General features: G+C 69.9%; 52 protein-coding genes and 1 riboswitch (1 of these 53 only partly in view). Of the genes, 25 read left to right on the top strand and 27 right to left on the bottom strand.

Features of this window, described 5'->3' with window-relative positions:
• The 4 genes in view from ACFYW9_RS33725 to ACFYW9_RS33710 are tightly spaced (at most 10 nt apart) and all read right to left on the bottom strand, a layout consistent with a single transcriptional unit that may run on beyond the window.
• Positions 1 to 371, bottom strand: the 5' portion of a protein-coding gene (locus ACFYW9_RS33725) for an ABC transporter permease subunit (RefSeq protein WP_351869496.1). Its footprint begins 349 nt before the window's first position; 371 of the gene's 720 nt are visible here — the first part of the coding sequence; it begins with the start codon at positions 369 to 371; the stop codon falls past the left edge of the window.
• A 10-nt stretch (positions 372 to 381) separates the two neighbouring features.
• Complete coding sequence (locus ACFYW9_RS33720) at positions 382 to 1,293, bottom strand: ABC transporter ATP-binding protein (protein WP_351869493.1); 912 nt, start codon at positions 1,291 to 1,293, stop codon at positions 382 to 384.
• Entirely contained in the window at positions 1,290 to 2,195 is a 906-nt protein-coding gene (locus tag ACFYW9_RS33715; protein WP_351869490.1) for an ABC transporter permease subunit, read from the bottom strand. Before ACFYW9_RS33715 ends, ACFYW9_RS33720 begins: the two co-directional genes overlap by 4 nt.
• Positions 2,185 to 3,147: an ABC transporter ATP-binding protein gene (locus ACFYW9_RS33710; RefSeq protein ID WP_351869573.1), complete on the bottom strand. Its 963-nt coding sequence runs from the start codon at positions 3,145 to 3,147 to the stop codon at positions 2,185 to 2,187. Before ACFYW9_RS33710 ends, ACFYW9_RS33715 begins: the two co-directional genes overlap by 11 nt.
• Positions 3,148 to 3,403: 256 nt before the next feature.
• Between ACFYW9_RS33710 and ACFYW9_RS33705 the strand changes: the two genes are divergently transcribed.
• The 6 genes from ACFYW9_RS33705 (at position 3,404) to ACFYW9_RS33680 (ending at position 10,040) form a co-directional block, all read left to right on the top strand.
• Positions 3,404 to 4,246 (top strand): M24 family metallopeptidase, encoded by an 843-nt coding sequence (locus ACFYW9_RS33705; protein WP_389158523.1) that lies wholly within the window; start codon positions 3,404 to 3,406, stop codon positions 4,244 to 4,246.
• On the top strand, positions 4,243 to 6,012 hold the full coding sequence (locus ACFYW9_RS33700; RefSeq protein ID WP_389158521.1) for an SDR family oxidoreductase: 1,770 nt from the start codon (positions 4,243 to 4,245) through the stop codon (positions 6,010 to 6,012). The genes ACFYW9_RS33705 and ACFYW9_RS33700 overlap by 4 nt, the downstream gene beginning before the upstream one ends.
• A 281-nt stretch (positions 6,013 to 6,293) precedes the next feature.
• Positions 6,294 to 7,238 (top strand): MerR family transcriptional regulator, encoded by a 945-nt coding sequence (locus ACFYW9_RS33695; protein WP_389158518.1) that lies wholly within the window; start codon positions 6,294 to 6,296, stop codon positions 7,236 to 7,238.
• Between the two features lie 242 nt (positions 7,239 to 7,480).
• Positions 7,481 to 8,029: an RNA 2'-phosphotransferase gene (locus ACFYW9_RS33690; RefSeq protein WP_326786809.1), complete on the top strand. Its 549-nt coding sequence runs from the start codon at positions 7,481 to 7,483 to the stop codon at positions 8,027 to 8,029.
• Between the two features lie 116 nt (positions 8,030 to 8,145).
• Positions 8,146 to 9,048 (top strand): LLM class flavin-dependent oxidoreductase, encoded by a 903-nt coding sequence (locus ACFYW9_RS33685; protein ID WP_351869477.1) that lies wholly within the window; start codon positions 8,146 to 8,148, stop codon positions 9,046 to 9,048.
• 104 nt (positions 9,049 to 9,152) lie between these two features.
• Positions 9,153 to 10,040: a Cof-type HAD-IIB family hydrolase gene (locus tag ACFYW9_RS33680; protein WP_389158513.1), complete on the top strand. Its 888-nt coding sequence runs from the start codon at positions 9,153 to 9,155 to the stop codon at positions 10,038 to 10,040.
• Between the two features lie 97 nt (positions 10,041 to 10,137).
• Here ACFYW9_RS33680 and ACFYW9_RS33675 read toward each other — a convergent pair whose 3' ends face one another.
• The 6 genes from ACFYW9_RS33675 to hisC all read right to left on the bottom strand — a co-directional run bounded on the left by ACFYW9_RS33675 (position 10,138) and on the right by hisC (position 20,805).
• Positions 10,138 to 11,181, bottom strand: coding sequence for a M23 family metallopeptidase (locus ACFYW9_RS33675; protein WP_389158510.1), 1,044 nt, complete (start codon positions 11,179 to 11,181; stop codon positions 10,138 to 10,140).
• Between the two features lie 170 nt (positions 11,182 to 11,351).
• A complete protein-coding gene (locus tag ACFYW9_RS33670; protein WP_389158507.1) occupies positions 11,352 to 13,064 on the bottom strand; it encodes a GAF domain-containing sensor histidine kinase in 1,713 nt (570 codons plus the stop codon).
• A gap of 139 nt (positions 13,065 to 13,203) precedes the next feature.
• Positions 13,204 to 16,740: a thiol reductant ABC exporter subunit CydD gene (gene cydD / locus ACFYW9_RS33665; protein WP_389158503.1), complete on the bottom strand. Its 3,537-nt coding sequence runs from the start codon at positions 16,738 to 16,740 to the stop codon at positions 13,204 to 13,206.
• A 51-nt stretch (positions 16,741 to 16,791) separates the two neighbouring features.
• On the bottom strand, positions 16,792 to 17,799 hold the full coding sequence (cydB, locus tag ACFYW9_RS33660; RefSeq protein ID WP_389158499.1) for a cytochrome d ubiquinol oxidase subunit II: 1,008 nt from the start codon (positions 17,797 to 17,799) through the stop codon (positions 16,792 to 16,794).
• A 20-nt stretch (positions 17,800 to 17,819) separates the two neighbouring features.
• Complete coding sequence (locus tag ACFYW9_RS33655; protein WP_389158496.1) at positions 17,820 to 19,328, bottom strand: cytochrome ubiquinol oxidase subunit I; 1,509 nt, start codon at positions 19,326 to 19,328, stop codon at positions 17,820 to 17,822.
• Between the two features lie 400 nt (positions 19,329 to 19,728).
• Positions 19,729 to 20,805 carry a histidinol-phosphate transaminase gene (hisC, locus tag ACFYW9_RS33650; RefSeq protein ID WP_389158493.1) on the bottom strand — a complete coding sequence of 359 codons (1,077 nt, stop codon included), beginning with the start codon at positions 20,803 to 20,805 and terminating at the stop codon, positions 19,729 to 19,731.
• 477 nt (positions 20,806 to 21,282) lie between these two features.
• Between hisC and ACFYW9_RS33645 the strand changes: the two genes are divergently transcribed.
• The 3 genes from ACFYW9_RS33645 (at position 21,283) to ACFYW9_RS33635 (ending at position 24,781) form a co-directional block, all read left to right on the top strand.
• On the top strand, positions 21,283 to 22,395 hold the full coding sequence (locus ACFYW9_RS33645; RefSeq protein ID WP_351869454.1) for a LacI family DNA-binding transcriptional regulator: 1,113 nt from the start codon (positions 21,283 to 21,285) through the stop codon (positions 22,393 to 22,395).
• Between the two features lie 202 nt (positions 22,396 to 22,597).
• Positions 22,598 to 23,740, top strand: a complete 1,143-nt coding sequence (locus tag ACFYW9_RS33640; RefSeq protein ID WP_389158489.1) for a metallophosphoesterase — start codon at positions 22,598 to 22,600, stop codon at positions 23,738 to 23,740.
• 180 nt (positions 23,741 to 23,920) lie between these two features.
• Entirely contained in the window at positions 23,921 to 24,781 is an 861-nt protein-coding gene (locus ACFYW9_RS33635) for a hypothetical protein (RefSeq protein WP_351869448.1), read from the top strand.
• A 281-nt stretch (positions 24,782 to 25,062) separates the two neighbouring features.
• Here ACFYW9_RS33635 and ACFYW9_RS33630 read toward each other — a convergent pair whose 3' ends face one another.
• A complete protein-coding gene (locus tag ACFYW9_RS33630; RefSeq protein WP_389158485.1) occupies positions 25,063 to 26,547 on the bottom strand; it encodes a VWA domain-containing protein in 1,485 nt (494 codons plus the stop codon).
• Positions 26,544 to 27,488, bottom strand: a complete 945-nt coding sequence (locus tag ACFYW9_RS33625; protein WP_389158482.1) for a LysR family transcriptional regulator — start codon at positions 27,486 to 27,488, stop codon at positions 26,544 to 26,546. The genes ACFYW9_RS33630 and ACFYW9_RS33625 overlap by 4 nt, the downstream gene beginning before the upstream one ends.
• 227 nt (positions 27,489 to 27,715) lie before the next feature.
• On the opposite strand from ACFYW9_RS33625, the gene ACFYW9_RS33620 reads away from it, so the two are divergent.
• Complete coding sequence (locus tag ACFYW9_RS33620; RefSeq protein ID WP_389158479.1) at positions 27,716 to 28,078, top strand: DUF1801 domain-containing protein; 363 nt, start codon at positions 27,716 to 27,718, stop codon at positions 28,076 to 28,078.
• The gene (locus ACFYW9_RS33615) at positions 28,075 to 28,470 is read left to right on the top strand and encodes a VOC family protein (RefSeq protein WP_351869436.1); all 396 of its coding nucleotides are present in this window, start codon (positions 28,075 to 28,077) and stop codon (positions 28,468 to 28,470) included. Before ACFYW9_RS33620 ends, ACFYW9_RS33615 begins: the two co-directional genes overlap by 4 nt.
• A 55-nt stretch (positions 28,471 to 28,525) precedes the next feature.
• On the opposite strand, the gene thiC is transcribed toward ACFYW9_RS33615, so the two are convergent.
• Entirely contained in the window at positions 28,526 to 30,346 is a 1,821-nt protein-coding gene (gene thiC, locus ACFYW9_RS33610) for a phosphomethylpyrimidine synthase ThiC (protein ID WP_389158474.1), read from the bottom strand.
• Positions 30,339 to 30,495: riboswitch (TPP riboswitch) on the bottom strand. It overlaps the preceding gene by 8 nt.
• Positions 30,496 to 30,566: 71 nt before the next feature.
• On the opposite strand from thiC, the gene ACFYW9_RS33605 reads away from it, so the two are divergent.
• Positions 30,567 to 32,078, top strand: coding sequence for a YibE/F family protein (locus tag ACFYW9_RS33605; protein ID WP_389158471.1), 1,512 nt, complete (start codon positions 30,567 to 30,569; stop codon positions 32,076 to 32,078).
• Between the two features lie 83 nt (positions 32,079 to 32,161).
• Here the strand turns inward: ACFYW9_RS33605 and ACFYW9_RS33600 are convergent, their stop codons facing one another.
• The 4 genes from ACFYW9_RS33600 to ACFYW9_RS33585 all read right to left on the bottom strand — a co-directional run bounded on the left by ACFYW9_RS33600 (position 32,162) and on the right by ACFYW9_RS33585 (position 34,675).
• Complete coding sequence (locus ACFYW9_RS33600; RefSeq protein WP_326786792.1) at positions 32,162 to 32,599, bottom strand: SsgA family sporulation/cell division regulator; 438 nt, start codon at positions 32,597 to 32,599, stop codon at positions 32,162 to 32,164.
• Between the two features lie 101 nt (positions 32,600 to 32,700).
• Positions 32,701 to 33,486: an IclR family transcriptional regulator gene (locus ACFYW9_RS33595; RefSeq protein ID WP_389158601.1), complete on the bottom strand. Its 786-nt coding sequence runs from the start codon at positions 33,484 to 33,486 to the stop codon at positions 32,701 to 32,703.
• A gap of 493 nt (positions 33,487 to 33,979) precedes the next feature.
• Positions 33,980 to 34,192, bottom strand: coding sequence for a DUF5326 family protein (locus ACFYW9_RS33590; RefSeq protein ID WP_326786791.1), 213 nt, complete (start codon positions 34,190 to 34,192; stop codon positions 33,980 to 33,982).
• A gap of 165 nt (positions 34,193 to 34,357) precedes the next feature.
• Positions 34,358 to 34,675 (bottom strand): cupin domain-containing protein, encoded by a 318-nt coding sequence (locus tag ACFYW9_RS33585; RefSeq protein ID WP_351869426.1) that lies wholly within the window; start codon positions 34,673 to 34,675, stop codon positions 34,358 to 34,360.
• Positions 34,676 to 34,756: 81 nt separating this feature from the next.
• On the opposite strand from ACFYW9_RS33585, the gene ACFYW9_RS33580 reads away from it, so the two are divergent.
• From ACFYW9_RS33580 to ACFYW9_RS33560, 5 genes are all read left to right on the top strand, one after another.
• Positions 34,757 to 35,134, top strand: coding sequence for a phage holin family protein (locus tag ACFYW9_RS33580; RefSeq protein WP_389158466.1), 378 nt, complete (start codon positions 34,757 to 34,759; stop codon positions 35,132 to 35,134).
• 18 nt (positions 35,135 to 35,152) lie between these two features.
• Positions 35,153 to 35,644: a low molecular weight protein-tyrosine-phosphatase gene (locus tag ACFYW9_RS33575; protein ID WP_389158463.1), complete on the top strand. Its 492-nt coding sequence runs from the start codon at positions 35,153 to 35,155 to the stop codon at positions 35,642 to 35,644.
• On the top strand, positions 35,641 to 36,840 hold the full coding sequence (locus ACFYW9_RS33570) for a cystathionine gamma-lyase (RefSeq protein ID WP_389158460.1): 1,200 nt from the start codon (positions 35,641 to 35,643) through the stop codon (positions 36,838 to 36,840). Before ACFYW9_RS33575 ends, ACFYW9_RS33570 begins: the two co-directional genes overlap by 4 nt.
• Before the next feature lie 216 nt (positions 36,841 to 37,056).
• Complete coding sequence (locus ACFYW9_RS33565) at positions 37,057 to 37,962, top strand: LysR family transcriptional regulator (RefSeq protein WP_351869414.1); 906 nt, start codon at positions 37,057 to 37,059, stop codon at positions 37,960 to 37,962.
• A 183-nt stretch (positions 37,963 to 38,145) separates the two neighbouring features.
• Positions 38,146 to 38,628, top strand: coding sequence for an NUDIX domain-containing protein (locus ACFYW9_RS33560; RefSeq protein WP_389158456.1), 483 nt, complete (start codon positions 38,146 to 38,148; stop codon positions 38,626 to 38,628).
• A 35-nt stretch (positions 38,629 to 38,663) separates the two neighbouring features.
• On the opposite strand, the gene ACFYW9_RS33555 is transcribed toward ACFYW9_RS33560, so the two are convergent.
• Positions 38,664 to 39,296, bottom strand: coding sequence for an HAD family hydrolase (locus ACFYW9_RS33555; protein WP_389158453.1), 633 nt, complete (start codon positions 39,294 to 39,296; stop codon positions 38,664 to 38,666).
• A 158-nt stretch (positions 39,297 to 39,454) separates the two neighbouring features.
• Here ACFYW9_RS33555 and ACFYW9_RS33550 point away from each other — a divergent pair, with 158 nt between their 5' ends.
• Positions 39,455 to 40,321 (top strand): GNAT family N-acetyltransferase, encoded by an 867-nt coding sequence (locus ACFYW9_RS33550; protein ID WP_389158450.1) that lies wholly within the window; start codon positions 39,455 to 39,457, stop codon positions 40,319 to 40,321.
• Between the two features lie 133 nt (positions 40,322 to 40,454).
• On the opposite strand, the gene ACFYW9_RS33545 is transcribed toward ACFYW9_RS33550, so the two are convergent.
• Complete coding sequence (locus tag ACFYW9_RS33545; RefSeq protein ID WP_389158447.1) at positions 40,455 to 40,877, bottom strand: heme-binding protein; 423 nt, start codon at positions 40,875 to 40,877, stop codon at positions 40,455 to 40,457.
• 97 nt (positions 40,878 to 40,974) lie between these two features.
• On the bottom strand, positions 40,975 to 42,183 hold the full coding sequence (locus ACFYW9_RS33540) for an MFS transporter (protein WP_389158444.1): 1,209 nt from the start codon (positions 42,181 to 42,183) through the stop codon (positions 40,975 to 40,977).
• 139 nt (positions 42,184 to 42,322) lie between these two features.
• On the opposite strand from ACFYW9_RS33540, the gene ACFYW9_RS33535 reads away from it, so the two are divergent.
• Together ACFYW9_RS33535 and ACFYW9_RS33530 are read left to right on the top strand one after the other, a co-directional pair.
• Complete coding sequence (locus tag ACFYW9_RS33535; RefSeq protein WP_389158441.1) at positions 42,323 to 42,811, top strand: MarR family winged helix-turn-helix transcriptional regulator; 489 nt, start codon at positions 42,323 to 42,325, stop codon at positions 42,809 to 42,811.
• 9 nt (positions 42,812 to 42,820) lie between these two features.
• On the top strand, positions 42,821 to 43,273 hold the full coding sequence (locus ACFYW9_RS33530) for a GNAT family N-acetyltransferase (protein WP_389158438.1): 453 nt from the start codon (positions 42,821 to 42,823) through the stop codon (positions 43,271 to 43,273).
• Positions 43,274 to 43,376: 103 nt separating this feature from the next.
• On the opposite strand, the gene ACFYW9_RS33525 is transcribed toward ACFYW9_RS33530, so the two are convergent.
• A complete protein-coding gene (locus ACFYW9_RS33525) occupies positions 43,377 to 44,762 on the bottom strand; it encodes a serine hydrolase domain-containing protein (protein ID WP_389158435.1) in 1,386 nt (461 codons plus the stop codon).
• A gap of 348 nt (positions 44,763 to 45,110) precedes the next feature.
• On the opposite strand from ACFYW9_RS33525, the gene ACFYW9_RS33520 reads away from it, so the two are divergent.
• On the top strand, positions 45,111 to 45,674 hold the full coding sequence (locus ACFYW9_RS33520; protein WP_389158432.1) for a dihydrofolate reductase family protein: 564 nt from the start codon (positions 45,111 to 45,113) through the stop codon (positions 45,672 to 45,674).
• A gap of 106 nt (positions 45,675 to 45,780) precedes the next feature.
• Here ACFYW9_RS33520 and dnaB read toward each other — a convergent pair whose 3' ends face one another.
• Positions 45,781 to 47,250, bottom strand: coding sequence for a replicative DNA helicase (gene dnaB, locus ACFYW9_RS33515; protein ID WP_351869383.1), 1,470 nt, complete (start codon positions 47,248 to 47,250; stop codon positions 45,781 to 45,783).
• A 459-nt stretch (positions 47,251 to 47,709) separates the two neighbouring features.
• Between dnaB and ACFYW9_RS33510 the strand changes: the two genes are divergently transcribed.
• A complete protein-coding gene (locus ACFYW9_RS33510) occupies positions 47,710 to 49,047 on the top strand; it encodes an MATE family efflux transporter (RefSeq protein WP_389158428.1) in 1,338 nt (445 codons plus the stop codon).
• A 201-nt stretch (positions 49,048 to 49,248) separates the two neighbouring features.
• On the opposite strand, the gene rplI is transcribed toward ACFYW9_RS33510, so the two are convergent.
• The 4 genes from rplI to rpsF form a co-directional block, all read right to left on the bottom strand.
• Positions 49,249 to 49,695: a 50S ribosomal protein L9 gene (gene rplI, locus ACFYW9_RS33505; protein WP_326786774.1), complete on the bottom strand. Its 447-nt coding sequence runs from the start codon at positions 49,693 to 49,695 to the stop codon at positions 49,249 to 49,251.
• Between the two features lie 18 nt (positions 49,696 to 49,713).
• Complete coding sequence (gene rpsR / locus ACFYW9_RS33500; RefSeq protein WP_003949403.1) at positions 49,714 to 49,950, bottom strand: 30S ribosomal protein S18; 237 nt, start codon at positions 49,948 to 49,950, stop codon at positions 49,714 to 49,716.
• A gap of 57 nt (positions 49,951 to 50,007) precedes the next feature.
• Positions 50,008 to 50,613 (bottom strand): single-stranded DNA-binding protein, encoded by a 606-nt coding sequence (locus ACFYW9_RS33495; protein ID WP_389158425.1) that lies wholly within the window; start codon positions 50,611 to 50,613, stop codon positions 50,008 to 50,010.
• 74 nt (positions 50,614 to 50,687) lie between these two features.
• Positions 50,688 to 50,978, bottom strand: a complete 291-nt coding sequence (gene rpsF / locus ACFYW9_RS33490; protein WP_037615007.1) for a 30S ribosomal protein S6 — start codon at positions 50,976 to 50,978, stop codon at positions 50,688 to 50,690.
• Between the two features lie 287 nt (positions 50,979 to 51,265).
• On the opposite strand from rpsF, the gene ACFYW9_RS33485 reads away from it, so the two are divergent.
• The 3 genes from ACFYW9_RS33485 (at position 51,266) to ACFYW9_RS33475 (ending at position 54,052) form a co-directional block, all read left to right on the top strand.
• Positions 51,266 to 51,577: a hypothetical protein gene (locus ACFYW9_RS33485; RefSeq protein ID WP_326786772.1), complete on the top strand. Its 312-nt coding sequence runs from the start codon at positions 51,266 to 51,268 to the stop codon at positions 51,575 to 51,577.
• A gap of 163 nt (positions 51,578 to 51,740) precedes the next feature.
• A complete protein-coding gene (gene femX / locus ACFYW9_RS33480) occupies positions 51,741 to 52,862 on the top strand; it encodes a peptidoglycan bridge formation glycyltransferase FemX (RefSeq protein ID WP_328450519.1) in 1,122 nt (373 codons plus the stop codon).
• Positions 52,863 to 53,020: 158 nt separating this feature from the next.
• Positions 53,021 to 54,052 carry an alanine racemase gene (locus tag ACFYW9_RS33475; protein WP_328450517.1) on the top strand — a complete coding sequence of 344 codons (1,032 nt, stop codon included), beginning with the start codon at positions 53,021 to 53,023 and terminating at the stop codon, positions 54,050 to 54,052.
• A gap of 89 nt (positions 54,053 to 54,141) precedes the next feature.
• Here ACFYW9_RS33475 and ACFYW9_RS33470 read toward each other — a convergent pair whose 3' ends face one another.
• A complete protein-coding gene (locus ACFYW9_RS33470) occupies positions 54,142 to 55,656 on the bottom strand; it encodes a glycosyltransferase family 87 protein (RefSeq protein WP_389158418.1) in 1,515 nt (504 codons plus the stop codon).
• Between the last annotated feature and the right edge of the window lie 219 nt (positions 55,657 to 55,875).

The following is a 55,875-nucleotide window of genomic DNA, read 5'->3' as shown; positions in this document are numbered from 1 at the left end:
CCGTTGAGGATCATGCCCGCGATGAAGGTCGGCACCGCCGAGAAGGCCATGGTGACGGCGATCGCGACGATCAGCTTGGTGAAGATGATCGTGGGCCGCTTCAGGGGCTTGGCCAGCAGATACACCACCGAGCCGTCGTCGATCTCGGGTCCGATGGCTCCCGTGCCGGCGATGACGCCGATGATCGGCACCATCGTGGCGAGGGCGAACCCGCCGAGCAGGTCCGAGGCCACCTGGTCGTCGGCTCCGGAGAAACTCCGGACGGCCAGGGAGATCACGATGAGCAGGACGGGCAGGACGCCGAGGATGAGGGCCCGTCGGCGGCCGAGCAGGCCCCGGTAGGTGAGCCGGGCGACTGTGGGGTCGTACATCTTCGGCCTCCTACGCCGCGACAAGATACGAGAAGACGGATTCCAGCGACTCGTCGGACGGTGACACCGTCAGCAGCCGGATGCCGTGCTCGCGCGCGACCTTCGGCAACAGGGTGGTGAACCGGCCGAAGTCGACGGCCTGGATGCGCAACGCGCCTTCGGCGAGGTCGACTTCGATGCCGGACGTCGACGGGTCGGCGATGAGCGCTGCGGCCAGTGCCCGGTCGTCACTGGAACGGACCAGGTAGCGGTGCGGGCGGTCGGTCATCAGCCGGCGGATGCGCCGGAAGTCACCGCTCGCCGCGTGCCGTCCGGCGACGATCACCTCGATGTGGGCGGCGAGTTGCTCCACCTCTTCGAGGATGTGGGACGAGAACAGCACGGTGCGGCCCTCGTCGCCCATGCGGCGCAGCAGATCCATGAGCTGCATGCGCTGGCGCGGGTCCATGCCGTTGAACGGCTCGTCGAGGAGCAGCAGCGAGGGGTCGTGGACCAGCGCGGACGCCATCTTCACGCGCTGGCGCATGCCCTTGGAGTACGTGGAGATCTTGCGGTCCTGCGCGTACTGCATCTCGACGGTGGCGAGGGCCCGGTCGGCGGCCTTCGCGCCGAGGCCGTGCAGCTCGGCGTTGGCGAGGACGAATTCACGTCCGGTGAGGAAGTCGTACATCGCCTCGCGCTCGGGGACGATGCCGATGTGGCGGTAGATGTCCTCGTTGCGCCAGGTCGGCTTGCCGTCGAGGGTGACGGTGCCCGTGGAGGGAGCGAGGAAGCCGCCCATCATGTTGATGAGGGTGGACTTTCCGGCGCCGTTCGGGCCGAGCAGCCCGGTGACGCCGGGGCCGATCGTCATCGTGATGTCGTTGACCGCCACCACGTTGCCGAACCAGCGTGAGACGTGGTCGATGTTGAGCGTGGTCACAGCCCGACCTTTCGGTAGCGGCGCATCAGGAGGCCGTAGCAGCCCGCGATGAGACCCAGGACGACGACGAGGTAGACGGCGCCCTGCCCGGACGAGGGGCCCACCTCGCCTGGGAAGGCGGAGGAGGCGCCGAGGAAGGCCGTCTGCACTCCGTCGATGAGCGTGATGGGCGAGAAGAGCCCGAGCCACGGGACGGCCCCGCTGCTGGAGCGCTCGAAGGCGATGGCCTGGACGGTGGAGACCGCGCCGTAGGAGATGGTCAGGGCGGCGATGACGGCCGCGATGCCGAAGCCGCGGCGCGGGGTGATCGCCGAGATGACCAGGGCGATGCCGGCGAAGAGCAGGGACAGCAGTGCCACGGAGGCCAGCCCCTGTCCGAAGCCCTTGGACTGGTCGGCGAAGTCGAGTTTGGCCAGCAGCGCGCCCACGTAGAGGACGACCAGCGGGGCGGCGGTGAGGACGAACAGCGCCGAGGACAGGGCCGCGTACTTGGCGAGCACGTAGTCGGAGGTCTCGATGGGGCGCGAGAAGTACAGCGGGACGGTCTTGAAGCGCAGGTCCCGGGAGACCGCCTGGGGGCCCTGGGAGGCGACGTACAGCCCGATGACCGCCTGCATGATCACCGCGTAGCGCGTGTAGTCGACGGGCAGGTCCTTCGCCTTGGTGGCCACCGCGACGGCCACCATGATCAGCGCGGGGACGCACATCACCACGAAGAGCAGCATCGGCAGGACCTTGGACTTGACCGAGCGGCCGAGTCCGTAGGAGCCGCGCAGGGACTGCGAGTAGAGGGAGCGGCGGGCGTAGGCGCGGCCCAGGCGCGGGCCGTCGTAGGTGCGGTAGCCGATGTTGTGGATACGGGTCTGCTCACCCTGCTGGGTGAGGGGGTGCTCAACCGCCATGGCCGACCGCCTCCTTCCGCTGGTCGTCGCTGTCGGTGAAGACCTCGGCGATGTGGTGTCTGCGCTGTTCCATGCGGACCAGCCCGAGGCCGAGGTCGGCGACCACGTCGCGGACGAGGTCGTAGGTGTCCTCGCTCTCGGTGGTGAGCAGCAGGATGTGTCCGGCGCCCGGCAGTCCGCCGCCGTCGTGGGTCTCGATCCCGCGCGCGTGGAGCACCTCGCGGACCGCGCCCGTGCCGTCCGGGTGCCGGTCGCTGTCGGTGACCTCGATGGCGAGGGTGGTGGTGGTCTTGGTGAAGTCCGTGGTGGAGCTGGAGCGCAGCAGCTTGCCGCCGTCGACGACCACGACGTGGTCGCAGGTGCGTTCCAGTTCGCCCAGGAGGTGCGAGGTGACCAGGACCGAGATGCCGAAGTCCGTGTGGATGCGGCGGATCAGTCCGAGCATGTCGTCGCGGCCGACCGGGTCCAGGCCGTTGGTCGGTTCGTCCAGGAAGACCAGCTGGGGGTCGTGGACGAGGGCCTGCGCGAGTTTGACGCGCTGCTTCATGCCCGTCGAGTAGCCGCCGATGGGGCGGTAGCGCTCCTCGTACAGGCCGACGTGGCGCAGGGTGTCCGCGGTGCGCTCGCGGGCCGCGGCCGGCGGCAGCCCGGACATCCGCGCCATGTGGACGACGAACTCGGTGGCCGAGACGTCGGGCGGCAGGCAGTCGTGCTCGGGCATGTACCCGACCCGCTCGCGGATGGCGGCGCCCTCGGTGGCGACGTCGAGGCCGAGCACGTGTGCGCGGCCCTCGGTGGCGGGGGACAGACCCAGCAGGATCTTGATCAGTGTGGACTTGCCGGCTCCGTTGGCTCCGACGAGTCCGGTCACACCGGGCCCGACGTCCACGGAGAGCCGGTCAAGAGCGGTCACCCGTGGGTACCGCTTGCTCAGGCTTTCGGTCGCGATCACAGTCACGGTTCGAAGGTAGTGGCGCAGACCACAGGGGTCGTCAGCCCACGGAGGTGGATCCGCGTCAACCTCCAGTCGTACGGGCCCGTAGGGGTCACCCTCAGGTACGGCTCCCGCGGGGCGGACCGGCCCCTCCGGATCGGTTGTCCACAGGCTCCCGCGGCCCTATTGACGCAGCCTCTAACAACTGTCACATTCGCCAGTGTCACGTTACGGGCACGTACCGCAGTCGGTGCGGACAGGGTGGGGCGGTGGCATGACGACGGCAGTGGCAGGCGGACTCTCCGCGGAACTGCGGGGGTTCGGAGAGGTCCAGCGCCTCGCGTACGAGTGCGCGGAAGCGGTCGCGGCACAGCTGAAGCCCGGCGTCACCGAGCGCGAGGCGGCCCGCATGCAGCGCCGGTGGCTGCGTGAGCGCGGGGTGCGGGACTGGTTCCATCTGCCGTTCGCCTGGTTCGGCGACCGCACGGCCTTCGTCGGCTTCCGGATCCCGCTGCAGTTCTTCCCCACCGACCGCCGGCTCGAGCCGGGGATGCCGTTCATCCTCGACATGGCCCCCGTGTACAAGGGCTTCACCGCGGACATCGGCTATTCGGGCTCGCTCGGCCTGAACCCCGTGCAGGACAAGCTCCTCGCCGATCTGGAGGCGCACCGCGCGCTGATCCTGCGCGAGGTGCGCGAGCGGCGGCCCCTGCGCGAGATCTACGAGGACGTCGACCGGCTCATGACCCGCCAGGGCTATGCCAACCGGCACCGCGCGTATCCGTTCGGCGTGATCGCGCACAAGGTGGACCGGGTGGCGGAGCGGTCCTGGTCGCCGCGTCTGTTCGGGTTCGGCGTCCAGGCCCTGAAGGGGCTGGCGAGCGACGCGCTGCACGGCCACCGGGAGGGCTGGTCCCCCCTGTGGTCTCCGTACGCCTTCTCCGACCACCCTCCCCGGCCGGGGCTGTGGGCGGTCGAACCGCACCTCGGTTTCCGGGGTACGGGCGCGAAGTTCGAGGAGCTCCTGGTCGTCACCGACTCCCGGGACCCCGAACAGAGCGCGTTCTGGCTCGACGACGATCTGCCGCACGTGCGGCGCTGGGCGGAGGACAAGTGAGTCTCGTGGGCGCGCGCGAGCGCCGGGTGCGGACGGGCGGGGTCGAGCTGTGTGTCGCCGAACTGGGTGACGACAGGCAGCCGACCGTGGTGCTCGTGCACGGCTATCCGGACTCCAAGGAGGTGTGGTCCGAGGTCGCCGTGCGGCTCGCCGACCGCTTCCATGTCGTGCTGTACGACGTGCGGGGGCACGGCCGGTCGACGGCACCGCGGCCCCTGCGCGGCGGTTTCACGCTGGAGAAGCTGACCGACGACTTCCTGGCGGTGATCGACGCGGTCAGTCCCGGCGGGCCGGTGCACCTCGTGGGCCACGACTGGGGTTCGGTGCAGTCGTGGGAGTTCGTCACGGTCGCCCGGACGGAGGGCCGGATCGCGTCCTTCACGTCGATGTCCGGTCCGTCCCTCGACCACTTCGGCCACTGGATCAAGCGGCGGGTGCGGCGGCCCACGCCACGGAGGGTCGGCCAGCTCCTCGGGCAGGGCGCCAAGTCCTGGTACGTGTACATGCTGCACACGCCGGTGCTGCCCGAGCTGGCCTGGCGCGGCCCCCTGGGCAAGCGGTGGCCGAAGATCCTCCAGCGGCTCGAGAAGGTGCCCGCGGGCGACTACCCGACCCCGTCGCTGCCTTCCGACGCGGCGCACGGCGCGTGGCTCTACCGCGACAACGTGCGGTCCCGGCTCGGCCGCCCCCGCGAGGACGCGTACGCGCACGCGCCCGTGCAGCTCATCACGCCCCTGGGGGACGCCTTTCTCTCCGAGCGGCTCTATGACGAACTGGAGAAGTGGGCCCCCGATTCGGTGCGCCGCACGCTCCGGGCCAAGCACTGGGTCCCGCGGACGCGGCCCGGCCAGCTGGCCGACTGGATAGCGGGGTTCGTGACCGCCAACGAGGGCCGTGAGGCCGGAGTTCCCGCGCCCGAGCCGGTGGCCTCCGGCCGGTACGCGGACCGGTTCGGCGGGCAGCTCGTGCTGGTCACCGGCGCCGGCAGCGGCATCGGGCGGGCCACCGCGTTCGCGTTCGCCGAGGCCGGCGCGCGGGTGGTGGCCGTCGACCGGGACGCGGAGGCCGCGGCCCGCACGGCGGAGATGTCCCGGCTGATCGGCTCGCCCGAGGCCTGGGCGGAGACGGTCGACGTCAGCGACGAACAGGCCATGGAGAAGCTCGCCGACAAGGTCGCCGCCGAGTACGGCGTGGTGGACGTGCTGGTGAACAACGCCGGTATCGGTCTCTCCGGCTCCTTCTTCGACACCACGGCGGAGGACTGGAGGAAGGTCCTCGACGTCAATCTGTGGGGTGTGATCCACGGCTGCCGGCTCTTCGGGAAGCAGATGGCCGAGCGCGGTCAGGGCGGCCACATCGTCAACACCGCGTCGGCGGCGGCGTACCAGCCCTCGAAGGCGCTGCCCGCCTACAGCACCTCCAAGGCGGCCGTGCTGATGCTCAGCGAGTGTCTGCGCGCGGAGCTGGCCGGGCAGGACATCGGTGTCTCGGCGGTCTGCCCCGGCTTCGTCAACACGAACATCACCGCGACCGCGCGTTTCGCCGGGGTCGACGCGGCCGAGGAGAAGCGGCGCCAGAGGAAGTCGGCACGGCTCTACGGACTGCGCAACTACCCGCCGGAGAAGGTCGCCGACGCGATCCTGCGCGCGGTCGTCCGCAACGAGGCGGTGGTTCCGGTGACCCCGGAAGCGCGCGGCGCCCATCTCCTGCACCGCTTCGCGCCCCGGGCGCTGCGCGCGATCGCACGCATGGAGCCGCCCTTGTGAGCACACGGCGGGGCGGCCTCCTTGTGAGCACACGGCGGGCCGACCGCGACCGCATGCCCGCCGTACACGACAGGACGGCCGTCCAGGGCCGTCGGCCGGACGGAGGAGCTCTGCGCGGGCATACCGCGCTCTGCGCGGCGGTCGTACCATCCGTCGCAGGAGGGTTCACCGCTCAGGGCCGTCGCGTATCCGGCCCTGTTCACCCGTGACGCGGCCGGCGGCGGGGGCGGGCGGGCGGCGACTTCTCGGGGCCCGGGGGCGGTGGCGGGAGGGCGGGAGAGATGGGCGACGAGTCGGGCGGTGTCGCGTACCGCATCGAGGACCTGGCACACCGCAGTGGCGCCACGGTCCGGACGATCCGCGCCTATCAGGACCGCGGACTGCTGCCCCGCCCCGAGCGGCGCGGGCGCGCCAATGTGTACGCGGACGCCCATCTGGCGCGGCTGCGGCAGATCGCCGACCTCCTGGACCGCGGCTACACGCTGGCCTCGATCAAGGAACTCCTGGAAGCCTGGGACGCGGGCCGGGGCCTGGGCGGGATACTCGGCCTGGTCGCGGAGGTCGACGGGCCGTGGACCGACGAGGAGGCCGCCCGGATCTCCCGGACCGAGCTGGTGGAGCGGTTCGGCGGCCGTCCCGACGACGCGGCGGTGGCGAAGGCGGTGGAACTGGGCGTGCTGGAGCCCGTTCCGGGGGACGAGGACACCTTCCTCGTCCCGAGTCCCCAAGAACTCTCCGCGGCGGTCGAGTTGTACAACTCCGGTGTGCCGCTGTCCGCGATCGCCTGCCATCTGCGGGAGTTGAGGGGGCAGGTCGAGCACATCGCCTCCCGTTTCCTCGAGTTCACCACGGAGCACGTCTTCGCACGATATCTGGGGGACCGTCCGCCGAGCGACGCGGAAGCGGCCGAGGCGGCCTCGCTCGTACGGCGGCTGCGACCGCTCGCGCAGCAGACGGTGGACGCCGAACTGGCCCGGGCGATGCGGCTGTTCGCCACGCGCCACCTGAGCCGCCATCTCGCGGCGGGACAGGTCCCGACGGAGCCGGAGGGGGCGCGTCCGGTGGAGGTGGCCGCTCGGACAATGCGGGCCGTGGAGCGTCTGGTTGGCGTGGAACACGCGGCGGCGTTCGTGACAGCGGCCACCGAACGAGAGCTACAGGCGCGTACGTTGGACCGGCTGGCCGCAAACAGCCCCCATCACAGAATTGTTGACGAAGTACCCTAAACGGCGCACTCGTTGTCCACAGATTCGTCAATTCGCCTGTGGATAACAACACTTGGCTGTGGATCAAACCTCCGAACCAAAATCAAATGCGTGATCCGTCTCTCGCCAGGCACCCTGGGGGGATGAAGGAGAACACCAGTGAACAGCCGCACGAGCGGCCGCGGGACCGAGCGCGGGGCCGAACGGGGGAGCTGGCGCATGAGCGGACGGATGACCGGACGGAAAGACGGGCTGATGAACAGATGGACGAAAAACGCACCGTGAAGGTGTCGAAGTACCTCTCGAAGCATCTGCGCCACCAGCCCGAACGGATCGGGCTCACCCTCGGCGAGGGCGGCTGGGTCGAGATCGACGCGCTGATCTCCGCGGCCACCGCCCACGGCTTCCGGTTCACCCGCGACGAACTCGATCATGTGGTGGCCACCAACGACAAGCGGCGCTTCGCCGTGGAGGGAACCCGGATCCGGGCCAGCCAGGGCCACTCCGTCGAGGTCGACCTCGGACTGCCCCCGGCGACCCCGCCGGCGTACCTCTACCACGGGACCGTGGCTTCCAGCCTGGACGCGATCCGCGCCGAGGGCCTGAGACCCATGAACCGGCACGACGTACACCTCTCGGCGGACCGGGAGACGGCCACCCGCGTCGGCGCCCGCCGCGGCCGCCCGGTCGTCCTCGGTGTGGACGCCGCCGCCATGCACCGTGACGGCCACGTCTTCCGGGTCAGCGCCAACGGCGTCTGGCTGGCGGAGGCCGTACCCCCGCGCTATCTGCGGTTTTCCGGCCCGCACTGATCCCGGACGCCGGCCCGCGCTGATCCCGGACGCCGGTCCGTACCGATCCCGGGCGCGGGGCAGCCGGTCGGACCGCCCTGAGGCGACGACGCCACGGCTCCGTCTACGCTCGACGCATGAGTCTGCGTCTGAGCACCGTGATCCTGCCGTACGTCCGCTGGCACGAGGGCGGGCGTTCCGCATGGCAGCGCGCGGAGCAGCTCGGTTTCCACACCGCGTTCACCTACGACCACCTCTCCTGGCGGACCTTCCGCGACGGCCCGTGGTTCGGAGCCGTGCCGACACTGACCGCGGCGGCCGCCGTCACAGACCGGCTGCGCCTCGGCACGCTCGTGACCTCGCCCAACTTCCGGCACCCGGTGACCCTCGCCAAGGATCTGATCTCCCTCGACGACATCTCGAACGGCCGGATCACGCTGGGCATCGGCGCCGGCGGCACCGGTTTCGACGCCACCGCGCTCGGACAGGACCCGTGGACCCCGCGTGAGCGCGCCGACCGCTTCGGTGAGTTCGTCCCGCTGCTCGACCGGCTCCTCACCGAGGACTCCGTCTCCTACGGCGGCAACTTCTACTCGGCGCACGAGGCCCGCAACATCCCGGGCTGCGTCCAGCGCCCCCGGCTGCCGTTCGCCGTGGCCGCCACCGGCCCGCGCGGTCTGAGGCTCGCCGCCCGCCACGGGCAGGCGTGGGTGACGACCGGCGATCCGAAGCTGTACGAGACGGGCACCCCCGCGCAGTCGGTTCAGGCCATTCGCGGACAGGTCGCCAAGCTCGCCGACGCGTGCGCCGAGATCGGCAGGGACGTGGCGGAGATCGACAAGATCCTGCTCACCGGCTTCACCCCCGACCGGGGCCACCCCCTGGAATCCGTCGACGCGTTCGTCGACTTCGCGGGCCGGCACGCCGAACTGGGCTTCACCGACATCGTGATCCACTGGCCGATCCCCGACTCGGACTTCGCCGCCGACCCGAAGGTCTTCGAGCGGATCGCCATGGAAGCGGTGGCCCAGCTGCGCTGAACCGGGTCGCCACGCCCCCGGGGTCCGGCAGGGCGGGGCGGCAGGGACGGGGTGAGGGCGGTTACCACTCAAGTGTGCGGACCGCCGCACGGCCGTGCGCATATATGCGGGAGAATGAGCAGGTGACCTCAGCGACTCGCCGGCCCGAGACCCCGGCCTCCACCGTCCCGCCCCGGCTGATCGCCACGGACCTCGACGGCACCTTGTTGCGCGACGACAAATCGGTGTCCGACCGCACGATCGCCGCCCTCGCCGCCGCCGAACAGGCCGGCATCGAGGTCTTCTTCGTGACCGGCCGCCCGGCCCGCTGGATGGACGTCGTCAGCGACCACGTCCACGGGCACGGCCTGGCCATCTGCGGCAACGGCGCCGCCGTGGTCGACCTGCACGGCGGCCCCGGCGCCCACCGCTTCGTCAAGATCCGCGAGCTGACGCCCGACATCGCGCTGGACGTCGTCCGGATCCTGCGTTCCGCCGCGCCCGGCACGGTGTGCGCCGTCGAGCGGACGTACGGCCTCCATCTCGAACCGGGGTACCCCCTCATGCACATGGAGCCCCCGGAGATCGTCCTGCCCGCCGAGAAGCTCCTCGCCAAGGACGCGCTGGACGCCGATCAGCCGGTGCTGAAGGTGCTCGCGTTCCACCCGGAGATGGACCCGGACGAGTTCCTCGCCGTCGCCCGCCCGGCCATCGGCGACCGGGCCAACGTGACCCGGTCGAGCCCCAGCGCCCTGCTGGAGATCAGCGGCCCCGGCGTCTCCAAGGCCAGCACCCTCGAGCTGTGCTGCGCCGAGCGCGGTATCTCGCCCGAGGAGGTCGTCGCCTTCGGCGACATGCCGAACGACGTCGAGATGCTCACCTGGGCCGGCCGGTCGTACGCCATGGGCAACGCCCACCCCGCCGTGATCGCCGCCGCCTCCGGGCGCACGGTCGCGAACAACGAGGACGGGGTGGCGGTCGTGATCGAGCAGATCCTGGCCGCCGGCGCGTAGCCCTCCGCCGACACGGCCGAGGTCCTCCGGCACATCCGCCGGAGAGCCTCGGCCAGGGCCTGCCCCGCGCCCCGCCGCATGATCCGCATGCCAGGTCCTAGACGACGACCCCGCGCCCGGCCAGCCATGGAACCGGGTCGATCGCCGATCCCGTCTCCGGTGTCACCCGCACCTCGAAGTGCAGATGCGGGCCGGTCGAGTTGCCGCTCGTACCCGACTGCCCGATCCACTCCCCGGTCGAGACCAGCTGCCCCTGGTCGACGGCGACGGCCGCGAGATGCGCGTACTGCGTGTAGTAGCCCCCCGGGTGCTCGACCACGACCTCGATGCCGAAGGCACCGCCGCAGGACACCTTCACCACCCGGCCCGCCCCGGCCGCCCGCACCGGGGTGCCGATGGGCACCGCGAAGTCCTGGCCGGTGTGCCGGTGCGCCCAGTGCTCACCCCCGCTGCCGAACCCCGCGGAGAGTTCGTACGTCTCCACCGGCGCGACCCACGCCTGGGTGAGCGCCATCGGTGGCTGGTCGAGACGGACCGCCCCACGGCAGGAGCCGGCCGTCACCGAAGCGTCCGCCCGGCTCTGCAACGCCGACCGCGCCTCGTCGAGTTTCGCCTCGATGGTCCGCTTGACCGCGGCGAGTTCCCCGGTCCGCTTCTCCAGCACAAGCCACTCGGAGCGGGCCTTCGCCTCGTCCGCGGCGAGCCGGCCCTCGGCACGCCGGCTCTTCTCGACGGCACCGGCGACGGCCAGATCGGCCCGCCGCACGGCCTGCTGACCACGCATCAGGCCGTCGGGGTCCTTCGCGAACAGGATCTGCGCCGTGTACGGCAGTCCGCCGCCCTGCCGGTACTGGGCGCGCACGATACGGCCCAGGTCCTCGTGCAGTACCGCGATCTCCTTCCGCTCCCGCACGAGCAGGCGCTCGGCCCGCTCGGCCCGGCCGCGCTGCGCCTCGGCGTCCTGCCGCCCCGCCTCGTACTGTCCGCTCGCCACGGAGGCGTCCTCGTACAGCCGCGCCACCTGGGCGCTGATGTCGAGGTCCGCGCCGTCGCCCTCGGCCTCCGCCGGCCGGGCCGCGAGGATCACGAGAGCGGACAACAGGGCCGGTACGAGGAGGGGATGGCGGCGAGATGAGCGCATGACAGCGATCGTGGCCCGCGAGTCGGGGCCCGGCCCGTTCAAGGCGTACACCTGGGGGACAGGGCGTCACGAATGGCCCAGCGGCGCGACCGAACGGTCCCGTGCCGAGGAGGCCGTCCGCGAACGGGTCACCCGGACATCGCGCGAACAGATCGCCCGCACAAGGGGATTCAGTGCGGTACCTGCCACACCACCGTCGTTCCGCCGCCGTCCTCACCGATCCCCGGCCCGTACCAACTCGCGCCGCCCAGCGACTCGGCACGCCGCCCGAGGTTCTTCAAGCCGCTGCGCCGGCCGCCGTCGGGGATGCCGACACCGTCGTCCGCGACGGCGAGGCGCACGCCCGGCCGCCCGTCCGGCAGCAGGACGTCCGCGTCGACGGAGACCTCGATCCGGGAGGCTCCCGCGTGCCGGAAGGCGTTGGAGAGGGCCTCGCGCAGCGCGGCGACGAGGTTCTTGCCGGTGAGTTCGCCGACCAGCGTGTCGACGGGGCCGGTGAAGCGGTGTCCGGGGTGGAAACCGAGGGGGACGGCGACCATGTTGATCTCGCGCAGGACACGGGTGCTCAGCCCGGAGGGCGTCTCGGCGGGGCCCTGCCGGAGCGCGAAGATCGCTGTGCGGATCTCCTGGATGGTGACGTCGAGTTCGTCGACCGCCGTCCCGACGCCCCGCCGCACCTCGGGCACGTTCGACCGGCGCTGAGCGCTCTCCAGCATCATTCCGGTGGCGAACAGCCGCTGGATGACCAGGTCGTGCAGGTCACGGGCGATCCGGTCGCGGTCCTCGTACACCGCGAGCCGTTCCCGGTCGCGCCGCGACTCGGCCATCATCAGCGCCAGGGCCGCCTGCGAGGCGAACTGCGTGGCGACGGTCCGCTCGCTCTCGGTGAACTGGCGTCCGCCGCGGGATCTCGGGGTGAGGAGGGCACCGAGGACCCGGCCGTCGCTCTGCAGCGGGAGCATCATGACGGGCCCGTAGGTCTGGGTGAGATCCGTCCGCAGGCGCGGGTCGGCGGACGCGTCCGCCAGGAACACCGGCTTCCCGTCCCGGAGTTCGGTGGCCAGCTCGCTCTCCGGCGGAACGACGACGCCGAGCGCCTTCGACGGGTGGTCCGAGGCCACCGCGACGACCTCCAGACCGCCCTCCTCCGCGGGGAGCAGCACGATCCCGGCCGCGGAGCCGGAGAGCCGGCGGGCCTGTTCGGCGACGATCTGCAACGCGTCCTCGGCGTCGCCGCCCGCCAGCAGCGCGGTGGTGACGGCCACCGAGCCGTCGATCCAGCGCTCACGCTGCTGCGCCGCCTCGTACAGACGGGCGTTGCCGATGGCGATACCGGCCTCGGTGGCGAGCACCCGGAGCATGTCGAGATCGTCGTCGTCGAAGGTGCCGCCGCCGCGCTTCTCCGTGAGATACAGGTTCCCGAAGATCTCCCCCTGCACCCGGATCGGCACTCCGAGGAAGCTGCGCATCGGCGGATGGCCGGGCGGGAACCCGCAGGAGCGCGGGTCGTCGGTCAGGTTCGCGAGGCGCACCGGATCGGGGTCGCGGATGAGCGCGCCCAGCAGCCCCTTGTGACCGTCGGGCCTGCGCCCGATCCTGCGGGCGGTCTCCTCGTCCACGCCGTACTGGACGAAGTCCGCGAGTCCCTCCCCGCTCTCGTCCACGACACCGATGGCCGCGTACCGCGCGTCCGTGAGTTCCGCCGCCGTCTCGCAGATGCGGTCCAGCTTGGAGTGCGGCTCCAGCCCCGATCCGACCGACCGCACGGCCTCCAGCAGCCGCGGGACCCGTGCGTCCGGCTCGCCGGTCAGCCCTCCCGGAGGCGGCTGGGCCGCCGCGGCCACGCCGTCACCCGGGACGGGGGAGCGCCTCGCCACTGACATGCCTTGAGCCTAGTGAGTCCCCTTTGCCCGGGAAAGTCGGGCGAGTGGCGGGAGACGCGGGACCCGGCACAGCCGGCACCTTCCCGGAGGGCCCGCTCAGCCCACGACGGCCCTCGCCCGTGCTCCGCCCGTGCGGCGCTCAGGGCGCCACGGCGCGCACCAGCAGATCCGCGGCGGTCTCCCGTTCGGCCATCTCCCGCAGCGGCCCCGCGACGGCCGCCAGCTCGGCGAACGCCCCGCGCTGGACCACCTGTCCCCGGGCCAGCACGATCACCTCGTCCACCGCGTCGAGCCCGGCCAGCCGATGCGTGATCATCAGGGTGGTACGGCCCTCGGTCGCGGCCAGGAGATCCGCGGTGAGCGCGTCGGCCGTCGGCAGGTCGAGGTGCTCCGCCGGTTCGTCGAGGACGAGTACGGGAAAGTCGGCGAGCAGCGCGCGTGCCAGTGCGAGCCGCTGGCGCTGGCCGCCGGACAGCCGTGCCCCGTGTTCACCGACCAGGGTGTCGAGCCCGTCGGGCAGTCCGTCCACCCAGTCCAGCAGCCGGGCTCGTCCGAGCGCGTCGCGCACCGCGGCCTCGGTCGCGTCCTTGCGGGCGAGCAGCAGGTTCTCGCGCAGGGTGCTGTCGAAAAGGTGCGCGTCCTGGGCGCAGAGCCCGACCAGGCGGCGCACGGCGTCCCCGTCCATCCCGCAGGCGTCCGCCCCGGCGAGCGTGTACGTCCCCGCTTCCGGGTCCAGGAACCGCAGCAGGACCTGCGCGAGCGTCGTCTTGCCCGCTCCGGACGTGCCGACCACGGCGATCCTGCGGCCCTTCTCGAGGGTCAGGTCGAGTCCGGCCAGCGCGTCCCGGTCCTGTCCGGCGTGCCGGGCCCGGAGCCCGGACACACGGAGCGGGAACGGTGTCGCGGGCGCCGGTCGCGGCTGTTCGGGCTCGCGTACGGGATCGGCGGCGTCCAGCACCTCGTACACGCGCTCGGCGCTCTTGCGCACCCGCTGCCGGTACTGGACAGCGAGCGGCAGTCCCATGACGGCCTCGAAAGCGGCCAGCGGGGTGAGGACGACGACGGCCATGAGCACGCCGTGCAGTCGCCCGGCGGCGACCGCCTGGGCGCCCACGAGAGCGGTGGCCGCGACGGTGAGTCCGGAGACGAGTGCCGTGAGCCCGTCGCCGAGGGCGGTCGCGGTGGCGGATCGGGAGGCGATCCTCGTGAGAACGCCGTCGGCCTGCCTCGCCTCGGCGGTACGGGCGGGCAGCGCGCCCGCGACGGTCAGTTCGGCGGCCCCCGTGAGCAGATCGGCCACCTGGGTCGCCAGCGCGCCCCGTGCGGGAGCCAGCCGTCGTTCGGCGCGGCGCGCCACGGCACCGGTCACCAAGGGGACTCCGGCCCCGGCCGCCAGCAGACCGACGGCGAGAACGGCCCCGGCTTCGGGGAGCAGCCAGGCGGTGAACCCGACGGAGGCGGCGGAGACCAGGACCGCGGCTCCGGCGGGCAGCAGCCAGCGCAGCCAGTAGTCCTGCAGGGCGTCCACGTCGGCGACGAGCCGCGACAGCAGGTCACCACGCCGGGTGGTCCGCAGCCCGGCGGGCGCGAGCCGTTCCAGACGCCGGTAGACCGCCGCCCGTGTGTCGGCCAGCATCCGCAGCACGGCGTCGTGCGAGACGAGCCGTTCCGCGTACCGGAACACCGCCCGTCCGATGCCGAACGTCCGGGTGGCCGTCACGGCCACCATCAGATAGAAGACCGGCGGCTGCTGGGAGGCCCGCGAGATGAGCCAGCCGGAGGTGGCCATGAGGCCGACGGCGCTCCCGAGCGCGAGGCTGCCCAGGAGCAGGGCGAGCGCGAGCGGCCCACGCCGGGGAGCCGCCATCGCCCGGACTCGGGCGAGCACGCCACCCTGGGCCCGGGACATCGTGACGAGGCCTTCGGCGTCCGCCGGGAACATGTCCTCCGGCTCGTCGCCTCGCGGCGGCTGTGTGCGCGTCGGCTGCGCGGAGCCGGAAACGCCGGCTTCTGGTGCCGGCCGCGGCGCGCCGACGGCAGCGGCTTCCAGGCGGACCACCCGGTCCGCGACGTCCAGCAGGGCCGGCCGGTGCACGACCAGCAGCACGGTCCGTCCCACGGCCAGCCGCCGGACCGCCGCGACGACCTCGGCCTCGGTCGCCCCGTCGAGCGAGGCCGTCGGCTCGTCGAGCAGCAGCACGGGCCGGTCCGCGAGGAACGCCCGCGCGAGTGCCAGCCGCTGACGCTGTCCGGCCGACAGTCCGGCACCGTCCTCACCGAGAAGCGTGTCGGCCCCGGCGGGCAGGGCGTCGACGAACCCTGCCGCACCGGCGTCGACGAGGGCCCGGCGCAGCGCCGCGTCGTCGGCGTCGGGTCGCGCCAGACGCACGTTCTCGGCAATGGATCCGGCGTACAGGTGCGGCCGTTGCGGCACCCAGGCGATCCGCGAGCGCCACTCCGTGAGGTCGGCGTCGGTGAGATCGACTCCCCCGGCGCGGACTTGGCCGGCGGAGGGCTCCACGAATCCGAGCAGGACGTTCAGCAGGGTCGACTTGCCCACACCGCTGGGACCGACGAGGGCGACCGTCTCACCGGGCTCGACCGTGAAGGAGACGTCCGAGACCGCGTCCGCGGTGCGCCCCGGATAGTTCACGGTGACGCCGTCGAAGGCGATCTCCCCCGCGGGCACGCGCAGCGAACCGGACCTCGGTGCCGGGGCCTCCAGCACCGCGAAGATGGCCTCGGCGGCCGCGAGCCCTTCGGCGGCGGCGTGGTACTGGGCTCCCACCTGCCGCAGCGGCAGATAGGCCTCGGGTGCCAGCACGAGGATGACGAGCCCCACGTACAGGTCCATCTCGCCCCGGACGAGCCGCATGCCGATGGTCACCGCGACCAGGGCGACCGAGATGGTGGCGAGCAGTTCCAGGGCGAAGGACGACAGGAAGGCGATCCGGAGCGTCCGCATCGTCGCCTGCCGGTACTCGCCGGTGATCTTCCGGATCGACTCGGCCTGCGCCTTGGCCCGGCCGAACACCTTGAGCGTGGGCAGCCCCGCGACCACGTCCAGGAAGTGCCCGGACAGCCGGGACAGCATCCGCCACTGACGGTCCATGTGGCTGCGCGTGGCCCAGCCGATCAGCACCATGAACAAGGGGATGAGCGGCAGCGTGCCCACGATGATCGCCGCGGACACCCAGTCCTCGGTGACGATGCGCGCCAGCACGGCGACCGGGACCACCAGCGCGAGCCCCAACTGCGGGAGATAGCGCGAGAAGTAGTCGTCGAGCGCGTCGACGCCCCGTGTCGCGAGGGCGACCAGGGAACCCGTCCGCTGGCCGCTGAGCCACCCGGGCCCGAGTGACGCGGCCTTCTCCACCAGCCGCCCCCTCAGCTCCGACTTCACCGCGGCACTCGCACGGTGCGCGGCGAGCTCGGTGAGCCAGGCCACCAGAGCACGCCCGAGCGCCACGACCGTCAGCACAACCAGGGGGGTGCGCAGTTCGGCGGCGGAGAAACCGTGCTGAAAAGCGCCGACCACCACTTCGGCGATGAGCATCGCCTGGGCGATGACCAGTGCCGCTCCGGCGACGCCCAGCCCCACGACCGCCACAAGGAAACGGCGGGTGGCTCGGGCGTACCGAAGCAGGCGCGGATCGATTGGTTTCACGTGAAACACACCTTTGGCCCATCAGGCATGTTTCACGTGAAACATGCCGCTACGTCGGATTCAGTGCGACACGTCCACGGCGATGTGGTGCGTGCCGATGCGCTTGCGGAACACCCAGTAGGTCCAACTCTGGTAGAGCAGGACGATCGGCGTGGCGATCACGGCACACCAGGTCATGATCTTCAGGGTGTACTGACTCGACGAGGCGTTGGTGACCGTGAGGCTCCAGTCCGCGTTGAGCGAGGACGGCATGACGTCCGGGAAGAGCGACAGGAAGAGCATCGCGACGGCCGCCACGATGGTCAGTCCCGAGAGAATGAACGCCCATCCCTCACGCCCGGCGTTGACCATCGCCAGCGCCGCGACGAGGGCGGTCACGGCCACGATCAGCGCGGCCAGCGACGCGCCGTCACCGCTGTCGGCCTGGGTCCAGATGAGGAAGACCAGCGCCAGCACGGCTGTCGCCAGGCCGACCTGCAGAGCGAGCTTCCGCGACCGCTCCCGAATGTCTCCCACTGTCTTGAGGCCGACGAACACCGCACCGTGGAAGGTGAACAGCGTGAGCGTGACCAGACCGCCGAGGATCGAGTACAGGTTGAGCAGATCCCAGAAGTTGCCCACGTACTCGAAGTTCCGGTCGATCTTCACTCCGCGCACGATGTTGGCGAAGGCCACACCCCACAGGAACGCCGGGATCAGCGAGGTCCAGAAGATCGCCGTCTCCCAGTTGCGCTGCCAGTGTTCCTCGGACCTCTTCGCCCGGTATTCGAAGGCGACACCGCGCACGATCAGACAGACCAGGATGATCAGAAGGGGCAGGTAGAAGCCCGAGAAGAGGGTGGCGTACCACTCGGGGAAGGCGGCGAAGGTCGCACCGCCGGCCGTGAGCAGCCATACCTCGTTGCCGTCCCAGACCGGGCCGATCGTGTTGATCAGCACCCGCTTCTCGGTGCGGTCGCGGGCCAGCAGCTTGGTGAGGATGCCGACCCCGAAGTCGAAGCCCTCCAGGAAGAAGTAGCCGATCCAGAGGACCGCGATGAGGACGAACCAGACGTCGTGAAGTTCCATGACTCAGCAGCTCCCTGAGCCTAGTAGGAGAAGGCCATCGGCTTGTCGGCGTCACTGGAGTCGCCGCCGATCCTGGTGGGCGGGTTGAGGTCGGACTCGGTGAGCTCGGGCGGCCCCGCCTTGACGTACTTCGCGAGCAGCTTGACCTCGATGACCGCGAGGATCGCGTAGATCAGCGAGTAGACGGTCAGCGAGGTGATGACCTCGCCCTGCGAAACGGTGGGGGAGACGCCGAACCGGGTCTGCAGAACGCCGTACACGACCCACGGCTGACGGCCCATCTCGGTGAAGATCCAGCCCCAGGAGTTGGCGATCAGCGGGAACGCCAGGGTCCAGATGGCGATGCGCCAGCCCCACTTGGTGAGCTTCGGGCCGAGCGCCTTGTTCTTGAACAGAACCAGATGCGGTGCCTCGTCCTCGCCGACCCTCAGGTGCTGGGGCAGCATGAACTTCTTGCGGGTCAGCCAGAGTCCGACGATGCCGATCACGAAGGACGCCATGCCGAAGCCGATCATCCAGCGAAAGGCCCAGAAGGTGACCGGGATGATGGGGCGGTAGTCGCCGGGACCGTACTTCTCCTGCTCGGCCTTGTTCGTGTCGTTGATGCCGGGGACGTACGAGTTGAAGTCGTCGTCGGCGAGGAACGACAGTATCCCCGGGATGGACAGCTCGACGGTGTTGTGCCCCTTGCTGACGTCTCCGTAGGCGAAGATCGAGAACGGTGCGGAGTCCTGACCGTCCCACAGCGCCTCGGCGGCGGCCATCTTCATCGGCTGCTGCTTGAACATGATCTTGCCGAGGGTGTCGCCGCTGATCGCCGTGAGCAGACCGGCGATGACGACGGTGACGAGGCCGAGGCGCAGCGAGGTCTTCATGACGGCGACGTGCCGCTTGCGGGCCAGGTGGATCGCGGCGATGCCCACCATGAAGGCGCCGCCCGTCAGGAAGGCCGCCGTGAGGGTGTGGAACGCCTGGGCCAGCGCGGTGTTCTGGGTCAGCACGTGCCAGAAGTCGGTGAGTTCGGCGCGGCCCTTCGCCTTGTTGATCCGATAGCCGACGGGGTGCTGCATCCACGAGTTGGCCGCGAGGATGAAGTACGCCGACAGGATCGTGCCGATGGAGACCATCCAGATGCAGGCGAGGTGGAGCTTCTTCGGGAGCCTGTCCCAGCCGAAGATCCACAGCCCGATGAAGGTGGACTCGAAGAAGAAGGCGATCAGGGCTTCGAAGGCGAGCGGCGCACCGAAGATGTCACCGACGAAGCGTGAGTAGGCGGACCAGTTCATGCCGAACTGGAATTCCTGGACGATGCCGGTGACGACGCCCATCGCGATGTTGATCAGGAAGAGCTTGCCCCAGAACTTCGTGGCTTTGAGGTACTTCTGATTCTCCGTACGCACCCAGGCGGTCTGCAGGCCGGCGACGAGCGCTGCGAGCGAGATCGTCAGAGGTACGAAGAAGAAGTGGTAGACGGTGATAATTCCGAACTGCCATCGCGCCATGGTCTCTGGCGCCAAAGCCAATTCCACGTCGTCAGTCTCCTTACGTCGCCGTGGTCACAGCCGCAGTTTGCCCGCTTCATCACGGACATCACGGGATCAACAGGACACGCTTGTGAACGCGTTCACATTCACAAGCAATTATGACGCATGCCCGTTCGAGGGAGGAGGGGCGGGGGGTCCCTAACCGGGACCGAAGGGTCCCGACCCGGACCCGGCAGGCCCCGGACCGGAGGAACCGGGCAGCCCGGGACGCACGGGTGACGCCCGGACCCGCGCGGCCGGCGCCGGCCTCCGCCCCGTCCGCACCGCGCACGACGAGGGGCCCGTACGCGGTCGACGCGTACGGGCCCCTCTCCGGACTCACGGACGGATGCCCTCACGAGTGACGGACAAGCCCGTCCCGGTGGGCACTTGGTCCGCCGTGCGGCTACATCCCCTTGTGGAAGCTCTCGGTCGCCTTCAGGAAGATGTCGTTCGCCTCGGTCTCACCGATGGTGACGCGGACGCCCTCGCCCGCGAAGGGACGCACGACGACACCGGCCTGCTCGCAGTGCGCGGCGAAGTCGAGGGTGCGCTCCCCCAGGCGCAGCCAGACGAAGTTGGCCTGCGTCTCGGGCACCGTCCAGCCCTGACCGCGCAGCGTGTCGACCACCCGGGTGCGCTCGGAGACCAGGGAGCCGACCCGGCCGAGCAGTTCGTCCTCGGCCCGCAGGCTCGCCACCGCGGCGTCCTGGGCCAGCTGGCTCACGCCGAACGGCACGGCCGTCTTGCGCAGCGCGGCCGCCACCGGCTCGTGAGCGATGGCGAAGCCGACCCGGAGGCCGGCCAGCCCGTACGCCTTGGAGAAGGTGCGCAGCACGCAGACATTGGGCCGGTCGCGGTAGATCTCCACGCCGTCCGGCACCTCGGCGTCACGGATGAACTCGCGGTACGCCTCGTCCAGCACGACCAGCACATCGCTCGGCACCCGGTCCAGGAACCGCTCCAGCTCGGCCCGGCGGACCACGGTGCCGGTCGGGTTGTTCGGGTTGCAGAGGAAAATCAGCCGCGTCCGGTCGGTGACCGCGTCGGCCATCGCGTCCAGGTCGTGCACCTCGCCCGGGGTCAGCGGCACCTGCACCGAGGTCGCCCCGCTGATCTGCGTGATGATCGGGTACGCCTCGAAGGACCGCCAGGCGTAGATGACCTCGTCGCCGGGACCGCTCGTGGCCTGGAGCAGCGACTGCGCGACGCCGACGGAGCCGGTGCCCGTCGCCACGTGGGAGACGGGAACGCCGAAACGGTCCGCCAGCTCGTTGACCAGCCCCGTGCACGCCATGTCCGGGTAACGGTTGAACGAACCGGTCGCCGCGGCCAGGCTCTCGACCACGCCGGGCAGCGGTGGGTACGGGTTCTCGTTGGAGGACAGCTTGTACGCCACAGCGCCGGCGGCGGCGGGCTTGCCGGGCTTGTAGGTGGGGATCCCCGCCAGCTCGGCACGCAGCTTGGGGTTCGTGTCGCTCACCGCAGTCCTCCTCGTGACCACCAGCGGCTCATGACCACCACCGGCTCCTAATACTTCTCACCTTATGAGGATTCCGCGCCACTGCGAATGGCCTGTGGACAACCCGACACCACCCCGTGCCCGGCCGGGTGATCATCCACGCACGCCGGCGGCACCGGTCCCGGCCGTCGCCGCCGCACGGCCCGACGGCCGCCCCCGTACGAAGTCGTACGAAAGGGGGCGCGTCGGCGGCTATCACATGCGCCGGTGGCTCGCGCCGTGGCGCGCATCCCTCGTACAGGTGAGTTGAGACCTCTTCGAGACATGGCCCGCTTGGCAGGTCCGCACGCGCCGACAAGTCACGTATCGGGATGGGATCGGTCAACTACCTTCACTTCAAAGGGAGTTAGACGCTGTCGATCATGCAGAAACGTGCCTGTCAACGTGCGCATATGCGTCCGCGCTACCCCACCGCATGAGCCCTACTATCGGCTCGCCATGACAGCAGCAGGGAAGCACCAGGTGAGCCGGGCGGAGACCTCCCGCCGAGGCGGTCGGCCGGGCCGGGCGGGCATCAGAGACGTGGCCGCGGCAGCAGGGGTCTCCATCACAACCGTGTCCGACGCCCTCAACGGCAAGGGGCGGCTCCCGGACGCCACCCGACGCCATGTCCGCGAAGTCGCCGACCGGCTGGGCTATCGCCCCTCGGCCGCGGCCCGAACCCTCCGTACCGGCAAGTCCGGCCTGATCGGCCTGACCGTCACCACGTACGGGGATGAACCTTTCACCTTCACCGAGTTCGCGTACTTCGCCGAGATGGCCAGAGCCGCCACCTCGGCCGCGCTCGCCCGGGGATACGCCCTGGTCATCCTCCCCGCGACCTCCCGCCACGACGTGTGGTCGAACGTCGCCCTGGACGGAACCGTGGTCATCGACCCGTCCGACCAGGATCCGGTCGTCAGCGAGCTGGTCCGCCAGGGGCTGCCCGTCGTCTCCGACGGCCGGCCCGCGGGATCGCTCCCGGTCACCGCCTGGGTGGACAACGACCACGAGGCCGCCGTCCTCGGCATCCTCGACCACCTGGCCGACGCCGGTGCCCGCCGCATCGGTCTCCTCACCGGCACCACCACGGACACGTACACCCACCTCTCCACCACCGCATACCTGCGCTGGTGCGAGCGTGTGCGCCAGGATCCGGTGTACGAGGCCTATCCCGCGCACGATCCGTGCGCGGGAGCGGTGGCGGCCGACCGGCTCCTCGCCCGGCCCGACCGCCCGGACGCCGTCTACGGCCTCTTCGACCCGAACGGGACCGACCTGCTGGCCGCCGCCCGCCGCTACGGTCTGCGCGTACCCGACGACCTGCTGCTGGTGTGCTGCAGCGAGTCGAACGTCTACGCCAGCACCGAGCCGCCCGTCACGACCCTCTCCCTCAAACCGCGCAGAATCGGCACGGCCGTCGTCCAGCTGCTGATCGACGCCATCGAAGGGGTCGAATCGGACCAACCGATCGAACAGGTGATACCGACGGAGCTGATCGTGCGGACCTCGTCGCAGCGCCGTTCGCCCCGGACGACCGTCAGTCCGCCCCGATCACCCGAGCAGGGCTGAGATCCGATCAGGCAAGGGCGGGGCGAGCCCCGCCCAATTCGGGCGAAAACCTCGGTGAACTGGGCTCCTGTTCCGATTCACCACCCCTGGGTCATCACATGGCGCGATCCGCATTCCTATGATGGGCGGACGACACCGCGGGCCGCTGCGACCAGGCAGTCCGAACCGGTGCAGATGCGGCGCGATGGTGGTGGAGGGGTCGATGACTCAGGGGGCCGGTCAGGGACCCGAGGTGGTGCGGACGGCGACGTTGCGCGACTTCCGGGTACCGGGGTACGTCCACGAGACCGGTCCGTATGCGCAGAACACGCCTCATGGCGAGGGCGCCGGACCCGTCGGGGAGAACGCGCGGTACGCGTCGGGAGAACCCTCCCCCTACGCGTCCGGGAAGTCTCCGTCGGAGTTCCCGGAAGGGTTCTCCGAGGGGTACACGCCCACGCAGCGCGATCTGCCGGTCATCAACCGGGGCGACACCCTGCAGGTCGCCGTCGACCCCGCGGGCGCACCCGCCCCGGCGCCCGGCGCCGGACCCGGCCCGCTGTACGTCGTCGGGGACGTGCACGGCTACCTCGACCAGCTCGTCGCCGCGCTCCAGGCCAAGGGCCTCCTCGACGCCGCCGGGAACTGGTCGGCCGGCACCTCGCGCCTGTGGTTCCTCGGCGACTTCACCGACCGCGGCCCGGACGGCATCGGCGTGATCGACCTCGTGATGCGGCTGTCCGCCGAGGCGGCCGCGGCCGGCGGCTACTGCAAGGCGCTCATGGGCAACCACGAGCTGCTGCTGCTCGGCGCCAAGCGGTTCGGCGACACCCCGGTCAGCTCCGGCGCCGGCACCGCCACCTTCCAGGCCGCCTGGCTGCTCAACGGCGGCCAGAAGACGGACATGGACCGCCTCCAGGACCACCATCTGCAGTGGATGGCCCGCCTCGACGCCATGGAGCTGGTCGACGGACACCTTCTGGTGCACTCCGACACCACCGCCTACCTCGACTACGGCGACTCCATCGAAGCGGTCAACGACACCGTCCGCGAAACCCTCACCCGCAACGACGCCGAGGACTGCTGGGACCTCTTCCGCAAGTTCACCCGCCGCTTCGCCTTCCGCGACGACGGCGCCGAGGCGGTCCACGAACTGCTCGACCTGTACGGCGGCACACGCGTCGTCCACGGTCACAGCCCTATTCCGTACCTCCTGGGCGAGGTGGGCCCGGAGGACGGCGAGGCCGGAGCGGGTCCCGTGATCGAAGGACCGCACGTCTACGCGGACGGTCTGGCCATCGCGATGGACGGTGGAGTGACCATGGCCGGAAAGCTGCTGGTCCAACAACTTCCCCTGGATATCTGAGCGTTCACCGGGCAGGCGTCCGGCGGACGGACCGCTGCGGACAGGGGCCAATTTCTGGAAACCCCCTGTCACGGCGTGCCGTCACCGCTCTACCATCGGCTTATCCGTAGCAGGCTCCCCTCCGTTTCTGCCCAACGGCTCGTCAGCGTGCGAGCCACCAGCCCTACGGAGCATCGGGGGATGCAGATGAACAGCGTTCCGCAGCACCTGCTGAGCGAGGACCGCCAGGAATACGAGCGGATCCTCGATGAGGCGCTGCGCTCCGCACCACACCGCCCGGAACTCGCCGCTGTCGGCCAGCGGCTCAACCTCGAACAACTGCGCACCATGGCGCTCAACGCCACGGCCCTCATCACGACGGCCGCGTCGGACGAGTACGCGCACTACGTGAAGATCCGCAGCGAACTGCGCCGACCGGTGCGGTCCGCTGTCGTGAGCGAGGAGACCGGCTCCACGGAGTCGGGCACGACCGTGTTGGGGCTCGCCGCCACCGTGGGGGAGGTCACCGAGACCGCCGGAGCGGGCGCGGTCGCCGTCGTCGCGGTGCTCGCCCCCGTCCTCGCCGGGACGGCAGCGGTGATCTTTCTGCTCGTGGGCTACGTCCTGAGGATGCTCGATCCCGAACCGACCGTCGCCCGAACCCTCCTGACCACCGGATGGGTCTTCGGCGCGATCACGGCGGCCGCCATCCTGGTCGCCGCGGCGGGACTGCTGCTGACCGCCCTGCGCAACAGCTCGTCCTCCCTCCAGGCCGAAGCGGGCGACGAGCTGACCGGACAGGTCACCCGGGCCAAGGAGGCCTGGCGTGATGCCCTGCTGGAGCGCGGCATCATGCCGTTCCTCCGGGAAGCCCTCGCGGACCCGGGCTCGGCGGCACTGAGCCGCCCCGCACCGGCCCCCAGCCGCATTCCCCACCTCGGGTACGGCAGGCCGGGGTTCAGCAGCCCCGAGGACGGACCCGCGGCAGGCTCGCGCCCGAGCTTCTCCAGCCCGGACTTCACCAGCCCGGACTTCGGGGGACCTGAACACCAGCCCGAGTGACCCGGCCGGCCGACGGCCGGGTCAGAGGCAGGAGAGGGCCCGCGCGGGTGCGCGGGCCCGTACACCGCTGCGGGTGCGGCCCTTCGCGGCTGCCGCGGGCGCTTCCGTACGGCCGCGGGGGCAGAACCCTGCCCGCGCGGCCCGCCGCGGGCGCCGGTCCCTCCCGCGCACGGCCGCGGCGCGGGCGGTCCCTACGGGCTTCGGGGCGGGCGGTCCTCCACACCCGCCTCCGGGCGGCCCGGGAGCGTCCTGCGGGCGTCATGCGCTGTCCTCGGGGTGCCTCAGACGATGCCCAGCCGCCGGGCCTCCTTCGTCCACGACGGGAACTCGGACAGCAGCCGGTCGTAGAGCTCCGGATCCGGTACGTCGCTGATGTCGTCGACCGCGAAGAAGCCCACGTTGTCGACGCGTCGGCCCGGCAGGGTGTCGAACCGCTCCAGAACGCCGTAGTCGGAGCGCCCCAGTCCGACGAACTGCCAGAAGACCGGCTCGTCCACCGCCTCCCGCAGCTCCTTCTCGATCTCCTTGTTGCGGTAGACGCCTCCGTCGGAGAAGAAGAGCACCAGGGTGGGATCGGCGGCCGGGTGCTCGCGGACGAACGTCCGGATCTCGGCGATCACCTTCTGCTCCTCGTTCTGGATGCCGACCGCCCGCATGTCCACCTGTCCCGGCAGCAGGCCCTTCTTCGGCTTCTTCCTTCTGAACAAGGTCAGTTCACCTACCCGGACGTGGCGCTCCAGCCACTCCGGCAGATCGCCCAGAGCGAGGTCCGGCAGCCGGGCCGGGTTCGACGCGAAGGTCCACGCCTGCATCTCCCCGTCGTCGTCCAGCTGTGCCGCCACCGCGGCCATCCGTTCCACCACATCGGCCACGACGCCCTTGGAGTACAGGAACGACATCGACCCGGAGGCGTCCAGGACCAGGACGACGCGGGCCCTGACCCCCACCGCCCCGTGCTTGCGCAGACTGACCGCCACCTGCTCCTTGCGCAGGGAGAGCCGCTTGCGCATGTCGACGGGCAACCGCTCCTCGCCCTTGACGAGACGAGGGGCCGAGCCGGGAGCCGGGGCCGGGGATGCCTGGGGCGCGGGAGGGACGGGCGAGGCCGGGGGCGACGGGGGTACCGGGGGGACAGGCGCGGTCGGGGGTGCGGGGACCGGCGAGGGTGTCGGTGCCGCTGCGGTGGCTCCGGCGGGCGCGCTCCTCGCGTCCGCGCTCCCTGCGGTGCCCGGCTCCTCGTCCACGCTGATCCCGAAGTCGGTGGCCAGGCCCGCGAGCCCGGAAGCGTACCCCTGGCCCACGGCGCGGAACTTCCACTGACCGCCCCGCAGATACAGCTCGCCCCCGATGAACGCCGTCTCCGTCGTCGCCTCCATCTCGAAGAACGCCAGTTCCTCCCCGGTTCCGGCATCGAGCAGCCCCAGTCTCAGACCCGACAGCTGGCCGAAGGTGCCCCCGTCGGCGGAGGCGCCCAGGACCACGCGCTGGATCTCCGGCTCCAGGGCCCGCAGATCCACCTCGACGGTGTCCGTCGTCCCGTCTCCCTCCCGCCGCTTGCCCGAGTGGCGCACGGCGCCGGAGGCGTGTCTGGGCTGGTTGTAGAAGACGAAGTCACCGTCGTCGCGCACCCGCCCGTCCGCCCGGAGCAGCAGGGCCGAGGCGTCGGCGTCCGGCGCACCGGGTCCTCCTGACCAGCCGAGTACGACCCGCACCTCCTGCGCGGCAACGGGAAGGTTGGCACCCTTGCTCATCGATGTCGGTGTCATGCGTCCAGTCTCCCTGGAGAAGCCGTCAGTGGGTCCGGCCGATACGCCCGCTCGTGGGAAGAGCCTGCCGCGTCCGTCGCGGCCCGTACGAACGCGCGCAGCCGCTCGGTGGTGTTGCCCTCCATCCACACCAGTCCCCGTTCGATCGGCTGTGCGTCGTGAAGGGGTACGTAGGCGACGTCGGGCCTCGGGTAGTACCGCCGCGAGTGCTCCCCGACCGGGAGGACGCCCCGGCCCATCGCGACCAGGGTCAGCATCTCGGAGAACGACCCGCTGGCAGGCCCCTTCGGAACGGGCCTGCCCGAGGGGGTGCGGTCCGGTGTGCGGTCCCGCTTGAACGCCGCCGAGGTCACCTCGGGGTACTGCACCACGGGATGGTCCGCGAGCACCTCGAGGGACAGCCGTTCCTCGCCGGCCAGCGGATGACCTGCCGCGACGGCCAGGACCCTTCTCTCCCGCAGCAGTGCGGGTCCGCAGGCCATGCCGTCGAAGGGGAACGAGGCCAGCAGCACGTCGACCGAACCGTCCAGCAGACTCGCCCGGGAGTTGGAGAGCTGGACCTCCCGCACGTCGACACGGCAGTCCGGGTGACGCTCACCGAACGTGGCGACCGCCTTGAGAAGCGTGGGCGCCGTCCACTCGCCGAGGAAGGCGACCCGCAGCTCTCCGGTGACGCCCCGGCTGGCGTCGGCCGCCCTTCGCAGCGCCGCTTCCATCCCGGCGACCAGGGGCGCCAGGTCGGCCGCCAGCTGCCGGCCGATCGCGGTGAGCCGGACGGAACGGCTGTTGCGTTCGAACAGCAGGGCTCCGACTCTGCGCTCCAGCGCCTTGATCACCTGGCTCACGCGCCCAGTCGTGATCACCAGCCGCGCGGCGGTCCGGCCGAAGTGCAGTTCCTCGGCCAGCGTCAGAAAGATCTCGGTCTCCAGTCGCTCCAGCATGAAACCCCCGGCGTTAAATCTGACTCAACAGTCGTACAGCGATCATGCCTTGATGGCGGCCCTCTCGCGGCGGATCGTAGAAGGCGTCCACCCGGCCGCGGAAGAGCCGGCAAGGCCCCCGGCCGGCCGAGCACACAGCACCCCCGCGCCCGGTTCCGCCCACCACCAGGCCCACCACGCCATCACCTCCACCCCGCCCGTCACGCTCTTCCCGAACGGGGACCCATATGACTTCCTCGGACATCACCGCCTACCTGAACGGTCTCGACGGCCCGCTGCGCGACATCGGCGAGAGAACCAGGCACGTCATCGACTCGGCCCTCCCCGACGACTCCGGCGCGCTGTGGCACGGCCATCCCACCTGGAGCCTCGGGGACAAGCCGGGGCGGACCCCGGTCTGCCTGCTCAAGGCCTACACGTCCTACGTCACCTTCGGTCTCTGGCGCGGCCAGGACGTGGCCGATCCATCGGGCCGGCTGGTCGCCGGAGCCCGACGGATGGCCTCCGTGAAGCTCGGCCGTGCCGACGAGATCGACCCCGCCCTGTTCAGCGCGTGGCTTCGCCACGCCATCGCCCTGGAGACGACATGACCGCCCTGCGCGTGAAGGCCTTCGACCACCTGGTCCTCAACGTCGAGGACGTCGAACGGTCCCTGTCCTTCTACACCGGACTTCTGGGCCTCGAACCCGTACGCGTCGACGAATGGCGGCGCGGCCAGGCCCCGTTCCCGTCGGTGAGGGTCACGGCGGAAACCATCATCGACCTGACCGCCCGTAGCCGCGGCGGGTCCAACGTCGACCACATCTGCCTCACCGTGGAACCTCTGGACTGGGACCAGGTCATCGCGTCGGGATCCTTCACCGTGCTCGAAGGGCCCGTGAAACGCTTCGGCGCGCGCGGCAACGCCACCTCGGTCTACGTCCAGGACCCGGACGGCAACACCGTCGAACTGCGCTGGTACCCGCAGGACGGCACACCGTGACCGTGCCGAGGGCGGCGGTCCGGGTGTCCGCCCCGGACCGCGCCCGTGATCCGGCTCAGTCGGCCAGCGGCAGGTACACGCGGTTGCCCGCCTCGGCGAACTCCCTGGACTTCTGAAGCATGCCCTCGGAGATCTCCTCGGCGGAGGCGCCGTCGGCCACGTCACCGCCGAACCGCTCGTTGATGTTCTGGCTGATCTTCATCGAGCAGAACTTCGGCCCGCACATGGAGCAGAAGTGGGCCGTCTTGGCGGGCTCGGCCGGCAGCGTCTGGTCGTGGAACTCCCGCGCCGTGTCCGGGTCGAGAGCCAGGTTGAACTGGTCCTCCCACCGGAACTCGAAGCGGGCGTCGGAGAGCGCGTCATCCCATTCCTGCGCACCTGGGTGCCCCTTGGCGAGGTCGGCTGCGTGGGCGGCGATCTTGTAGGTGATGACGCCGGTCTTGACGTCGTCACGATCGGGCAGGCCCAAGTGCTCCTTGGGCGTGACGTAGCAGAGCATGGCCGTGCCCCACCAGGCGATCATCGCGGCACCGATGCCGGAAGTGATGTGGTCGTACGCCGGCGCGACGTCCGTCGTCAGCGGCCCGAGGGTATAGAACGGAGCTTCATCACAGATCTCCTGCTGAAGGTCGATGTTCTCCTTGATCTTGTGCATCGGGACATGTCCCGGGCCTTCGATCATCGTCTGTACCTGAAAACGCTTCGCGACCCTGTTGAGTTCCCCGAGCGTCCTCAACTCGGCGAATTGCGCCGCGTCGTTGGCGTCCGCGATGGAACCCGGCCGCAGCCCGTCGCCGAGCGAGTAGGTGACGTCGTACGCGGCGAGGATCTCGCAGAGTTCCTCGAAGTTCTCGTACAGGAACGACTCCTTGTGGTGCGCGAGGCACCAGGCGGCCATGATCGAGCCGCCGCGCGAGACGATGCCGGTCTTGCGGTTCGCGGTGAGCGGCACGTACGCGAGGCGCACGCCCGCGTGAACCGTCATGTAGTCCACGCCCTGCTCGGCCTGCTCGACGACGGTGTCCTTGTAGATCTCCCAGGTCAGTTCCTCGGCACGGCCGTCGACCTTCTCCAGCGCCTGATAGAGCGGCACGGTGCCGATGGGGACGGGAGAGTTGCGCAGCACCCATTCACGCGTGGTGTGGATGTTGCGGCCGGTGGACAGGTCCATGACCGTGTCGGCGCCCCATCGGGTCGCCCAGGTCATCTTGTCGACCTCCTCCTCGATGGAGGAAGTCACCGCGGAATTACCGATGTTGGCGTTGACCTTCACCAGGAACCGCTTACCGATGATCATCGGCTCGATCTCCGGATGGTTGACGTTCACGGGCAGCACCGCTCGGCCCGCGGCGATCTCCTCCCGTACGACCTCGGGGGCGACGTTCTCACGGACCGCCACGAACTCCATCTCGGGCGTGATCTCACCCCGCCGCGCGTAAGCGAGCTGGGTCACCGCCTGCCCGGACCGCCCCCGGCGCGGCTGACGCGGCCGGCCGGGGAAGACCGCGTCGAGATTGCGCAGCCCTCCGCGCGGGGACGTGTGCTTGATCCCGTCGTCCTCGGGACGGACGGGACGGCCCGCGTACTCCTCGGTGTCCCCGCGGGCGATGATCCAGCTCTCACGCAGCGGCGTCAGCCCCCTGCGCACATCGGTGTCGACGGCCGGATCGGTGTACGGGCCGGAGGTGTCGTACAGCGTCACGGACTGTCCGTTGGTGAGGTGCACCTGGCGAACCGGCACCCGCAGATCGGGGCGAGTACCCCCGACGTATGCCTTGTGCCACCCGATGGACCGCCCGTCCTGGCCGTTCGGGGACGGCGGGGAAACCCCGTCCGTCCGACTGGAGGCAGGCGTGCGTACATCCTTGTCGGTCATGAGACCTACTCCCTACGCCGGCATTACCCGGTAACAGGTTCAGCGGTCGACGCAGCGGCTTCCGATCGCCGATGTTTCATGTGAAACATCGCGAAGACGGAGGTCAGCGCCCTCTCAGCCCGGTGCTCCGAGCTCCCGCGTGTGCAAAGGTGCCCCCACGCTAGCGTCATGTTTGGCGCGGTGAACAGAGGGCCCTTGACGTTCTTGCGATGATCGGGCGGTGACGACGACCCGACAGCACCCCTTCCCCCCGCCCGAGCCACCGCGCCGTTCCGGCTCCGACGACGGCCGTGGGCATGGCTCCGCTATCGGTCACGGCCACGAGCAGGAGCACGGCCACGGCCACGGACCGGGCGGTGATCATCACGGTTCGGGCGACGGTCACGGGCCGGGTCCCCGCCGCGGGCACAACGAGCCTGCGGGCGCCGGTCACGGGCATTCGCACAGCCACGGTCCCGCCGCTCCGGTCTCCAAGCAGCTGCGCAAGGTCATCGCCGCGGTACTGATCCCCTTCGCCGCCGCGGTCGTGGTGGGTCTCGTGGTGCTGTGGCCCGGCGGCGCGCCGTCCCACGAGCGCACCGGTGTCGGGTTCGACCGGCAGACCCAGCAGGCGACGGTCACGAAGATCGGCCAGGTGGACTGCAAGTCCGTGAACGCCTCCTCGGGAACCGCGACGGGCGGCACCTCCGCCGCCGGGGGTTCCTCCGCTCAGTCCGGGAAGGGGGGTGAGTGCAAGAAGGCGACCGTCCGCATCGACACCGGCGAGGACAAGGGCCGCACGTTCACCGAGATCGTTCAGCCCGATCAGTCACGGCAGTTGCACCAGGGCGAGAAGGTCGTCGTCGCGTACGAACCCTCCGCCCCCAAGGACCTCCAGTACTCGGTCACGGACGCGAACCGGAAGCTGCCCCTGACGCTGCTCGCAGTGATCTTCGCGGTGGTCGTCGTGGTGATCGGCCGGATGCGCGGCATCATGGCCCTGGTCGCCCTGGCCATCAGTTTCGTGATCCTGAACTTCTTCATCCTGCCCGCGATCCTGCAGGGCTCGAACCCGCTGCTCGTGGCCGTCGTCGGGTCCAGTGCGATCATGCTGATCGCGCTCTACATGTGTCACGGTCTGTCGGCCCGGACGTCCGTGGCGGTGGTCGGCACCCTGCTCTCCCTGGTGCTGATCGGACTCCTCGGCTCGGTCTTCATCGACTGGGCCGTACTGACCGGCAACACCGACGACAGCACCGGCCTGATCCACGGTCTGTACCCGTCCATCGACATGAGCGGCCTGCTGCTGGCCGGCGTCATCATCGGTTCGCTCGGTGTCCTGGACGATGTGACGGTGACGCAGACGTCCGCGGTGTGGGAACTGCACGAGGCGAACCCGACGATGGGCTGGCGCGGCCTGTACCGCGCGGGCATCCGTATCGGCCGCGACCACATCGCGTCGGTCGTCAACACGCTCGTCCTGGCCTACGCGGGCGCCGCGCTGCCGCTGCTGCTGCTCTTCTCGATCGCCCAGAGCAGCGTGGGCACCGTCGCCAACAGCGAACTGGTCGCCGAGGAGATCGTGCGCACGCTGGTCGGATCGATCGGTCTGGTCGCCGCGGTGCCCGTGACGACCGCGCTGGCCGCGCTGGTGGTCGCCGCGGACCGCGAGGGCGGCACGCCCGTCCCCGCGCAGCCCGCGGCCGACAGGACGCCGGCACGGAACGGGAAGGGACGCCGCCGCAAGCACTGAGCCGTCCCGCGGCAGCGCGGAAACCATCCTGCACCGGCGCCCCTTGTGAGGAAGCGTTACGCCGCTCCGCGGGCCGCCGACGCTCAGCCCGCGCTCTGCTCCTCCGTGAGGATGCGGTCGAGCACCGCGTCGAGGGACGTGTCGAAACCCTCGAGGGAGCGTTCCTGCCCGAGGGGCACGAGCCTGTCCGTCCGGTCGAGAAACGCGACGAGCGGCGCGGCCCCGGACCGGAACAGCGCGTGATCGCCGCCGACCTGAAGCCGGATCAGCACCTCGCCGAACGCCTCCGGGTCGGACGGAGCGATGTGCACATCGCCGTCACCACAGGGCCTGCCCACCCCGTCGACGAGCAGTTCCCGCCCGAACGCCCAGGTCACGGGCGCGTCGCCGGGCAAGTGGAAGGTCAACCGCACGGCGTACGGATCACAGGTCTCGTATCGCAGCTCGACAGGAATGCGGAAGGACAGCTCCTCGGACACGAGGAAGCTCATCATGACCTCTGCCTGCACCGACTCACGCATCGCCTACCCCGTCGTTTGCCATCGACTGGCCAGGATTCGTCCCACCTGACACTGCTGGAAATATTGCTCAACGTGCATGCCGCATTACAAGCAGTGAGTTTTCAGATACTGATAGAGATGGCGAGTGTTCCTAGCAACCGGCCGACCTCGTTCTGCAGCTGCCGTGCCACGGGCATCAGCCGGTCGCCCTGATGGGACGGGAGGGAGAAGGCCACCACCGCGGCCGAACTGCCCACGGTGACCGGAATCGCGGCACAGACCGTGCCCAGCGCGTACTCCTGCCGCTCGATCACCGGTTCCATCCGGCCCGTCCGTTCCAGACGCCGCAGCAGCCGGTCCTCGTCACGCACCGTGTACGGGGTGAGCGCCCGCACCGGGTAGCGGTCGAGGTGGTCACGCCGGGACTTGTCGTCCAGCTGGGCCAGCAGACACTGGCCGACCGCGTGGGCGTGCCCGGTCTCGCGGAAGTCGGCCCACTCCTCGACCGCCGGGTTCGCCGGGGTGTCGGCGACACACATGACCTCGATCTCACCACCGCGGTAGACCGCGTAGTACACGGGCGCGCCGATCACGTCGCGCCAGCGCGCGAGGGTGTCCCCCACCGTGCTGCGACGTTTCTGCCGGGCTCCGCTGCTGCTCAGCCGCTCGGCGGCCTCGCCCAGGAAGAACAGCCCTCTGTCACGGCGCAGATAGCCCTCGTGGACCAGCGTGCGCAGCAGGTGATAAGCGGTCGGCAACGCCAGCCCCGCCTCCCGTGCGAGCTGCTTGGCGGGGGCGCCCTGCTCACGCGAGGCGACGGCCTCCAGCAGACGCACCGCGCGCTGGACCGAGCCGATCAACGTGGTGGTGTGGGAGTCCAGGGGAGCGGCTTCCGGCTCCGCGGACAGGGCGCGGGCCTGCCGTGCCGTCCCCGTGGCCGGGGGGAGCGGACCGCGAGTCGCCGCCGGCCCGGTACGCCCTTCCACCGGCGCGGTGCGCCGGGCGGGTTCCTCCACCGCCGGATTCCGGGGCTGCGCCGGCCCCCTGGGCGGAACCGACGGGCCGTGCGAGAGGGACGGCTCCCCCGGCGAGGTACGCGGCTGGGCCGGCGGAACGCGTGCCGCCGCGGGCGTACCCGGTCGCCGGAAGGGTGGAGCGACGGATGGTGCGGGTGCGGTGTCAACCGTGGCCAAGGGGCACTCCGAAGAGCGAGGAGGACCGCCCGTGCGGGGAGTCACGGGAGGGCTGTGCGCTGCCCGCGGGGTCGGCCCCGCGTCGAGTTCCGGACTCTAACGGGCCGTCACCGCTCATACGCGGCCTCACCGGAAACTTCCCCCTGCCGAGGGAACCTTGGGTTCCCTTTCCCCTTTCGCCGTTACCTGTCGCTCGCCCTCCGGCGTCTCACCAGTCGCTGCGCGAGGAGGAACCCGACATGAACTTCCGCACGATGAAGATGAGCCCGCCGACCAGCGCGACGAAGACGAGCAGCTTGAAGAGCAGGCCGATGACGAACCCGACGACGCTCGCTATCAGGCCGCCGAACACCACGAGAGCGATGACCGGCACCGCGACCCACTTCACCCACCACGGCATACCGCTGAAGATCTCCTGCATCGCCCTGTCCTTACCTCTCCTCGCCCGTGGCCCCGACACCGGGACACTGATTCCGGGTTCTCTGATGTCTCGCACCCGATGCTAGGCGGGAGAGGGGGCCGTGCGGTGGCCTCGCATCCCTTGTCCTCCCCTGACCGTCCCCCTAGGGAACCCTGAGACGCGGGGTCAGCTCTCGGGCGGAGAGAACACCACCAGGACCCGCAGATCCTCCGTGATGTGGTGGAACTTGTGGGCGACCCCGGCGGGCACGTAGACGACGCTGCCCCGGGCCACCTGAGTGGTCTCCAGGCCGACGGTGATCGACGCCCGCCCGCTGACGATGAAGTACACCTCGTCCTGGGTATGCGGTTTCTGCGGATCGAGGGCGCCCGCGTCGAGCGCGTACAGCCCGACCGACATGTTCCGTTCGCGCAAAAACTGCAGGTAGGCACCGTCGTTGGCGGCGCGTTCCGCCTCCAGTTCATCCAGCCGGAATGCCTTCATCGCCCTCGTCCGCTCTTGTGCGTCGCAGGCTGTTTCCACAGCCTCTTCTGGCCAGTCGATCTCTCTGCCACGATCAGACACATGAAGAATTTCGTAGTCAAGACGCTCGCCAACGCGGGGGCCCTGGCCGTCGCCGTCTGGCTGCTCGACAAGATCACCCTGACGGGCGACAGCACGGGCAAGAAGATAGGCACGCTCCTCATCGTCGCACTGGTCTTCGGACTGGTGAACTTCCTGGTCAAGCCGCTCGTGAAGGTGCTCACCTTCCCGCTCTTCATCCTCACCCTCGGCCTGATCACCCTTGTGGTGAACGCCTTGATGCTGCTGCTCACCTCGTGGGTCGCCGACAAACTCGACCTGAGCTTCCACGTGGAGGGCTTCTGGACCGCCGTCCTGGGCGGCCTGATCATCTCCGTCGTCTCCTGGGCGCTCAACATCGTGCTGCCCGACGGCGACTGAAAAGACTGAGAGAGCCTCATGACCTACCGCGTCTGCTTCGTCTGCACCGGCAACATCTGCCGCTCGCCGATGGCCGAGTCCGTCTTCCGCGCCCACGTGGAGCGAGCCGGACTGGACGAGCTCGTCGAGGTCGACAGCGCGGGCACGGGCGGCTGGCACGAGGGCGATGGAGCCGACGAGCGCGCCGTCGCCGTGCTGGAGGCGGCCGGCTACGAGAGCGACCACGCGGCCCGGCAGTTCCAGGCTTCGTGGTTCTCCCGTCTCGATCTCGTCATCGCTCTCGACACAGGCCATCTCAAGGCCCTGCGCCGCCTCGCGAACAGCGCCGAGGACGCCGGGAAGGTCCGGCTGCTGCGCTCGTACGACCCCACCGCGGGCGACGACCTGGACGTCCCTGATCCGTACTACGGACACATGGACGGCTTCGAGGAATGTCTTGAGATGGTGGAGGCGGCGAGCCCCGCGCTGCTCGCCGCGGTACGAGAGCAAGTGGAGGGACGAGCGGCATGACGTCAGAGGATTTCGTCACGGCGAACGACGAGGGCACCGGCCCCGCGGGAGAGCGCCCGGCCACGGGGGCGGAGGTGCCGGGCGACGGCACACGGGCGGTACGCGCCGGGCTACCCGAACCCGTCAAGTACGAGCCGACCCTTCCCGGTCCGGTCTTCGCCGCGCACTTCCATCTGCCGGGCGAGCCCACCGGCCCCTACACCTACGGCCGCGACGAGAATCCGACCTGGACGCTTCTGGAGCGTGCCATCGGCGAGCTGGAGGCACCCGGGCAGGAGTCCGTCGAAACGCTCTCCTTCCCCTCCGGCATGGCCGCCATCTCCGCGGTGCTCTTCTCGCAGCTGCGGGCCGGCGACATCGTCGTCCTGCCCGACGACGGCTACCAGGTGCTGCCGCTGGTGCGCGAGCAGCTGACCGCGTTCGGCGTCGAGGTGCGCACCGCCCCCACCGCCGGCGACGCCCAGCTCGAGGTCCTGGACGGCGCGAAGCTGCTGTGGATCGAGACGCCGTCCAACCCCGGTCTCGACGTCTGCGACCTGCGGCGCCTCGTCGCCGCCGCCCACGCGCAGGGCACGCTCGTCGCCGTGGACAACACTCTGGCCACCCCGCTCGGACAGCGCCCGCTGGAGCTGGGCGCCGACTTCTCCGTGGCCAGCGGCACCAAGATGCTCACCGGGCACGGCGACATCCTCCTCGGGTACGTCACCGGCAGGGACGCCGGTCTGATGGCTCCCGTACGACGCTGGCGCAAGGTCGTCGGAGCCATCCCCGGGCCCATGGAGGCATGGCTGGCCCACCGCTCGCTCGCCACGCTCCAGCTGAGGGCCGACCGGCAGACCGCCACCGCGAGGACGATCGCCGAAGTCCTGCGGGACCGTCCGGAGGTGACGGGGCTGCGCTACCCGGGACTGCCCGACGACCCCTCGTACAAGATCGCCTCGCAGCAGATGCGTCGCTTCGGATGCGTGGTCTCCTTCACGCTGCCCTCGCGCGAGCGTGCGGAGCGCTTCCTGGACGCGCTGCGCCTGGTGGACGACGCCACCAGCTTCGGCGGGGTGCGGTCCACGGCCGAGCGGCGCGGCCGGTGGGGCGGCGACGCCGTCCCGGAGGGCTTCATCCGCTTCTCCGCCGGCGCCGAGGATCCCGAGGACCTGGTGGCGGACATCCTGCGGGCCCTCGACGCGTCCGCGGAGTAGGGCGTCCGTCGCGGCGGGATCGGTACCCCCACTACGTACAACGGACGGTCCGAGCCTCCCCCCTCGTGGCTCGGACCGTCCCGGTTCTGCGCGCGAAGAACCGCGCGAACAAGGCTAGTTGACTCTGTGTCAGTGTCCAATCACAGTAGCGACAGAGACCTATCGACTTATTTATAGTTGGGCTCGCGCGGGGTGCTGAAAGGGAGGGCACGCACCATGGACCTGGCCTTGTTGCGCACGTTCCTGACCGTGCACCGGGCCGGTTCCTTCACTCGTGCCGCCGCACTGCTCGGCCTGTCCCAGCCGGCCGTCACATCGCAGATCCGCACGCTGGAGCGCCAGTTGGGGCGCCCCCTGTTCCTGCGACAGGCACGTGGGGTGACGCCCACGACCATCGGCGACGAACTCGCCCACAAGGCGGCGCCACATCTCGATGCCCTCGTGGAGATCACCGAGACCGGCCTCGACGAGGACTCGTCCCTTCGCACGCTGCATCTCGCCGGACCCCCCGAGTTCACCGCGGAACGCGCGCTGCCCGCTCTCACCGAACTGACCGGCGACGACGGCCAGGGCTTCGCCCTGCGCGTCTCCTTCGGCAACGCGGAGGAGACGATGGAGGGGCTCGCCGCAGGACATCACGATCTGGCCATGACGACGGCCCAGCCACGGGGCGCGCTTCTCACCGCGACTCCGCTCTGCGACGAAGAGCATGTCCTGGTCGCCGCTCCGCGCTGGGCCGCCGAGATCGGTCCGGGCAAACTCCGCCGCAAGGGCGCCCACGCTCTCGAGGACTTCCCCATCGTCGAGGTCCACGAGTCGTTGCCGCTCGTCGCCCGCTACTGGGCCTCGGTCTTCGACTGCCGCCCCGCCGCCTCCGGCACGGTGATCGTCCCGGATCTCCGAGCGGTCCTCGCCTGCGCTTCCGCCGGTGCGGGGCTCGCCGTCCTGCCCAAATACCTTTGCTCCGACGCCATCGAGCGCGGAGACGTCGTGGCGCTCCTCGACCCCGCGGTACCCCCGCTGCGTACATACTTCCTGGTCGTACGAACCGGAACGCTGGCGATGCCACACATCGCCCGAGCGCACGAATGGCTGCTGCGAACGGCATCCGACTGGAGCTGAGGCGGGCACGGACGGGAGCCGGAACCCACATCAGATCCGCCTGCCGCCGAGGACCACGGCGTAGCGGATCGAACGACGGCCGTCGATCCGATTCCCCGGCGTCCAGGACATTCTTCGGGGCTTTCACGCGGAATCGCGGCCGCACGATGTTTCACGTGGAACCAGCCGGGCCACATTTCTCCCATGACCGTCCGACCCGTGGTCAAGCGCACCGCACGTGCCGTCCTGCTCGACGGTGACGACCTGATCTTGATCAAGCGCACCAAGCCCGGCATCGACCCCTACTGGCTCACACCGGGTGGCGGGGTCGAACCGGAGGACACGACTGTCGTCGAGGCACTCCATCGTGAGGTGCACGAGGAACTCGGCGCCAAGATCGTCGATGTGGTGCCCTGTTTCGTCGACACGGTCGAGCACATCGGCGACGACGGCGGCGCGACCGGTGTGAAGGTCCAGCACTTCTTCGTCTGCCGACTGGAGTCCATGGACCCGTCGCTGCGGCACGGTCCCGAGGTGGACGAGCCCATCGGCGAGTACGAGATCGTCCGCGTCCCGTTCACCCGGGTCGGCATCGCCTCCGTCCACCTCGTACCACTGTCGCTGAGGCACTACCTCGACGGAAACATCGAGGGCGTACGCGCCATGCACGCACCCGACCTGGGCTGACCCGGAAGGCACCGGCGCGAGCCGGCCGCCCACGGTTACCCGGTACGGCAGACCAGTTGATAGGCGGCACCCAGGTCCCGTCCCACGTAGGAATGCGTGGCGAGGCCGCGCAGATGCCGGTTCGCGTTGACCGCGACGGACACCGGTACGACGCCGAAGAGATCCTTGTCCGAGCCTGAGTCGCCATACGCGACGCAGTCGGCTCGGCTCACCCCGAACTCCGCACAGAGCAGATCCGCGATCTGCACCTTTGCCGCGGCGCTGAGAACTCCCGCCGGGTCCAACGGCTCCACGAACGGCACGGCCGGAAAGCGCGAGCCATGAGCCGCGTGCGCTCCCCACGACAGCAGGCGCTCCACGAAGAAGGAGGGCGACAGCGAGATGACGGCGCAGTAGTCGCCGTTCCGCCGGATCTCCCTCCAGACGTCCTCGATCCCTGACATCCATGGCGCAGCGTCGAAAGCCGCCGTCACATGCGCCTCGGTGAGATCCGTCCACAGAGCATGCACCTGCGCCGCATACTCCGGAGGACCTATGCGGCCCTCGGAGATGGCCGTTTCGAGCGCGATGGTCTCGGCTTGCAGGCCGAGTTGCCGGGAGATCTCCAACGGCGCGGTGCTGCCGTGGAGCAGCGTCCCGTCGAGATCGAAGAGATGAAGTCTCGCCATGTCTGTCGAGGCTACTGGGGCAACCGGCCTTCAGAGGCGGGGGTTTCACGTGAAACCCCCGGTCACGCACCGCTGTGATGCGGAGCATGGCCAAAAGCCGCTAGGAGTGCCGGGAAAGCGGTGGACGGCAGAGCCCCACCTCGGACAGCCTGACCTGCGTGTCGACTCATTCCCTCACCGCTCTGCCCATTCGCCGTCTGACGCCCCGCGACCTCGTCGCCTGCGCCGACTTGTCCGAGGACCGGGGCTGGCCCCGTGAGGAGCACAAGTGGGGTCTGTTGCTCGCCGGGGGGACCGGTTACGGCATCGACGACCCCTCCGGCGGTCTCGTCACCGCGTGCGTGGTGACGGACTACGGACCGCGCGAGCGTCCAGAACTGGCCGCGATCGGCATGGTCCTGGTCGCCGAGCGATACGCGCGCCAGGGTGTCGGCCGACGTCTGATGCGGCACGTCGTCGACGAGATGGGCACGACCCCGCTGGCCTTGCACGCCACCGAGTACGGGCGCCCGCTCTACGAGGAACTGGGATTCAAGGTCACCGGCCGGGCCGAGATGGTTTCTGGAGTCTTCACGCCCGACGGCTCCGAGTCCGAGGTCTTCACCCGCCCGGCCACGGCGGAGGATCTCGCCCCCGTCCTGCGGCTGGACGAGGAGGTCTTCGGCAGCGACCGCACCCACATGATCACGCGGCTGCCCGCCTTCGCCGACCAGCTGCGCGTGGCCGAGGAGAACGGCCGGATCGTCGGCTACGCGGCTGCCTGGCCCAACATGAGCACCCACGTCGTGGGCCCTCTGATCGCCCGGGACACGAAGACCGCGAAGGCACTCGTCTCCTCGCTCGCCGCCCACACCGGCCGTCCCCTGCGCACCGACATCGACACGCGGCACGAGGACCTGCTGAGCTGGCTGAAGGAACGTGGGCTGGCCTCCGTCGGCTTCAACGCGGTCATGACGCACAAGATCCCGGAACTGCCCGGTGACTGGACCCGCCGCTTCGCGCCGCTGACCGTGGCCGCCGGCTAGAGATCCGAAAGGTGCCGGAACCTCCGACGAGAGATCCGAGGGTTCAGGAAACACCGAGTGCCGGTCCCCCTGCGCGTGGGGGGACCGGCACAACCGGATGCCGTCCGGCGGACGATCGCCTCGGCCGGTGGGGTCAGACGAGGGATTCGACAGCGGCGGCGGCGAAGCCGTGGTCCTGGTCGGGCATACCGCCGCCGACCCCGATCGCGCCGATCAGACGGCCGTCGCGGCGGACCGGAACGCCGCCCGCGATGAACAGCAGGGGACGGTCCAGCGCGGTGGGCAGGGTGTGGAAGAGACCGCCGGGCTGCACCGCGTCGACGAGATCGGCGGTGGCCGAGTCGAGCTGGAGTGCCGTGTAGGCCTTGCGTGTGCTGGTCTCTCCCGAGATCAGCACGGCCTGGTCGTCGCGCCGGAAGGCGAGCAGGTGGCCGCCCGCGTCGAGAACGGTGGCGCTGATCCGGACACCGGCGGCTTCGGCGGCGCGTCGGGCCGCGGCCACGAGGATCTCGGCGTCCTCGATGGTCAGGGGGGCGACGGCGGTGGTGGTGCTCATCAGGGTCTCTCCTTGTGGGGGTGTTCTGTGTCGAGTCGGGTTCGTGCTGGATCGAGCCGCCCCGGGAACGGTCCTGGTCCCGCGGCGGTCCGGTCGGTCAGTGGTGGACGGCGGTCCGCGGTTCGGCGGGGACGCCTCCGGCGACCACGACACCGGGGCGGGACGTACGGCGTTCCAGAGCGGCCGAGAGGACGGCCAGGACGAGCGCGCCGGCGGCGAGAACCGCACCGACCCAGTTGGGGGCGGTGTAACCGAGGCCCGCGGCGATGACGACGCCGCCGAGCCAGGCCGCGAGGGCATTGCCGAGGTTGAAGGCGCCGATGTTCACGGCCGAGGCCAGAGTGGGGGCGCCGTGCGCCTGGTCGAGAACGCGCTTCTGGAGAGGGGGCACGGTCGCGAAGCCCAGAGCGCCGATGAGAACGATCGTGACGGCCGCCAGGATCTTGTTGTGCGCGGTGACGGTGAAGAGGGCGAGCACGACGGCGAGGCCGCCCAGAGAGGCGTACAGCATCGGCATCAGCGCGCGGTCGGCGAGCCTGCCGCCGATCAGGTTCCCGCCGACCATGCCGAGGCCGAAGAGGACCAGCAGCCAGGTGACCGATCCGTCGGCGAAGCCGGCGACGTGCGTCATCATCGGCGCGATGTAGGTGACGGCCGCGAAGACGCCGCCGAATCCGAGCACGGTCATCGCCATCGCCAGCAGGACCTGGACGTTCTTGAAGGCGGCCAGCTCATGGCGCAGACGCACGCCCTCGGGCTTCGGCATCTCCGGGACCAGCTTGGCGATGCCCAGCAGTCCGATGACGCCGAGCCCGGCGACTCCCGCGAAGGTGACGCGCCAGCCGGCGGACTGCCCGATCAGCGTGCCCAGCGGGACACCGACGACATTGGCGATCGTGAGACCGCTGAACATCATCGCGATGGCGCCGGCCTTCTTCTCGGGTGCGACCAGCTCGGCGGCGGCCACCGACCCGATGCCGAAGAAGGCACCGTGCGCGAGGGAGGCGACCACCCGGCCCGCGAACATCAGCCAGAAAGCCGGGGCCGCGGCGGAGATCAGATTGCCGAGGACGAACAGCCCTATGAGCACCATGAGCATCCGCTTGCGGGACACCTTCGTGCCGAGCGCGGTCATGATCGGCGCACCGATGACCACCCCCAGGGCATAGCCGGTCACCAGCAGTCCGGCCGTCGGGATGGAGACCCCGAAGTCTCCGGCGACCTCGGGCAGGACGCCCATGATCACGAACTCGGTCGTCCCGATTCCGAAGGCCCCGATCGCGAGGGCCAGAAGCGCGAGAGGCATGGTGGGTACACCTTCCAGAAGATTGCATGGGCGCTTTGCCTGCGTTCACAATAGTTGCAGACGCGGGCTATGTGCAACAGCGGGCTATTGCGCCTGTGCTCTATCCTGGTTCCAGCCGCTCCGGGACGGAGGAAACGCCATGACAGCCACGGACCCCGCGCTCACCGCCCTCTCCCAGGGATGGTGCGCACTCTCCCTGCTGCACGGGAGGATCGAGGCCCACATCGAGCGAGCCCTGCAGGCCGAGCACGGTCTCAGCGTGCGCGAGTACTCCCTGCTCGACGTGCTCAGCCGACAGCACGACGGCGTAGGCGGCCATCTCCAGATGAAGCAGGTCGCGGACGCGGTCGTACTCAGCCAGAGCGCCACCACGCGGCTGGTCACCCGCCTCGAGGACCGCGGACTGCTCGCCCGCTACCTCTGCCCGACCGACCGGCGCGGCATCTACACGAATGTCAGCGACGCGGGACTGAAGCTTCTCGCCGAGGCGCGGCCCACCAATGACGCCGCCCTGCGCGAGGCCCTCGACGAGGCGGCCGAGAACCCCGGCCTGGCCCCCCTGGTCCGGGTCGTGGAGTCGGCCGGCGCGCCCGCGCACCCTGCGCCTTCCCTGGGCGTGCCCTCGTAGGCTGCGCGCATGGCAGATCTTGAGATACGAGCCGCGGACGCCGATGACGTGCCCGCCATCGTCGCGATGCTGGCCGACGACCCACTGGGTGCCCGACGGGAATCCCCCGACGACCTGAGTCCGTACCTGGACGCCCTGGAGCGTCTGCGCCGGGACCCGAACCAGCACCTGGTCGTCGCCGTCCGCGACGGCCGTGTCGTCGGCACCCTGCAGCTCAGCGTGATTCCCGGGCTGTCCCACAGAGGGGCCACCCGCTCGGTCATCGAGGCCGTACGCATCCACGCCGACGAGCGCGGCAGCGGTCTGGGGACGAAGCTCATCGAGTGGGCGGTCGCGGAATCCCGCCGCCAGGACTGCCGATTGGTCCAGCTGACATCCGACGCCTCCCGCACCGACGCCCACCGCTTCTACGAGCGGCTCGGCTTCAAGGCTTCCCACGTCGGCTTCAAGCTCCCGCTCTGAGGCAAGGCCGACGACCGCACGCCGGCCACGTCGTTGAAGGCTGTTCCCCACAGCGCGAGGCGGCCCGTTTCACGTGAAACAGACCGCCTCGCACCGGCGGCGCCTACTGGATTCCGCGCCAGCCTTCCGGGTCCACTCCACCGGGCACCGGAGCGTCCTCGTCGTACGGCTGCCGCGTGAACACGAACGAGCCGAGGTCCAGATGGCTCACGGAGCCGTCGGGCCGTCGTACGGGCCGCAGAAGCTCGCCCGCGTAGTAGCCGTCGAGTCCTGTCCACGTCCCGTCACCGTTCGCCCGGAAGCGGGCACCCCGGCCGACACCCGAGAGCGGACCCAGCACCAGCCCTCCGTCGGCAGGCAACCGCAGTCCGAATGCCTGAGTCCCCCAGTACCACTGACCCGCCAACTCCAAGGCGCTCTGGTCCACTTCGGTCATCGGGTGCCAGGGTTCGGGGATTCGCGGCTCCGCCTCGGCGACGATCCGCACCAGATCGGCGGCCACGGTGAACACCGGCGGCCCCGAGGTGCAGTTGGCCAGTACCACCGCCGCCACGTCGTCCTCGACGCTGATCACCAGTCCGGCGAGGAAACCCGGCAGGGAACCGGAATGCCCGACGAGGGTCCGGCCGTCACGGTGCAGGATCTGCAGGGCAAGCCCGTACGACGACCCCGCCGCCAGCTCCGCGGTCTCGGGCGGAGCGGCAGGCGCGCGCATCTCCCTGACGGACTCCGCGCTCAGCACCCGATCGTCACCATGGGCGAGAAAGACGGCGAAGCGGGCCAAGTCCCCTGTGGTGGACCACAATTGTCCGGCCGGAGCCATCCGCCCGAGGTCCTCGGCCGGTTCGGGCATCATGGCGTCCGCCCAGGGGTGGACCGCCCATCCCCCCGCGTGCGGCGCCTGCGGGCGAGCGCTCGTACGGTGCAGGCCCAGTGGTTCGAGGATCTCGCGGCGCAGCACTTCGTCCCAGGGCGCGCCGCGCAACTCCTCGACCAGTGCCCCGAGCAGCGTGTAGCCGGGGTTCGAGTAGTGGTGCCGGCGTCCGACCGGATGCCGGAAGGGCTGCCGACCCAGCACGTCGGACAGTTCGGGACGCAGGGAGCCGGAAGTGCGCTCCCACCACGGCGCGGGTGACTCGGCGGCCAACCCCCCGGTGTGGGCGAGCAGTTGGGAGATGGTGACCTCCCCCGCACCGGTGCCCGGCACATGCTTCTCCAGCGGGTCACCGAGGTCCAGGACGCCCTCGTCGCGCAGCCGCAGCACCAGAACAGCGGTGAAGGTCTTGGTGATGGAGCCGATCCGGTACTGCACGTTCTCGTCCGGGCCGTGACCGGCCACCGAGGTCCGCGCCCCGTGCCATACCGCCTTCCCGCCCCGGACCACAGAAGCGACGAGTGACGGAGCCCGTCCCTCGCCCTGTGCGACGGCAATGCGGTGCAGCAGGGCCCGGCGCGTACCGGGGAGCAGATCATCGTGGGATGTCGTCATGGCACCAGTCCACCCGCCGCGGCGCCGGACGTCGAGCGGATTGAACCGAAGCTGCCCCGTGGGGCGTGCGGGGTCTCGCCGCTCGTGACATGCCGATCTTGCGTGACCTGGGCGTTCTTGGTTGTCCCACGGCCTTGTCACCCATGATCAGTCTCAGATCCATGGCATTTCTCGCGAGGGCGAGGACGAGGGCGAGGTCGGAGATCAGGCGGCTCGTCCGAGTCGGCCGAGTACATCGCGCCGAGCCCCGGGCACGAGGGCCGCCGACGAGCCCGGATCACGCGCCGATGAGTTTTCCGCGCCGCGCCGGTCTGAACGCGTGAGAGCGACTCGCGGAAGGCTGGCGCCATGCGGAAACTGATCTACGGCATGAACCTGACCCTGGACGGCTACATCGCCGCGCCCGGTGACGACATCGGCTGGGGCGTGCCGAGCGACGAGCTGTTCCAGTTCTGGTCCGACCAGTTGCGGGCGACCGACCTGTCGCTGTACGGGCGCAAGCTGTGGCAGACGATGAGCCCCCACTGGCCGACCCGCGACCAGCAACCGGGCGCCACCCCGGCGGAGATCGAGTTCGCGCGCCGCTGGAGGGACATGTCGAAGGTGGTGTTCTCCTCCACGATCGACAAGGTCGACTGGAACACCCGCCTGGTCACCGGCGACGCGGTCGCCGAGATCACCCGGCTCAAGGCCGAGGACGGCGGCCCGATGGACATCGGCGGCGCGACGCTCGCCGGAGCGGCCATGCGGGCCGGGCTGATCGACGAGTACGTGCTGGCCACCGCGCCGGTCCTGGTGGGCGGCGGCACGCCGTTCTTCACCTCGCTGGACAGCTGGACGAACCTGAACCTGGTGGAGACGCGGACGTTTCCCGACGGCGTGCTCCTGACCAGGTACGAGACGAGGCGCTGAGCAGCGACACCCACGCGCCAGTCCCACGGTGACGTCGTGTACGACACCGGTACGACACGGCCCATGAAATGACGACATCGGCCGCGAGACCCCACAGGGCGCCCGATCAGGTCTGTGCCATGTCCACGAAGCGCGAGTAGTGACCCTGGAAGGCCACCGTGATCGTCGCCGTCGGGCCGTTACGGTGCTTGCCGACGATGATGTCGGCCTCGCCGGCGCGGGGGGACTCCTTCTCGTACGCGTCCTCGCGGTGGAGCAGGATGACCATGTCCGCGTCCTGCTCGATCGACCCGGACTCACGCAGGTCGGAGACCATGGGCTTCTTGTCCGTACGCTGCTCGGGTCCACGGTTGAGCTGCGACAGCGCGATGACCGGCAGCTCCAGCTCCTTGGCCAGCAGCTTCAGGTTTCGCGACATGTCGGAGACCTCTTGCTGGCGGCTCTCGGAACGCTTGCCGCCGGACTGCATCAGCTGGAGGTAGTCGATGACCACGAGCTTGAGGTCGGCGCGCTGCTTGAGGCGGCGGCACTTGGCGCGGATCTCCATCATCGACAGGTTCGGGGAGTCGTCGATGTACAGGGGGGCGGCCGAGACGTCCGGCATACGGCGGGCGAGCCGGGTCCAGTCCTCGTCCGTCATGGTGCCGGACCGCATGTGATGCAGGGCCACGCGCGCCTCGGCGGACAGCAGGCGCATCGCGATCTCGTTGCGGCCCATTTCGAGCGAGAAGATCACGCTGGGCATGTTGTGCTTGATCGAGCAGGCCCGCGCGAAGTCCAGGGCCAGCGTCGACTTACCCATGGCGGGCCGGGCCGCGATGATGATCATCTGGCCGGGATGCAGACCGTTGGTCAGCGAGTCGAGGTCGGTGAAGCCGGTCGGTACACCGGTCATCTCCCCCGAACGCGATCCGATCGCCTCGATCTCGTCGAGCGCGCCCTCCATGATGTCGCCGAGCGGCAGGTAGTCCTCGGTGGTGCGCTGCTCGGTGACCGCGTAGATCTCGGCCTGGGCGCTGTTGACGATCTCGTCGACGTCACCGTCGGCCGCGTACCCCATCTGAGTGATCCGCGTTCCGGCCTCGACCAGGCGGCGCAGGACCGCGCGCTCGTGCACGATCTCCGCGTAGTACTCGGCGTTCGCGGCGGTCGGTACCGTCTGGACCAGCGTGTGCAGATACGGCGCGCCACCGACCTTGGTGATCTCGCCGCGCTTGGTGAGCTCGGCCGCGACCGTGATGGGGTCGGCCGGCTCGCCCTTCGCGTACAGGTCGAGGATCGCCCCGTAGATCGTCTCGTGCGCCGGCCGGTAGAAGTCGTGGCCCTTGAGCACCTCGACGACGTCGGCGATGGCGTCCTTCGACAGGAGCATGCCACCGAGGACGGACTGCTCGGCGTCGAGGTCCTGCGGCGGCACCCGCTCGAAGGCCGAACCGCCGCTCTCCCAGGACCCGTTGTCCCGGTCGTGCTGCTCGTCGCGGCCTCGGCCGCCGTTCCCGCGCCGGCGGGACGAGGGCAGACGATCACTGGGCCCACTGTCCGCCCAGGGGTCGTCCAAGGGCTCGGAAATAGTCACCGAGCCACCTCCTCCCGTCCGCAGAGCGGACCTAGCAGTGCCATCAATTTCTACGGCACGGCACTGACAAGTGAGCGGCCCGACTCCGGATCCCGCGCGTCGGTTTTGCGTGCTTTCCGAGGACGGAGAGAAGAAGGGGCGCCGCACCACGTTAGGCCCGCGGGCACCGTCAGCCAATCTGGTTATCCACAGGCCATGTGGACGACGGCCCCGATGCTGTGGAGAACTCCGCGAAACCTGTGCACGACCCGGTGGACAGCCCTGTGAACAAGCCCTCAGGCATCCTGAAGAACATGCTCTGACCTGGCATTTCCCCATCCACCGGCTGTGCAGAAGAAAAACTTCCCCAGCAGGATCAAGATCGCCTCGAACAGTGCGCCAGAACACACCCCGCACACCCCACGGTAAGGGTCTTTCGCCTTTTGCATCTCTTACCTGTGGAAGATTAGATTGATGCCCATGACACAGGCTCCCGCGGCACCCAGGGCCGCCCGACGCCGGCACGACCGAGAGATCGTCGCACTGGCCGTTCCCGCGTTCGGCGCGCTCGTGGCCGAGCCTCTCTTCGTGCTGGCCGACAGTGCCATCGTCGGCCATCTCGGCACCGCGCAGCTGGCCGGACTCGGCGTCGCCTCGGCCCTCCTCATGACAGCCGTCGGAGTCTTCGTCTTCCTCGCCTACGCAACGACCGCCGCGGTCGCCCGCAGGGTCGGCGCCGGCGATCTTCGGGCCGCGATCCGCCAGGGCATGGACGGCATCTGGCTCGCCCTGCTCATCGGCGTGGCCGTGATCGTCGTCGCCCTGCCCACCGCACCCTCCCTCATGGAGCTGTTCGGCGCATCCGACTCCGCCTCCCCGTACGCGACGACCTATCTGCGGATCTCGGTGTTCGGCATCCCCGCCATGCTCGTCGTGCTGGCCGCCACCGGCATACTGCGCGGGCTCCAGGACACGAAGACCCCCCTGTATGTCGCCGTCGGAGGGTTCGTCGCCAACGCGGTCCTCAATACCGTCCTCGTCTACGGCGCCGGCCTCGGCATCGCCGGGTCCGCCTGGGGCACGGTCATCGCCCAGTGCGGCATGGCCGCCGTCTATCTCCACGTCGTCCTCCGCGGAGCGCGCAGACACGGCGCCTCCCTGCGGCCGGACGCCGCCGGCATACGAGCCTGCGCCCAGGCCGGCACCCCCCTGCTCGTCCGGACGCTGTCGCTCCGGGCGATCCTCCTGATCGCCACGGCGGTCGCCGCCCGGCTCGGGGACGCCGACATGGCGGCACACCAGATCATCCTGTCGCTGTGGAGCCTGCTCGCCTTCGCGCTCGATGCCATCGCCATCGCGGGACAGGCCATCATCGGGCGCTATCTCGGTGCGGACGACACCCGTGGTGCCCGTGAGGCATGCCACCGCATGGTGCGGTGGGGACTCGTCACCGGGCTCGTGCTCGGTCTGCTGGTCATCGCCGCTCGCCCCTTGTTCCTTCCGCTGTTCAGCGGCGACTCCGGCGTGCGGGACGCGGCGTTGCCCGCACTGGTGATGGTGGCCGTCTCCCAGCCGATCTGCGGGATCGTCTTCGTGCTGGACGGAGTACTGATGGGCGCGGGGGACGGACCGTATCTGGCCCGGGCCATGCTGCTCACCCTGGCGGTGTTCACCCCCGCCGCCCTGCTCGTTCCCGTCCTCGGCGGCGGGCTGACCGCGCTCTGGGGAACGATGACGCTGATGATGACGATGCGGATGCTGACCCTGTGGCTGCGCTCCCGCTCGGGCCGGTGGATCGTCACGGGCGCGACCCGCTGACGTACGCCGGACGGCTCCGGAACGCACCGGGCGTCGCCCGGGAAACGCACCGGATGTTTCACGGGAAACACGGGCGCCGGTTTCACGTGAAACGACGGTGCCCAGCGTCCACGGAACGCCTCCGGCCAAGTTCTCAGGGAAAGCAGAAGGGCCGCACCCGAGGGGTGCGGCCCTTCCTCTCAGCTATGCCGAGTGCTGCACTCAGGCAGCGACAACCTCGATGCTGACCTTGGCGGCAACCTCGGGGTGCAGACGCACGGACGTCTCGTGGGCGCCCAGGGTCTTGATGGGCGAGCCCAGCTCGATGCGGCGCTTGTCGACCTCGGGGCCACCGGAAGCCTTGATCGCCGAAGCGACGTCGGCCTGGGTGACGGAACCGAAGAGACGACCGGCGTCGCCGGAGCGAACGGCCAGACGGACCTTGACACCCTCGAGGCGGGCCTTGATCTCGTTGGCCTGCTCGATGGTCGCGATCTCGTGGATCTTGCGAGCACGACGGATCTGCTCGACGTCCTTCTCGCCACCCTTGGTCCAGCGGATCGCGAAGTTCCGCGGGATCAGGTAGTTGCGAGCGTAGCCGTCCTTGACGTCGACGACCTCGCCGGCGGCACCGAGGCCGGAGACCTCGTGGGTAAGGATGATCTTCATGTGTCGGTCACCCTTCCTTTATCGCGCGGTGGACGTGTAGGGCAGCAGCGCCATCTCACGGCTGTTCTTCACAGCCGTGGCGACGTCACGCTGGTGCTGCGTGCAGTTGCCGGTCACGCGGCGGGCACGGATCTTGCCGCGGTCGGAAATGAACTTCCGCAGCATGTTCGTGTCCTTGTAGTCCACGTACGTGACCTTGTCCTTGCAGAACGCGCAGACCTTCTTCTTCGGCTTGCGCACAGGCGGCTTCGCCATGGTGTATCTCCTGTGTGATCAAGAAGTGGGAGTACGGCCCACCCTCGGCCCTGAGGCCTAGAAGGGGGGCTCGTCCGAGTAGCCGCCGCCGGAACCGCCGGAGCCGCCGGAGCTTCCGCCCCAGCCGCCACCGCCACCGCCGCCGCCCTGGTTGCCACCGGCGGGAGCGCCGGTCGCCCAGGGGTCGTCGGCCGGAGCACCGCCGCCCTGCGGAGCACCGCCGGAGCTTCCGCCCCAGCCGCCGCCCTGCTGGCCGCTGCCCTGCTGGCCGCCGCCGTAGCCGCCCTGTCCGCCGCGGCCCGTGGTCTTGGTGACCTTGGCCGTGGCGTTCTTCAGGCTGGCGCCGACTTCCTCTACGTCCAGTTCGTAGACCGTGCGCTTGACGCCCTGGTTGTCCTCGTAGGACCGCTGCTTCAAGCGGCCCTGCACGATGACGCGCATGCCGCGCTGGAGCGACTCGGCGACGTTCTCCGCCGCCTGACGCCAGACCGAGCAGGTCAGGAACAGGCTCTCGCCGTCCTTCCACTCATTGGTCTGACGGTCGAAGGTGCGGGGGGTGGACGCGACACGGAACTTCGCGACCGCCGCACCGGAAGGGGTGAAGCGCAGCTCGGGGTCGTCGACAAGATTGCCGACGACCGTGATGACGGTCTCGCCTGCCATGGGGGAACCTCTCGGCGGGTTTGCTGCTGGCTGCTGGTGCTACTCGATGCCCGAGTTCAGCTGAGCTGGAGAGCTCAGTGGGTCTCGGGACGGAGGACCTTGGTCCGGAGGACCGACTCGTTCAGGTTCATCTGGCGGTCGAGCTCCTTGACGACCGCAGGCTCGGCCTGCAGGTCGATGACCGAGTAGATGCCCTCGGGCTTCTTCTTGATCTCGTACGAGAGACGACGACGGCCCCAGGTGTCGACCTTCTCCACCTTTCCGGCGCCCTCACGGACGACGGAGAGGAAGTTCTCGATCAGAGGGGCGACAGCGCGCTCCTCCAGATCGGGGTCGAGGATGACCATCACTTCGTAGTGACGCATGTGGAACCCACCTCCTTTGGACTCAGCGGCCACGGTCGTTCCGTGGCAGGAGGGTTGTGATGCGTACGCAACGGTATCGGCCGCCACTGACAATCGGCCCGCCGATCGGTGAACCGAGCGGCGATCCCTGTCGTGACCTGGCCTTGAGCCTGGGCAGACACCGGTGCAGAGGGTACAGACTACCTGCACACCTGCTTCCGGTTGAAATCCGGCCGGGTTGGCCCTCAATCTGTACACATCGGGTGTGTATGGCGCTACGATGCGCCGCCTTCCGCAGGAGGTGCCCTATGGCACAGGTAATGCGTCCCAGCACGACCGGCTCACTCTTCGCCACGGACGGCAAGCCGCATCCGCTCCAGGACACCCTGCTCGCGGTGACCCTGGTGTGCGGAGTCCTGGCCTTCGTCACGTCGATGTTCCACAGCCTCCATCTGCTCAGCTCATGGGCCGGTCTGATCGGGATCCTCACCGGCGCCTACGGTCAGTTCATCTCCGAGACGACCCGGGAGCGCTTCGGACTGATCGTGGGACTCGGTCTCTCGGGCGTCGGTTTCTACCTCGGCCTGGCCCACGGCGGCCTCTTCGGCGGTGTGATCTGAGTCGAACGTCCGTTTTCCCCTGGCCTCGGGACGCTTCGCACCGCACCCCCGGGGCCAAGGTTCCATACGGCCATTCGGGGCGCTCGCAGGGCGCAGTAGGCTTCGGCGCGAGAGCCGGAGCCCTTGTACCCATGGGGACACACCAGCCCGAGGAGCGCCCCGAATGAGCCTGACCCTGAGGACCATCAGCCGAGAGCAGCATCTGGCATACATCCAGAGCCTGCCCGCGGCCAGCCACATGCAGGTCCCCGCATGGGCGGACGTGAAGGCCGAGTGGCGCTCAGAGAGCCTCGGATGGTTCGACGACAAGACCGGCCAGATGGTCGGCGCGGGCCTGGTGCTGTACCGCCAGCTGCCCAAGATCAAGCGGTACCTCGCCTACCTGCCCGAGGGCCCGGTCATCAACTGGTTCGCGCCGAACCTCGACGACTGGCTCCAGCCGATGCTCGCGCACCTCAAGCACCAGGGCGCCTTCTCCGTGAAGATGGGCCCGCCGGTGATCATCCGGCGCTGGGAGGCCACGTCCATCAAGGGCGGCATCCAGAACCCGGACGTGAAGCGCCTGCGCGACATCGAGGCCGACTTCATCGAGCCGCGCGCCTTCGAGGTCGCCGACAAGCTGCGCCGTATGGGCTGGCAGCAGGGCGAGGACGGCGGTGCCGGCTTCGGCGACGTCCAGCCCCGCTACGTCTTCCAGGTGCCGCTGGCCAATCGTTCCCTCGAAGAGGTCCACAGGAACTTCAACCAGCTGTGGCGCCGCAACATCAAGAAGGCCGAGAAGGCGGGCGTCGAGGTCGTCCAGGGCGGTTACCAGGACCTGGAGGAGTGGCAGCGGCTCTACGAGATCACCGCGATCCGCGACCACTTCCGGCCCCGCCCCCTCTCGTACTTCCAGCGCATGTGGACGGCCCTCAACACCGAGGACCCCAACCGCATGCGGCTCTACTTCGCGCGTCACAACGGGGTGAACCTCTCGGCCGCGACGATGCTCGTCGTCGGCGGGCACGTCTGGTACTCCTACGGCGCCTCGGACAACATCGGGCGCGAGGTCCGGCCCTCGAACGCGATGCAGTGGCGCATGCTGCGCGACGCGTACGCCCTGGGAGCCACGGTCTACGACCTGCGCGGCATCTCCGACTCGCTGGACGAGACCGATCACCTCTTCGGCCTGATCCAGTTCAAGGTGGGCACGGGCGGAGAGGCCGCCGAGTACCTCGGCGAGTGGGACTTCCCGCTCAACAAGCTGCTCCACAAGGCTCTCGACATGTACATGTCCCGCCGCTGAGCCGTCCGGAACCGCGTCCTGGGCCGCCGATCGGCCCCGAATCGCATCCCGGGCCGCCGAACCGGCCCGGGACAGCCCCATCGGCCCGGCGGATCAGCGACAATTCCTTTTCATACCTCTGATACACGGCAGCCACGAGAAAGGTTCCGGGACCGGCCATGGCGCTCACGCTCTACGTCGACACCGCGCGCTGGCGGGCACACCACAAGCAGGTGTCCGAGCAGTTTCCGGGGCTCGTCCCCGTCTGCAAGGGCAACGGCTACGGCTTCGGCCACGAACGGCTCGCGGACGAGGCCACCCGCCTGGGCTCGGACATCCTCGCCGTCGGCACCACGTACGAGGCCGCCCGGATCAAGGACTGGTTCGGCGGCGATCTCCTGGTCCTGACGCCGTTCAGGCGCGGCGAGGAGCCCGTACCACTGCCCGACCGCGTCATCCGCTCCGTGTCGTCCATCGACGGCGTGTACGGCCTCGTGGGCGCCCGTGTCGTCATCGAGGTGATGTCCTCGATGAAGCGGCACGGCGTGAGCGAGGAGGACCTGCCGCATCTGCACTCCGCCATCGAGAACGTCCGGCTGGAGGGCTTCGCGATCCACCTGCCGCTGGACCGCACCGACGGCTCGGACGCCGTCGAGGAGGTCATCGGCTGGATGGACCGCCTCCGCGCGGCCCGGCTGCCCCTGCACACGATGTTCGTCAGCCACCTCAAGGCCGAGGAACTCGCCCGGCTTCAGCGGCAGTTCCCGCAGACCCACTTCCGCGCCCGCATCGGGACGCGGCTGTGGCTGGGTGACCACGAGGCCACGGAGTACCGCGGAGCGGTCCTGGACGTCACGCGCGTCTCCAAGGGCGACCGTTTCGGCTACCGGCAGCAGAAGGCCGCCTCGGACGGCTGGCTCGTGGTCGTCGCGGGCGGTACCTCGCACGGGGTGGGCCTGGAGGCCCCCAAGGCCCTGCACGGCGTCATGCCGCGCGCCAAGGGCGTCGCACGCGCCGGCCTCGCGACGGTCAACCGGAACCTTTCTCCGTTCGTCTGGGCGGGCAAGCAGCGCTGGTTCGCCGAGCCCCCGCACATGCAGGTCTCGATCCTCTTCGTGCCGCACGACGCCTCGGAACCGAAGGTGGGCGACGAACTGGTGGCCCATCTGCGGCACACCACCACGCAGTTCGACCGCGTCGTCGAGCGCTGACCCCGGTCCGGGCGCGTCCCGGACCGACGAAAGGCCGTACACGGACACCGTGTACGGCCTTTCGCGTGACCCTTCCCCGCCCCGTTCGCTCAGAGCGAACGCTCTCCGGGTGCCGCGTCCTCACGCCAGTCGGCCTGGGGGACCGCGTCGAAGTGCGCCGCGTGCCGCGCCGGATGCCCGGCCGGGCCGAGCACGAAGACGTCCTCCGCGCCGTCGAGAATCCCGCCCGACGGGTCGTCGTCGCCCTGGCGCCGCACCACGTCGCGCTCCGGCAGGAAGATGTCCCGCACGACCACCGCGCACAGGTACAGCGTCCCCAGCAGGTGGACGGCGATGGCGACCTGGTACCCGTCGGTCGGCAGACCCTTGTGGGCGTCGCCGCTGGTCGTGTACGCGAGGTACATCCAGATGCCGAGGAAGTACCCGACCTCGCAGGCCTGCCAGATCAGGAAGTCCCGCCAGCGTGGCCGGGCCAGCGCGGCGAGGGGGACCAGCCAGAGCACGTACTGCGGCGAGTAGACCTTGTTCGTGAGGATGAAGGCCGCGACGATCAGGAAGGCGAGCTGGGCGAAGCGGGGGCGGCGGGGGGCCATGAGCGTGACGGCGCTCAGCCCCGCACAGATGATCACCATCAGGACCAGCGCCCAGGTGTTGGCCGTGTCGGGCGTGATCGCGATCTTCAGCCACTGCGAGAGGAACAGGAAGACCGAACCGAAGTCGACGCCGCGGTCGTGGCTGAAGCTGTAGAACTTCGCCCACCCCTCGGGCGCGAGGTACATGACGGGAAGGTTCACGGCCAGCCAGGCACCGACGGCACCGAGCAGCGCCGTACCGAACTCACGCCATCTGCCGGTGCGCCAGCACAGCAGGAAGAGCGGCCCGAGGAGCAGGAACGGGTAGAACTTGGCGGCGGTGGCGAGCCCGATCAGGACACCGAAGGCCAGGACGCGCCCGCGGGACCACATGAGCATCGCGGCGGCCAGCAGGGCCACGGCGAGGAGATCCCAGTTGATCGTGGCCGTGAGCGCGAAGGCGGGCGCCAGGGCGACCAGGAGGCCGTCCCAGGGGCGACGGCGGTGGGTGCGCGCGGTGCATACGGCGATGACGGCCGCGCACGCCATCAGCATCCCGGCGTTGACCATCCAGTAGATCTTTTCCTGGTGCTGGATGCTCCCGCCGCCCGGGGTGAGCCAGGCCGCGACCTCCATGAACACGCCGGTCAGCACCGGGTACTCGAGGTACTCCATGTCGCCGGGGATCTTGTCGAAGTACGGCACGAGGCCGTCGGCGAAACCTCGCCCCTGATAGAGGTGCGGGATGTCCGAGTAGCACGCGTGCGTGTACTGCGAACTGGCGCCGAAGAACCAGCCGCCGTCGTAGCAGGGCAGCTTCTGGACCATACCGAGGGCGAACATGCCGATCATCGCCAGCGCGACGACCCGCACGGGTGTCCACCAGGACGTCCCGGGCAGGGCCCGCCGCCCGATGGGGCCGCCGATCAGCTCACTGCCGCCGGCGGCGATCTCGTCATCCCTGGTCGGCCGCACCAGCTCCGGCTCGTGAACGCTCGCTCGCGTCGTCTCTGCACTGGGCATGCCGCACATCCTGCCGTACGTGCCTGAGAACGGAAGCAGGGACGACCCTTTGAAGTCCGGCTCACGGGCTCCTGCCCACCTGGCCGGGCAGCGGGGCCCCGCGACGGGGCCAGGGGCCGGAAACAGCTTCGCGGGGGGGGGGGGGGGGGGGGGGGGGGGGGGGGGGGGGGGGGGGGGGGGGGGGGGGGGGGGGGGGCCCGCGGGCGCGCAGCGAGGCGCTGGGGGCAG

It is taken from the genome of Streptomyces sp. NPDC002698, from assembly GCF_042888945.1.
In the GTDB taxonomy this organism is placed as follows: domain Bacteria; phylum Actinomycetota; class Actinomycetes; order Streptomycetales; family Streptomycetaceae; genus Streptomyces.
The sequence above is the reverse complement of the archived record's forward strand: the minus strand, read 5'-3'. Positions and strand labels throughout refer to the sequence as shown.

Bases quoted from the DNA above. Each gene is read 5' to 3' on its own strand.
- ACFYW9_RS33520 (WP_389158432.1), top strand. From the start codon at position 45,111: ATGCGGAAACTGATCTACGGCATGAACCTGACCCTGGACGGCTACATC.
- rpsR (WP_003949403.1), bottom strand. From the start codon at position 49,950: ATGGCGAAGCCGCCTGTGCGCAAGCCGAAGAAGAAGGTCTGCGCGTTC.
- ACFYW9_RS33485 (WP_326786772.1), top strand. From the start codon at position 51,266: ATGGCACAGGTAATGCGTCCCAGCACGACCGGCTCACTCTTCGCCACG.
- ACFYW9_RS33695 (WP_389158518.1), top strand. From the start codon at position 6,294: ATGGGCGACGAGTCGGGCGGTGTCGCGTACCGCATCGAGGACCTGGCA.
- rpsF (WP_037615007.1), bottom strand. From the start codon at position 50,978: ATGCGTCACTACGAAGTGATGGTCATCCTCGACCCCGATCTGGAGGAG.
- femX (WP_328450519.1), top strand. From the start codon at position 51,741: ATGAGCCTGACCCTGAGGACCATCAGCCGAGAGCAGCATCTGGCATAC.
- ACFYW9_RS33570 (WP_389158460.1), top strand. From the start codon at position 35,641: ATGACGTCAGAGGATTTCGTCACGGCGAACGACGAGGGCACCGGCCCC.
- ACFYW9_RS33555 (WP_389158453.1), bottom strand. From the start codon at position 39,296: ATGGCGAGACTTCATCTCTTCGATCTCGACGGGACGCTGCTCCACGGC.
- ACFYW9_RS33530 (WP_389158438.1), top strand. From the start codon at position 42,821: ATGGCAGATCTTGAGATACGAGCCGCGGACGCCGATGACGTGCCCGCC.
- ACFYW9_RS33705 (WP_389158523.1), top strand. From the start codon at position 3,404: ATGACGACGGCAGTGGCAGGCGGACTCTCCGCGGAACTGCGGGGGTTC.
- ACFYW9_RS33590 (WP_326786791.1), bottom strand. From the start codon at position 34,192: ATGCAGGAGATCTTCAGCGGTATGCCGTGGTGGGTGAAGTGGGTCGCG.
- ACFYW9_RS33560 (WP_389158456.1), top strand. From the start codon at position 38,146: ATGACCGTCCGACCCGTGGTCAAGCGCACCGCACGTGCCGTCCTGCTC.
- ACFYW9_RS33630 (WP_389158485.1), bottom strand. From the start codon at position 26,547: ATGACACCGACATCGATGAGCAAGGGTGCCAACCTTCCCGTTGCCGCG.
- rplI (WP_326786774.1), bottom strand. From the start codon at position 49,695: ATGAAGATCATCCTTACCCACGAGGTCTCCGGCCTCGGTGCCGCCGGC.
- ACFYW9_RS33620 (WP_389158479.1), top strand. From the start codon at position 27,716: ATGACTTCCTCGGACATCACCGCCTACCTGAACGGTCTCGACGGCCCG.
- ACFYW9_RS33545 (WP_389158447.1), bottom strand. From the start codon at position 40,877: ATGAGCACCACCACCGCCGTCGCCCCCCTGACCATCGAGGACGCCGAG.
- ACFYW9_RS33685 (WP_351869477.1), top strand. From the start codon at position 8,146: ATGAGTCTGCGTCTGAGCACCGTGATCCTGCCGTACGTCCGCTGGCAC.
- ACFYW9_RS33690 (WP_326786809.1), top strand. From the start codon at position 7,481: ATGGACGAAAAACGCACCGTGAAGGTGTCGAAGTACCTCTCGAAGCAT.
- ACFYW9_RS33615 (WP_351869436.1), top strand. From the start codon at position 28,075: ATGACCGCCCTGCGCGTGAAGGCCTTCGACCACCTGGTCCTCAACGTC.
- ACFYW9_RS33540 (WP_389158444.1), bottom strand. From the start codon at position 42,183: ATGCCTCTCGCGCTTCTGGCCCTCGCGATCGGGGCCTTCGGAATCGGG.
- ACFYW9_RS33680 (WP_389158513.1), top strand. From the start codon at position 9,153: ATGCGGGAGAATGAGCAGGTGACCTCAGCGACTCGCCGGCCCGAGACC.
- ACFYW9_RS33495 (WP_389158425.1), bottom strand. From the start codon at position 50,613: ATGGCAGGCGAGACCGTCATCACGGTCGTCGGCAATCTTGTCGACGAC.
- ACFYW9_RS33470 (WP_389158418.1), bottom strand. From the start codon at position 55,656: ATGTGCGGCATGCCCAGTGCAGAGACGACGCGAGCGAGCGTTCACGAG.
- ACFYW9_RS33675 (WP_389158510.1), bottom strand. From the start codon at position 11,181: ATGCGCTCATCTCGCCGCCATCCCCTCCTCGTACCGGCCCTGTTGTCC.
- ACFYW9_RS33525 (WP_389158435.1), bottom strand. From the start codon at position 44,762: ATGACGACATCCCACGATGATCTGCTCCCCGGTACGCGCCGGGCCCTG.
- ACFYW9_RS33565 (WP_351869414.1), top strand. From the start codon at position 37,057: ATGGACCTGGCCTTGTTGCGCACGTTCCTGACCGTGCACCGGGCCGGT.
- ACFYW9_RS33625 (WP_389158482.1), bottom strand. From the start codon at position 27,488: ATGCTGGAGCGACTGGAGACCGAGATCTTTCTGACGCTGGCCGAGGAA.
- ACFYW9_RS33510 (WP_389158428.1), top strand. From the start codon at position 47,710: ATGACACAGGCTCCCGCGGCACCCAGGGCCGCCCGACGCCGGCACGAC.
- ACFYW9_RS33715 (WP_351869490.1), bottom strand. From the start codon at position 2,195: ATGGCGGTTGAGCACCCCCTCACCCAGCAGGGTGAGCAGACCCGTATC.
- ACFYW9_RS33585 (WP_351869426.1), bottom strand. From the start codon at position 34,675: ATGAAGGCATTCCGGCTGGATGAACTGGAGGCGGAACGCGCCGCCAAC.
- ACFYW9_RS33580 (WP_389158466.1), top strand. From the start codon at position 34,757: ATGAAGAATTTCGTAGTCAAGACGCTCGCCAACGCGGGGGCCCTGGCC.
- ACFYW9_RS33600 (WP_326786792.1), bottom strand. From the start codon at position 32,599: ATGCGTGAGTCGGTGCAGGCAGAGGTCATGATGAGCTTCCTCGTGTCC.
- ACFYW9_RS33645 (WP_351869454.1), top strand. From the start codon at position 21,283: ATGACAGCAGCAGGGAAGCACCAGGTGAGCCGGGCGGAGACCTCCCGC.
- ACFYW9_RS33635 (WP_351869448.1), top strand. From the start codon at position 23,921: ATGCAGATGAACAGCGTTCCGCAGCACCTGCTGAGCGAGGACCGCCAG.
- ACFYW9_RS33475 (WP_328450517.1), top strand. From the start codon at position 53,021: ATGGCGCTCACGCTCTACGTCGACACCGCGCGCTGGCGGGCACACCAC.
- ACFYW9_RS33535 (WP_389158441.1), top strand. From the start codon at position 42,323: ATGACAGCCACGGACCCCGCGCTCACCGCCCTCTCCCAGGGATGGTGC.
- cydB (WP_389158499.1), bottom strand. From the start codon at position 17,799: ATGGAACTTCACGACGTCTGGTTCGTCCTCATCGCGGTCCTCTGGATC.
- ACFYW9_RS33670 (WP_389158507.1), bottom strand. From the start codon at position 13,064: ATGTCAGTGGCGAGGCGCTCCCCCGTCCCGGGTGACGGCGTGGCCGCG.
- ACFYW9_RS33640 (WP_389158489.1), top strand. From the start codon at position 22,598: ATGACTCAGGGGGCCGGTCAGGGACCCGAGGTGGTGCGGACGGCGACG.
- ACFYW9_RS33575 (WP_389158463.1), top strand. From the start codon at position 35,153: ATGACCTACCGCGTCTGCTTCGTCTGCACCGGCAACATCTGCCGCTCG.
- thiC (WP_389158474.1), bottom strand. From the start codon at position 30,346: ATGACCGACAAGGATGTACGCACGCCTGCCTCCAGTCGGACGGACGGG.